Source organism: Acinetobacter sp. ANC 3903 (assembly GCF_002135315.1).
In the GTDB taxonomy this organism is placed as follows: Bacteria; Pseudomonadota; Gammaproteobacteria; order Pseudomonadales; family Moraxellaceae; genus Acinetobacter.
Window position 1 is genome coordinate 1 of the sequence record NZ_NEGA01000005.1, and the last position, 57,671, is coordinate 57,671.

Annotated in this window: 46 protein-coding genes, 8 tRNA genes and 2 pseudogenes; 14 read left to right on the forward strand and 42 right to left on the reverse strand. The window is 41.6% G+C overall.

Translation table 11 applies throughout. The features are described from left to right. From B9T29_RS04540 to B9T29_RS04580, 9 genes are all read right to left on the reverse strand, one after another. Positions 1 to 196, reverse strand: a 196-nt coding sequence (locus tag B9T29_RS04540; RefSeq protein ID WP_143223868.1) for a transposase, incomplete at its 3' end; no start/stop codon positions are given. Between the two features lie 270 nt (positions 197 to 466). Then, positions 467 to 1,084 (reverse strand): glutathione S-transferase family protein, encoded by a 618-nt coding sequence (locus tag B9T29_RS04545; protein ID WP_086174784.1) that lies wholly within the window; start codon positions 1,082 to 1,084, stop codon positions 467 to 469. A gap of 144 nt (positions 1,085 to 1,228) precedes the next feature. Beyond that, the gene (locus B9T29_RS04550; protein ID WP_086174785.1) at positions 1,229 to 2,122 is read right to left on the reverse strand and encodes a LysR substrate-binding domain-containing protein; all 894 of its coding nucleotides are present in this window, start codon (positions 2,120 to 2,122) and stop codon (positions 1,229 to 1,231) included. Between the two features lie 13 nt (positions 2,123 to 2,135). Beyond that, a complete protein-coding gene (locus B9T29_RS04555) occupies positions 2,136 to 3,326 on the reverse strand; it encodes an MFS transporter (RefSeq protein WP_086174786.1) in 1,191 nt (396 codons plus the stop codon). Between the two features lie 27 nt (positions 3,327 to 3,353). Continuing rightward, a complete protein-coding gene (locus B9T29_RS04560; protein WP_086174787.1) occupies positions 3,354 to 3,917 on the reverse strand; it encodes a TetR/AcrR family transcriptional regulator in 564 nt (187 codons plus the stop codon). 149 nt (positions 3,918 to 4,066) lie between these two features. Further along, entirely contained in the window at positions 4,067 to 4,588 is a 522-nt protein-coding gene (locus B9T29_RS04565; protein WP_086174788.1) for an acyl-CoA thioesterase, read from the reverse strand. A gap of 372 nt (positions 4,589 to 4,960) precedes the next feature. Next, on the reverse strand, positions 4,961 to 5,158 hold the full coding sequence (locus B9T29_RS04570) for a hypothetical protein (protein WP_171263975.1): 198 nt from the start codon (positions 5,156 to 5,158) through the stop codon (positions 4,961 to 4,963). Positions 5,159 to 5,464: 306 nt separating this feature from the next. Next, complete coding sequence (locus tag B9T29_RS04575) at positions 5,465 to 6,457, reverse strand: patatin-like phospholipase family protein (protein WP_086174789.1); 993 nt, start codon at positions 6,455 to 6,457, stop codon at positions 5,465 to 5,467. A gap of 306 nt (positions 6,458 to 6,763) precedes the next feature. Next, positions 6,764 to 8,080, reverse strand: coding sequence for a DcaP family trimeric outer membrane transporter (locus B9T29_RS04580; protein ID WP_086174790.1), 1,317 nt, complete (start codon positions 8,078 to 8,080; stop codon positions 6,764 to 6,766). A 392-nt stretch (positions 8,081 to 8,472) separates the two neighbouring features. Between B9T29_RS04580 and B9T29_RS04585 the strand changes: the two are divergent. Then, positions 8,473 to 8,972, forward strand: a pseudogene (locus B9T29_RS04585) (nitroreductase family protein). A gap of 401 nt (positions 8,973 to 9,373) precedes the next feature. Here the strand turns inward: B9T29_RS04585 and B9T29_RS04590 are convergent. Beyond that, positions 9,374 to 10,588, reverse strand: coding sequence for a multidrug effflux MFS transporter (locus tag B9T29_RS04590; protein WP_086174791.1), 1,215 nt, complete (start codon positions 10,586 to 10,588; stop codon positions 9,374 to 9,376). Between the two features lie 136 nt (positions 10,589 to 10,724). On the opposite strand from B9T29_RS04590, the gene yccS reads away from it, so the two are divergent. The 4 genes from yccS (at position 10,725) to B9T29_RS04610 (ending at position 17,254) form a co-directional block, all read left to right on the forward strand. After that, positions 10,725 to 12,899 carry a YccS family putative transporter gene (gene yccS, locus B9T29_RS04595; protein WP_086174792.1) on the forward strand — a complete coding sequence of 725 codons (2,175 nt, stop codon included), beginning with the start codon at positions 10,725 to 10,727 and terminating at the stop codon, positions 12,897 to 12,899. 84 nt (positions 12,900 to 12,983) lie between these two features. After that, a complete protein-coding gene (locus B9T29_RS04600; protein ID WP_086174793.1) occupies positions 12,984 to 13,544 on the forward strand; it encodes a YcxB family protein in 561 nt (186 codons plus the stop codon). Positions 13,545 to 13,715: 171 nt separating this feature from the next. Continuing rightward, positions 13,716 to 16,352: a PepSY domain-containing protein gene (locus tag B9T29_RS04605; RefSeq protein WP_086174794.1), complete on the forward strand. Its 2,637-nt coding sequence runs from the start codon at positions 13,716 to 13,718 to the stop codon at positions 16,350 to 16,352. 119 nt (positions 16,353 to 16,471) lie between these two features. Next, complete coding sequence (locus B9T29_RS04610; RefSeq protein WP_086174795.1) at positions 16,472 to 17,254, forward strand: YdcF family protein; 783 nt, start codon at positions 16,472 to 16,474, stop codon at positions 17,252 to 17,254. A 3-nt stretch (positions 17,255 to 17,257) separates the two neighbouring features. Here B9T29_RS04610 and B9T29_RS04615 read toward each other — a convergent pair whose 3' ends face one another. The 11 genes from B9T29_RS04615 to B9T29_RS04665 form a co-directional block, all read right to left on the reverse strand. Continuing rightward, on the reverse strand, positions 17,258 to 17,716 hold the full coding sequence (locus B9T29_RS04615) for a DUF2750 domain-containing protein (RefSeq protein ID WP_086174796.1): 459 nt from the start codon (positions 17,714 to 17,716) through the stop codon (positions 17,258 to 17,260). Between the two features lie 74 nt (positions 17,717 to 17,790). Next, positions 17,791 to 17,866: transfer RNA gene (locus B9T29_RS04620), tRNA-Val, on the reverse strand. Between the two features lie 89 nt (positions 17,867 to 17,955). Continuing rightward, a tRNA-Asp gene (locus B9T29_RS04625) sits at positions 17,956 to 18,032 on the reverse strand. Between the two features lie 58 nt (positions 18,033 to 18,090). Then, positions 18,091 to 18,166: transfer RNA gene (locus B9T29_RS04630), tRNA-Val, on the reverse strand. A gap of 31 nt (positions 18,167 to 18,197) precedes the next feature. Beyond that, positions 18,198 to 18,274, reverse strand: a tRNA-Asp gene (locus tag B9T29_RS04635). 13 nt (positions 18,275 to 18,287) lie between these two features. Next, positions 18,288 to 18,363: transfer RNA gene (locus B9T29_RS04640), tRNA-Val, on the reverse strand. Positions 18,364 to 18,384: 21 nt separating this feature from the next. Further along, positions 18,385 to 18,461 (reverse strand) — tRNA-Asp (locus B9T29_RS04645). A gap of 47 nt (positions 18,462 to 18,508) precedes the next feature. Next, positions 18,509 to 18,585, reverse strand: a tRNA-Asp gene (locus B9T29_RS04650). A 27-nt stretch (positions 18,586 to 18,612) separates the two neighbouring features. Continuing rightward, positions 18,613 to 18,688 (reverse strand) — tRNA-Val (locus tag B9T29_RS04655). 293 nt (positions 18,689 to 18,981) lie between these two features. Further along, the gene (gene elsL, locus B9T29_RS04660) at positions 18,982 to 19,512 is read right to left on the reverse strand and encodes a cell wall-recycling L,D-carboxypeptidase ElsL (protein ID WP_086174797.1); all 531 of its coding nucleotides are present in this window, start codon (positions 19,510 to 19,512) and stop codon (positions 18,982 to 18,984) included. Between the two features lie 7 nt (positions 19,513 to 19,519). Next, entirely contained in the window at positions 19,520 to 19,903 is a 384-nt protein-coding gene (locus B9T29_RS04665) for a YbaN family protein (RefSeq protein WP_086174798.1), read from the reverse strand. 97 nt (positions 19,904 to 20,000) lie between these two features. Between B9T29_RS04665 and B9T29_RS04670 the strand changes: the two genes are divergently transcribed. The 3 genes from B9T29_RS04670 to dapE all read left to right on the forward strand — a co-directional run bounded on the left by B9T29_RS04670 (position 20,001) and on the right by dapE (position 22,414). Next, entirely contained in the window at positions 20,001 to 20,870 is an 870-nt protein-coding gene (locus B9T29_RS04670) for a DUF1853 family protein (protein WP_086174799.1), read from the forward strand. 126 nt (positions 20,871 to 20,996) lie between these two features. Next, positions 20,997 to 21,146 carry an entericidin A/B family lipoprotein gene (locus B9T29_RS04675; protein ID WP_086174800.1) on the forward strand — a complete coding sequence of 50 codons (150 nt, stop codon included), beginning with the start codon at positions 20,997 to 20,999 and terminating at the stop codon, positions 21,144 to 21,146. Between the two features lie 131 nt (positions 21,147 to 21,277). After that, positions 21,278 to 22,414, forward strand: a complete 1,137-nt coding sequence (gene dapE, locus B9T29_RS04680) for a succinyl-diaminopimelate desuccinylase (protein WP_086174801.1) — start codon at positions 21,278 to 21,280, stop codon at positions 22,412 to 22,414. Between the two features lie 78 nt (positions 22,415 to 22,492). Here dapE and B9T29_RS04685 read toward each other — a convergent pair whose 3' ends face one another. From B9T29_RS04685 to pilG, 6 genes are all read right to left on the reverse strand, one after another. Next, positions 22,493 to 22,951 (reverse strand): hypothetical protein, encoded by a 459-nt coding sequence (locus B9T29_RS04685; protein ID WP_086174802.1) that lies wholly within the window; start codon positions 22,949 to 22,951, stop codon positions 22,493 to 22,495. A 4-nt stretch (positions 22,952 to 22,955) separates the two neighbouring features. Further along, on the reverse strand, positions 22,956 to 27,455 hold the full coding sequence (locus B9T29_RS04690) for a hybrid sensor histidine kinase/response regulator (RefSeq protein WP_086174803.1): 4,500 nt from the start codon (positions 27,453 to 27,455) through the stop codon (positions 22,956 to 22,958). Positions 27,456 to 27,628: 173 nt separating this feature from the next. Beyond that, a complete protein-coding gene (locus B9T29_RS04695) occupies positions 27,629 to 29,701 on the reverse strand; it encodes a methyl-accepting chemotaxis protein (protein ID WP_086174804.1) in 2,073 nt (690 codons plus the stop codon). Positions 29,702 to 29,746: 45 nt separating this feature from the next. After that, positions 29,747 to 30,283 (reverse strand): chemotaxis protein CheW, encoded by a 537-nt coding sequence (locus B9T29_RS04700; protein WP_086174805.1) that lies wholly within the window; start codon positions 30,281 to 30,283, stop codon positions 29,747 to 29,749. Between the two features lie 5 nt (positions 30,284 to 30,288). After that, positions 30,289 to 30,657, reverse strand: coding sequence for a response regulator (locus tag B9T29_RS04705; protein ID WP_086174806.1), 369 nt, complete (start codon positions 30,655 to 30,657; stop codon positions 30,289 to 30,291). Positions 30,658 to 30,680: 23 nt separating this feature from the next. Further along, positions 30,681 to 31,064: a twitching motility response regulator PilG gene (gene pilG / locus B9T29_RS04710; protein WP_086174807.1), complete on the reverse strand. Its 384-nt coding sequence runs from the start codon at positions 31,062 to 31,064 to the stop codon at positions 30,681 to 30,683. Positions 31,065 to 31,344: 280 nt separating this feature from the next. Here pilG and B9T29_RS04715 point away from each other — a divergent pair, with 280 nt between their 5' ends. The 4 genes from B9T29_RS04715 to B9T29_RS04730 all read left to right on the forward strand — a co-directional run bounded on the left by B9T29_RS04715 (position 31,345) and on the right by B9T29_RS04730 (position 38,118). After that, the gene (locus B9T29_RS04715) at positions 31,345 to 31,989 is read left to right on the forward strand and encodes a hypothetical protein (RefSeq protein WP_086174808.1); all 645 of its coding nucleotides are present in this window, start codon (positions 31,345 to 31,347) and stop codon (positions 31,987 to 31,989) included. Positions 31,990 to 32,050: 61 nt separating this feature from the next. Continuing rightward, the gene (locus B9T29_RS04720) at positions 32,051 to 33,178 is read left to right on the forward strand and encodes an efflux RND transporter periplasmic adaptor subunit (RefSeq protein ID WP_086174809.1); all 1,128 of its coding nucleotides are present in this window, start codon (positions 32,051 to 32,053) and stop codon (positions 33,176 to 33,178) included. Between the two features lie 23 nt (positions 33,179 to 33,201). Beyond that, positions 33,202 to 36,306 (forward strand): efflux RND transporter permease subunit, encoded by a 3,105-nt coding sequence (locus B9T29_RS04725; protein WP_086174810.1) that lies wholly within the window; start codon positions 33,202 to 33,204, stop codon positions 36,304 to 36,306. Positions 36,307 to 36,402: 96 nt separating this feature from the next. After that, a complete protein-coding gene (locus B9T29_RS04730) occupies positions 36,403 to 38,118 on the forward strand; it encodes a proline--tRNA ligase (protein ID WP_086174811.1) in 1,716 nt (571 codons plus the stop codon). A 63-nt stretch (positions 38,119 to 38,181) separates the two neighbouring features. On the opposite strand, the gene B9T29_RS04735 is transcribed toward B9T29_RS04730, so the two are convergent. The 6 genes from B9T29_RS04735 to B9T29_RS04760 all read right to left on the reverse strand — a co-directional run bounded on the left by B9T29_RS04735 (position 38,182) and on the right by B9T29_RS04760 (position 45,565). Next, positions 38,182 to 39,579 (reverse strand): hypothetical protein, encoded by a 1,398-nt coding sequence (locus tag B9T29_RS04735; protein ID WP_086174812.1) that lies wholly within the window; start codon positions 39,577 to 39,579, stop codon positions 38,182 to 38,184. Between the two features lie 23 nt (positions 39,580 to 39,602). Then, positions 39,603 to 41,870 carry a DUF6160 family protein gene (locus tag B9T29_RS04740; RefSeq protein ID WP_086174813.1) on the reverse strand — a complete coding sequence of 756 codons (2,268 nt, stop codon included), beginning with the start codon at positions 41,868 to 41,870 and terminating at the stop codon, positions 39,603 to 39,605. A 26-nt stretch (positions 41,871 to 41,896) separates the two neighbouring features. Continuing rightward, positions 41,897 to 42,550: a hypothetical protein gene (locus B9T29_RS04745; RefSeq protein ID WP_086174814.1), complete on the reverse strand. Its 654-nt coding sequence runs from the start codon at positions 42,548 to 42,550 to the stop codon at positions 41,897 to 41,899. A gap of 7 nt (positions 42,551 to 42,557) precedes the next feature. After that, a complete protein-coding gene (locus tag B9T29_RS04750) occupies positions 42,558 to 44,030 on the reverse strand; it encodes a hypothetical protein (RefSeq protein WP_086174815.1) in 1,473 nt (490 codons plus the stop codon). Positions 44,031 to 44,276: 246 nt separating this feature from the next. Next, a complete protein-coding gene (gene dcd, locus B9T29_RS04755) occupies positions 44,277 to 44,846 on the reverse strand; it encodes a dCTP deaminase (protein ID WP_086174816.1) in 570 nt (189 codons plus the stop codon). Positions 44,847 to 44,971: 125 nt separating this feature from the next. After that, positions 44,972 to 45,565: a LysE family translocator gene (locus B9T29_RS04760; RefSeq protein ID WP_086174817.1), complete on the reverse strand. Its 594-nt coding sequence runs from the start codon at positions 45,563 to 45,565 to the stop codon at positions 44,972 to 44,974. A gap of 271 nt (positions 45,566 to 45,836) precedes the next feature. Here B9T29_RS04760 and B9T29_RS04765 point away from each other — a divergent pair, with 271 nt between their 5' ends. Next, positions 45,837 to 46,385, forward strand: coding sequence for a DUF2062 domain-containing protein (locus B9T29_RS04765; protein WP_171263981.1), 549 nt, complete (start codon positions 45,837 to 45,839; stop codon positions 46,383 to 46,385). Positions 46,386 to 46,535: 150 nt separating this feature from the next. Here B9T29_RS04765 and apbC read toward each other — a convergent pair whose 3' ends face one another. After that, the gene (apbC, locus tag B9T29_RS04770) at positions 46,536 to 47,813 is read right to left on the reverse strand and encodes an iron-sulfur cluster carrier protein ApbC (RefSeq protein ID WP_086174819.1); all 1,278 of its coding nucleotides are present in this window, start codon (positions 47,811 to 47,813) and stop codon (positions 46,536 to 46,538) included. Positions 47,814 to 48,169: 356 nt separating this feature from the next. Between apbC and B9T29_RS04775 the strand changes: the two genes are divergently transcribed. Then, positions 48,170 to 48,502: a hypothetical protein gene (locus B9T29_RS04775; protein WP_086174820.1), complete on the forward strand. Its 333-nt coding sequence runs from the start codon at positions 48,170 to 48,172 to the stop codon at positions 48,500 to 48,502. A gap of 287 nt (positions 48,503 to 48,789) precedes the next feature. Here the strand turns inward: B9T29_RS04775 and B9T29_RS04780 are convergent, their stop codons facing one another. From B9T29_RS04780 to B9T29_RS04815, 8 genes and pseudogenes are all read right to left on the reverse strand, one after another. Further along, the gene (locus tag B9T29_RS04780; protein WP_086174821.1) at positions 48,790 to 49,368 is read right to left on the reverse strand and encodes a hypothetical protein; all 579 of its coding nucleotides are present in this window, start codon (positions 49,366 to 49,368) and stop codon (positions 48,790 to 48,792) included. Between the two features lie 784 nt (positions 49,369 to 50,152). Further along, complete coding sequence (locus tag B9T29_RS04785) at positions 50,153 to 50,635, reverse strand: VOC family protein (RefSeq protein WP_171263982.1); 483 nt, start codon at positions 50,633 to 50,635, stop codon at positions 50,153 to 50,155. Between the two features lie 437 nt (positions 50,636 to 51,072). Beyond that, complete coding sequence (locus B9T29_RS04790; RefSeq protein ID WP_086174823.1) at positions 51,073 to 51,306, reverse strand: hypothetical protein; 234 nt, start codon at positions 51,304 to 51,306, stop codon at positions 51,073 to 51,075. Positions 51,307 to 51,471: 165 nt separating this feature from the next. Continuing rightward, positions 51,472 to 51,594 (reverse strand): annotated as a pseudogene (locus B9T29_RS04795) (Fic family protein); the annotation flags it as partial. A 185-nt stretch (positions 51,595 to 51,779) separates the two neighbouring features. Beyond that, a complete protein-coding gene (locus B9T29_RS04800; RefSeq protein ID WP_086174824.1) occupies positions 51,780 to 53,228 on the reverse strand; it encodes an NAD-dependent succinate-semialdehyde dehydrogenase in 1,449 nt (482 codons plus the stop codon). Between the two features lie 19 nt (positions 53,229 to 53,247). Then, positions 53,248 to 54,507 (reverse strand): 4-aminobutyrate--2-oxoglutarate transaminase, encoded by a 1,260-nt coding sequence (gene gabT / locus B9T29_RS04805; RefSeq protein ID WP_086174825.1) that lies wholly within the window; start codon positions 54,505 to 54,507, stop codon positions 53,248 to 53,250. Between the two features lie 281 nt (positions 54,508 to 54,788). Then, entirely contained in the window at positions 54,789 to 55,970 is a 1,182-nt protein-coding gene (locus B9T29_RS04810; protein WP_143223869.1) for a hypothetical protein, read from the reverse strand. Positions 55,971 to 56,115: 145 nt separating this feature from the next. Continuing rightward, the gene (locus B9T29_RS04815) at positions 56,116 to 57,387 is read right to left on the reverse strand and encodes a Glu/Leu/Phe/Val family dehydrogenase (protein ID WP_171263983.1); all 1,272 of its coding nucleotides are present in this window, start codon (positions 57,385 to 57,387) and stop codon (positions 56,116 to 56,118) included. Positions 57,388 to 57,671: the final 284 nt, after the last annotated feature.

The following is a 57,671-nucleotide window of genomic DNA, read 5'->3' on the forward strand; positions in this document are numbered from 1 at the left end:
GTTGTTCTGGGGTTAAAGCATTGTGAGTTGGCGTCTGCCCAGTACGTTCTGATTGAAGCTGATCGACCCAACGTCTCATAGCAGTCTGACCCACATCTAAGGCACGGCAAGCATGTAAGATTGAATACCCTTGATCCAATACAAGACTAGCAGCTTCGAGTTTAAACTCTGGAGTAAATGTACGTCTTGGTTTCATAAGCACCTCATTGGTGAATCTATTATCACCTAATTTGGTGTCCAGCTTTATTAGACCACTACAGAGGTTGCCTACGAAAAGGTAAAAAAATTAAATCAATCAAATGAGGCCGTGCTGATTTAAAAAAATCTAATATTGAACATTTTTTGATTTATGAAAAAGATCTATTCAAAAGAACTTCCAAATAAATCTATTCCTTTAACACTTCAAAAGCAGCTCAGTCACTTTAATACCTTTAACAATTCAACTAAAAATTAAAAGCAAAAAATATTAAGCATTTATTTTCTGAAACCACGGTACATCTTTCATGGAATCACGCTGAGCCAGCAATTGAATAAACGGCTTGAACTCATCCAGATAAGGCAATATTTTGAACGAGATGGCAAAAACCAGCCAGTAACCCAGAAATAAATCTGCTGCTGAAATTTTCTCACCCAGCAAATATGGACTCGCTTCCTTCATACCATTTTTTAAAAATGCAAATACGCTTTCTTCATGACCAAAAGTCAGGCTCCGTTTTCTTTGTTCAATTTGCTCGTCCGGCACGTTAAGCCCTTTTAAATCCATATATTCAGTCAAAGGACCATGAGCAAAGAACATCCATTTTAAATAGGCACCACGCTTGGGATCATCCAGTGCCGGTGCCAAACCTTTTTCTATATATTTATCGGCCAGATAAGCAAATACGGCTGCCACTTCCGACACCACAACGCCCTGATCGACCAGACACGGTACTTTCCCCATCGGATTAATGCTCAGATATTCAGCTTGATGCATCTGTTCATACGGCACTTGAATCTGTTCAATCTGGTCTTCTATACCCAGCTCTTTCAGTAAAGGCAGCAGGGTCATGCCACGTGATTGCGCATTGTTATACAGCTTGATCATTGTTGTTCGGCCTATATTTTTGTTTTAGGTTTCGAGTATAGATCAATTTAATTAAGCGAGGGATAATTGTTATGTGACAGCATGACCATGCGCAACAATGCTTCTCATTTTTAAAAAGCATCGTGCACTGTAAAAAATGTATTATTAAAAGAAACCCATATAAAACTGTTCTTTTAAGATTTTTAAAATCAGCTCTATCACTTCATTTTTTTGCCCTTTACGGTAACTGGCATACAGGTCAATCATCGGTAAAGGTTCAATGGTATTTTTCACAATAATTTTATCCCCCAGTAGCGGGATCACATAAGCCGGTACCAGGCTCCAGCCCACTCCCATGCCGACCAGATTGACATTTAACAGAATGTTGGTCGAATGCTGGACAATGTTGACGTCCAGTTTAGATTGCTTAAAGAAATCAGTAATAATTTTGTGCAACTGCGGTGAGGCATCCTCATCACTAATGACAAAATTCTGATGATTAAAACTCTTGATACTAATATGACGCTGCTCGGCAATCGGTGAATCCTTCGGCACAATCAAAGCCAGCGGTTCACTAAAAATTTGCACGTGTTCCAGTTCGTTCGACTCATCGACATAGCGGGTAAAGGCAATATCAATATCACCTTTTTTTAGGGCTTTAAACTGGTGAGCATCAGTCAGGCTATGAAAGTTAATTTTAATGTCGGGAAAATGTGCTCGAATATTCGGCATGATATAGGGGAAAATTTTCATTTCCGCTACCGGCACAAAGCCAATATTCAGCTGGTCTTTGCTCAGGTTGGCAATTTTCCGCGCATCCTGAATCGCTTTTTCAGCATGTTCCAGACTTAATAAGGCTTCTTTTAAAAAGGCTTTGCCTTCTTCTGTCAGTTCAACTTTCCGGTTCGATCGAACCAGTAATTGCACTCCGACTTCTTGCTCCAGGTCTTTAATTTGCTGGCTTAAAGAAGGCTGCACCGTACACATCTGCTGTGCCGCCTTGGTAAAATTCAGTTCTTGTGCAACTGCAACAAAATAGCGTAAATGACGTAATTCCACGTACCGTACCTCTTTATTTAAGTTGCTTGAGTGATGCCGAAACTGTGTATTTATAAACAAATAAAGTCAGCACAGTAATTACAGCACAGAATAAATAACTCAGTTGATAACCATAATAGGCAATCATCAAGCCTAAAATGACTGAACCGATTGCCATACCCAAATCAAACAGGGTGAAGAAGGTGGAAATGGCATGTCCCATACGCTGTTTGGCGACAGACTGGATGGCAATGGTTTGAAAACACGGAAATAGTGAGCCGTAGCCAATGCCAATAAATATAGCAGATAACCAGAGCAGCCATTGATTGGAGATCAGGCTGACCACGACCAGACCTATAGCAAAGAAAATAAAGGAAGGATAAATGACAGCACTGGCACCCTTGCGATCATAAATTTTGCCCACCCACGGTCGTACCACAATCATAGAAATGGCAAAGACAATAAAAAACAGGCTGGTATACGCAAGCAGATCTTTAGATTCACTATAAGCAGCAATGAAACTCATAATGCTGGAATAGGCAAATGCGGTCAGCAATGCGACAAAGCCAATCGGTATGGCACGTGTTTCAATAATGTCATGAAAGCCCAGTCGTGACTTTTCCGTATGAGCATTAAGATGAGTGATCTTGTTTTCCTGTACCGGAATCATTAAACAGAAGATAAAACCCAGACTGATCACTGCGGTTAACAGCGCAAATAACATTATAAAATCAGTAAATTGCAGTACAGTTAAGGCAATTAAAGGCCCAAATACCACGGCAAGATTGGTTGACATGACAAAATAGCCCATGCCCTCGCCCTTGCGATGATCGGGAATAAAATCATTGGCGATCGGCACGGTCACCGTGGTTAATATGCTAAACCAGATGCCATGAATAAAACGAATCAGCAATAAGGCCCACATGCTGTCGGCAAATAAATAGCTAAAAGCAAAAAGAACAAACAGCAATTCTGAACCGCGAAAGGCGATTTTTTTACCTAATTTCTCTACAATCAGTCCGGAAAATGGCCGAACTGCAATGGAAGACACCAGAAACAAGGTCAGTGCCAAACCGGCTTCTTTCACTGTTCCGCCTAAATCTTTCATGATATAAATCGGCAGAATGGTCAGTAAGGCATAATAATAGGTAAATAAAAACAGGTTATTGCATAGACACAATATAAAAGAGCGATTCCATAGACGCCCTGTGTTTGTCGCAGACATAATGACCCACTTAACGGTAGCCTGGTGCTACTTTTGAACCAGAACAGGTTGCATCACCAAACTCACAAGATTGTGTATGTAAGTTTCATCCGGCATGCAATTAAAGAAAATAATCTGATAATGAATCGGCCCATACAGCGTATCCAGCATCAGTTCAAAGGGATAATCGGCAATAATTTCGTTACGCTCTATGGCGAGTTGAATCAGCTTGCGGGTTTGCTCACGACGCGGTAATAAATACAGCCTGAAGAATTCACCGGCAGCTTCACGATGCTCAGCCATCACTACCAGTAAGGCGCGTCCTAGAGGATGATGTAGCGCGAGTGACAATTTTAAAAGCTGCTGGTTCAAATTAACTTCCAGACTTTGCTCAAAATCCAGATCAAAGACCGAAGCGGTGTGCTCTTTAAAGGCATCAAAAACCAGATCAGATTTATGCTTCCACCAGCGATAAATGGTCGACTTACCCACCCCTGCACGTGCGGCAATATCTTCAATGGTTAAATGACTGTAATCATCTTGTTCTAATGCGGCAGTTACTGCCTGCAAAATACATTGCTTGCGACGGGAAGTTTTTTCTAACTCACTCATTGCTCACCAAAAAACGATACGATACGTATCGTTTTATATTAGGCTAATTTTTGCTGCATGTATAGACATCATCATCCCTTTAAAATCAAAAAAGACCGCTTAAAAGCAGTCTTTTCTAGATCAATGTTTCAACTCGCCTTATTCAGCCATTAGCATTGTGAGGTTTTTTTATAAATACTGCATGAAGGATGATGGCTTTCTTGCAAGCGTGCCACTTTACGATGTTCAGCAGCCTCAAAACGGCAACGTTTCCAGTCATTGTCCAGCTTCAATGGCGGAATCTGTTTCGGTTGACCATTTTCATCTACGGCTACCATAGTGAAGTAACAACTATTGGTATGACGTACGGTACGTTTTTGAATGTTCTGCGCTTCTACGCGAATCCCGATTTCCATTGAGGTACGACCGACATGGTTGACACTGGCAAGAAAAGTAACGAGTTCACCCACATGAATCGGTTCTTTGAAATTGACTTTATCCACCGATAAAGTCACCACATAACTGCCTGAATAACGGCTAGCACATGCGTATGCGACCTGATCCAGTAATTTTAAAATTGTTCCGCCATGCACATTTCCTGAAAAGTTCGCCATATCAGGAGTCATTAAAACTGTCATGGTTAATTCAGACTGGTCATCTAATGCTGGAGCAATTTGATCTAATGGGGACATCGCGTTCTCTAGACTCTTTTACAGACAATAGTATAAGCAAGGATTATAGCGTTTTTCTGCGCAATAAAATGTGGAAATTGGCAATAAAACCATCATTATTATTTATAGTGATTTTGGTATCATTCAAGAAAATATATATCAAATTTATCAACTCACTGACGCATAAGCATTTTTCTTATAGACTGATTTTAATAGAATATTTGTTCTAAAAATTAGATTACAAAAAAATATGGCTATGTTTTTTAAAACATTTGCTTTGGTCATCACCCAACCAAGACTGGGTAAAACAAAATATTAAATACATGAGTGCGCAACAAGTGCGAAGCTTTAACCTGTTTCATCCTGCAGATAAATTGCCTAATTAAAATTAGATTAAGCTGTTATCTCACGCAGCATTTCTTTAGAAATATTGCCGTAACTTAGTACATTCTGCTGGTCTAGCTGGGTTTCAACCCTATAGGTACCATCGGTATTTTCTGCAATGACGGTAAATACCAGATGTTCCATACTTGCCATTTTGACTTTTTGGCCGATTAAAAATTTTTCTATTTTCATACTACTGCTATTCATTTAACCATCCTTACAAAAATATGCTTTCATCACCATTTCAATAAAACCCAGTTTAGTGAATTTTGATCCACCGGTAAACTTAAATCATTGAACAAAAACATATTAATATAAAAATTATATAGTATAAAAGCTTTCATCACTTAGTTTAATTTATTGTGAAATATCAATTAATTAGTTTATTTTTACAGTACCACACTATTATTTTTAATCAAAACCAAAGTTTAAATCAACTAAAAATAACAGCATCGCAATGATGAATCTAAGCCTGGGCTCTATTCAATTTCATCATTGCAGTCTATTGAATGGCTAATCCTGTGCGCTTAATTGCTGAACGGTATGACCGAATGGATAATGTTTCTGTTTCAATAAGGCTGTAATGGTATTTAATTGATTTTGTGCTGCATCTGCACCGGCTTGCATGGTCATTGCACGGCCTTTTACATCAAATATATGCCCTTTTTCCCTTAAATCCGGCTGAATCACGATATCTGCATGCTTGAGCTCTTCTTCAGCTAAACGACTCTGCATAATATTAATATTTTGATTGAACATTCCCCAAACATTACTGGTTTCAGTATGCATCGGTTGCGCCAGAATATCCACAGCAATCACAATATCCGCCCCCAAATCACGTGCCACGCCTACAGGCACCGGACTCACCAAACCGCCATCTACATATTCATCCGCCCCAATTTTGGTTGGAATAAACATGCTTGGAATAGACACCGAAGCACGTACCGCCTGTCCGGTATTGCCATAGTTAAAGACGACTTTTTTACCTTCTTTTAATTCTGTTGCCACCACATACATGGGGATTTTTAGCGCTTCTAACGGCGTATTATTGACTTGCTGATTGACATAATTTTCAACTTTTTGACCGTCAAAAAAACCTTTCATATCCAGCTTTACATCACGAACATCATTGGCTTTCATGTTTAAAGCAATATCGCGGAGTTCTTCTGCTGTTTTACCACTGGCATAAATAGAACCCACAATACTGCCTGCACTGGTTCCTACAATCAAATCAGGGTGTATACCTTGTTGCTCCAGCACCTGAATCACCCCAATATGGGCATAGCCCCGAGCACCACCACTGCCCAGCACCAAGGCCACAATAGGACGGTTTTCCTGCTGTTTGAGTTTTCTAAAATTAATACGGTCTGCCCGAACTTGCGCATCTACAGTTGGTGGTTCAGATAGTCCTGTCGAACCAACAGTAAGCTTAGGTTGAGACACCGTTTGGCATCCACCCAGACCCAGTACTGCCAAAACAATAAAACTAAATTTGATGTTGCTCATGAACCACCTAAAGATAAATAAAGCTGTTCGTAAAAAAAGGCGTATAGTTTAAGAATGATCTATTTGTGAAACTGTAGTATTTCGTAAAGTTCCCATTACAAAAATATCAGCCTTTAAAACATCATTGATACATTTGCCATCTCATATTTATATTATCTCATTTTTTGACCAATTTTTGTTTATCGGAAAAACGCTTATTACACGGTGTCGATTAGATTGCTTAAGCATTAATTGGAGATTAAAAATAATTTTTCAAATAAAAAAGAGGCGAATCAATCGCCTCTTTTTTAAATTTCCAGTTTTGAATTAGAAATTATATTTAGCCATTAAACCTACACGGTTATCTTTATATGATTCGCCAGCAAATGTGTCGCGCTTACCGTTGATATATTCCACACCTAGATCAATTGGTGCAACTGGTGAATAGATAACGTTGATCCATGCCTGTTGCACTTTTTCATTCGCTGTCGTATTGAGTCGGGCATAGTCAGTACCATCATCAGCAAACTGTGCGCCATAAGCCAGTGTTGAACGCAAGTTAGGTAAAATCTTATAAGTTGCACCGACTTGAACTGCATTAAATTCATTCTGCTCAATACTGTTATTTGCCGCATCTACAATATAAGCTGAATTGCTGCCATATAAATAGTTACTGTTACCCACCACATGCGAAATATCAGCAGACACTTTTAATGGATTGGTGATTTGATAATTTACACCTGCAGCTACACCCCAACCAGTTTTGTCATCATCAGCTGCTGTTGATTTATAATTTTCAACCAAAGCACGTGCAGATACTGAACCTTTACCATCTGCAAAACCTTGGGTTAACTTAGCAGTAAGCGTTGGTAAGCGATATGTCACATCAGCTGCAGTACCGGCAAGTTTGTCAGCAGCCGGTGTACCTGCCAAAGTTGCAAGGCTATTACCTTTTTCAGCAGAAACAAACAACTGAGTTTGTGGTGCAAGTTTGAAGTTATAACGAACTTGAGGAATACGCGTTATACCGCCACCAATGTTGGTAGTAGCATCAATCATTTCAGGAGCATGATTGGACAAGAAGTTCGAAGTGGTTTGACCGAATAGCCAGTCATTATAAGTTAAATAAGCATGGCGAATACGGAAAGCTTCATTAGAGCCGGCAAAGTCAGTTTCAACTTTACCACCAACTTTCGCATCACCCACGTTCGTATTAAAATCTAAACCAAGACGTGTGATTTTAGCAGTGGCACGAAGTTTATCTTGAGTTTTGCCCTCAGATTTATGTGCAGAGTTAAAGTCATCATCTGCGCCTTCAATAATATAGTTGGCATCGCCACGGACAAAACCGTATAGGTTTACATTTGCACCGGCTTTGGTTTTAAAGCCTGTTGCAGGTGCTTCAGGTTTTGCCGCTGCAGCAAGTTGTACTGGCTGTGCTTTGACTTGCTCAATTTGAGTTTGTTGCTGTTGTTGAACTTGCTGTTGTTGTTGGATTAAAGATTTTAATGCTTCTACTTCTTTACGTAAGTCCTGAATCTGTTTTTGTTCAGCTGTGCCTGCATATGTAGTGCTTGCCATTACCGCTGTAACTGCTAATGCTAAACCTTTAGCGATAAATTTACCGTTACGTAATTGACTCATTCTTAAAATCTCCGATTTGTTAAATATTCGCATCCATGCATTCTTTGATTTTTAAAAACCCAATAAATCTATGAAAAAAACCCTTCAAAAAATTAACAAGCTTAAAAAATCATTGCATTTTCAGCTTATGAGGCAGTAAAAAATTTAAAATATTATAAAATTGCAACATATAAAAACTTACATGTCATGGCAAATCTAGCAATTTTTATGCTTTATTAAAATCAGTTTTCTCGAACGATGATTAAAAAACAATCTTATTTATAAATGACAATTTTGAAATTAATACTACATTCAATTACTTATATAAAAATCATATAATTTTTATCCCATCCCCATTCGACTAATGTATAAAGTAAAATCCTGCTTAAAGACTCATTTCAAAAGGATTTTTTATGCACTTGCAACAGGTTCAGCACGTTGATCATGCCATTAGCTCTCTTCATTCATTAGGTGTTTTTTAAATAAAGCGGTTGATATGCAAATCATGAGGGATATTTTGACTGTAGTGAGCCGGGCACCTTCAGGAAGCAATACCCAGCCTTGAAAAGGCTATGTGATTATGGGCAAGAAATACGATGAAACGCTGCGGCGTGGTTTGCAAAGCCCAAACTGAACTTATACAACAACCCGAACTGGGTCAGCAGTATCAAAAAACATTGCCATGATGATTCAAAACGTGATGATCACTGCCAAGGCGCCTGATCTGGATACCTGTTCACAAGCAGCATACAACCATTTCCATTCCATCGTACTGGATGTGCTGAATGCACCTGAAGATGAAGAACTGGTTTGTACTCTTGCACTCGGTTATGCCGATCCTGATAATATTGTGAAGACTTTTATTACACCGCGTATTGCAGTTGATGAATTCACGGTTTTTATGGATCAATAAACCGTTTTAAAGAAAAAGAGACCTTAGAGGTCACTGCTGCCCCATAATTTGAATTTTATTTTAGTATTGAATCAGCATAATGATTTTTTATCTTTAAGTATCTGATATTTATATTTTTCACAGCCTTGTCTTTTCTTTAGAAGTGTAAATGGCTTTGTGTAGGCTGAACCCTACTTTTGACAGACCAAAATGAGAACTCAAAACATATTTTGAGTTCGCAAGAAAAGTCTTTATTCCCCATACACGACATCCTGAGCCAGTTTTAAGCACTGCTTTAAAACGCAGCGCAAGGCATGGGGAATGTGTGGCATCCCTGCCACACTCGCGAATCTAACACATGGACTTCAACTATGGGACAGTAGTGCCGTCATGGTCTCTTTTTGGTTTAGCTCATATCATCTTCACGTAGATTCATGCTGTGCCTGATTTAAACTGAGTTTCATAATCGTGAGCAGGGTAATCGCGACAAAAAGCAGCATGACAATGCTCATATTCAGCAACGAACTCCAGATCAGAAAATTTAACAGGATTCCACCGAGCAAGCCACAGGCAAACTGCATGCTTCCCATAATTGCACTGGCGGTTCCCGCACGTGCGCCCTGCTCCGACATAGCCAGGGCCATCGCATTGGGGCCGGTAAAACCAATACCTGAAACCGCCAAAAACATGCCTATAAAGACTAGCCATAATGGACTAGTCGCCATTAACCCCGAGACCAATAAAATAGTGGCACCGATCAGCTGCAATATGCCGCCGATTTTCAGCCGGCGCATTACAGAAAAATGCTGCGCCAACCGTTTGTTTAAAGTGGACAGCAGCATAATACCAAAGGCATTCAGCCCAAAGGCATAGCCAAATTGCTGCTGGGTTAAGCCATAATCATCCATCAGTACGGCAGCGGATGAACTGATATAGCAGAATAAAATCCCACCTGAAAAACATCCTGCCAGCATTGGCCATCTGAAACTCTGGTCTCTAAAAATAGTGATATATAGGCGCAAGACCTGGCCAATATTTAACTTTAAACGGCGTTCATGCGGCAAACTTTCCTTAAAGAAAAAGTGTACACACAGCAAACAGACCAGCCCCACCACAGCTAAAATGACAAACACCGCCTGCCAGGAAAAGAACTTCAATATCATCGCACCCAAGCTCGGCGCAATAATAGGCGCAATCCCCATCACAATCATCATGCTGGCAAAGGCCTGCGCTGAAGCTTGCATATCCAGACGGTCACGAATGGCAGCCCGGGCAATCACCACACCCACACAGCCGCCAACCGCCTGTACAATACGCGCTGCAATCAGGCTCCACTCATTGCTGACAAAAACACACAACAGGCTGGCCAGCACATACAGCGTTAAACCCAGATACAGCGGTGCTTTACGTCCAATTCGGTCACTCAGCGGGCCATAAATCAGCTGCCCTAAAGCCAGCCCCAGAAAATAAGCCGGTAAAGTATTGGCCACCATTTGCGTACTGACCCCAAAATCCTGTGCCATTTGTGGCAAGGCCGGCAAGTACATATCAATAGAAAGCGGACCCAATGAGGTCAGCAAGGCCAGCAGCATAATCCAGGCCGTGGAATATGCTTGTGTTGATTGTTGTGCAGACATATTGATATTTAATTTTTAAATATAGGCTTTGCAGACAAGCTTACACTGTACATAGTATTATTTCCCAGTCATGAGAGTGAAAAATCACATAATTTCACTGCATGCTGCATAAATCATTTGTGGATTAGGACATAACTTGAAATCTTGGCTGACGCGTCTTAAACAAGCGACTTATAACACGACATTTATGTATAACCTGCGCATGATTATTGCTTTCGCGGGTACTGCCTTTGTGCCTTATTTTATGGGACAGCAACTTGCTACCATTCCCCTGACCCTAGGTGTAGTCGCTGCCGGTTTAAGTGATATTGATGACCGCTTTTCAGTGCGGATCATGAACCTGATTTATACCTATATCGGCTTCTTTATTACCGCTGCCTCAATTTATTTTTTATTTCCTCATCCCATTTTATTTGCCATCGGGCTGATCGTGTCATGCATCGGCTGGATTTTACTGGGTTCACTCGGTCGTCGCTACGCCACCATTTCTTATGGCTGTCTAGTCATCTCGGTCTACTCGATGCTGGGCGTTGGACTGTTTGATCAATGGTATACTCAAGCTGGACTCCTGGTTATTGGTGCAATGTGGTATGGCCTGCTTTCCACCATCAGTTTCCTGTTATTTCCAGTTCGCCAAGTTCAGGACAAACTCTCTCAGTGCTACTCATCACTCGGTGATTTTCTGTTTGCCAAATCCAACCTGTTTGATGTCGACATGACCCCAGACAGTTATCAGCAAAGCATGATTGAGCTGTCTTTGGAAAATGGTAAGCTGGTCGGCATTTTCAATGAGATGAAAACGGCCCTTTTAACCCGTTTAAAAGGTGACCGGGGGCAAAAAGATACCCGTCGCAGCCTGCAATATTATTTTGTGGCTCAGGATATTCATGAACGTGCCGATTCAGCGCATATTGATTATCAAAAGCTGGTCAAGATTTTTGAACATAGTGATATTTTGTTTCGCTTTCAACGGATTCTCTCTATTCAGGCCAAGGCCTGCAAAGATTTAAGCCAGAGCATTTTGCAGCGTGAAACCTATCAGCATAACAAACGCTTTAAACATGCCTTTGCCAATTTAAAACTGTCATTGGAAAAACTCCGTGCCGAGCAGCAATACGATCAGGTCTGGGTCAATGCACTGTTTTCGCTGTATCAAAATTTAAAATCAATTGATGCCCAACTGCGTAACGTAGAAACTGAACGGCATATCAAGTTCGATAAAAGCAAACATATTGAAAACCAGCTTAAAGATGATGACTTAAAAGGCTGGGATGATATTGTCATCCGGATCAAGCAGCATTTAACGCCAGAGTCGGTGCTGTTTAGACACGCAATTCGTGTCTCTATTGTCCTGTTTATTGGTTATATTTTTGTCCAGATTACCCAGATTCAATATGGCTACTGGATTCTATTAACCGCGCTTTTTGTCAGCCAACCTAACTTTAATGCCACCAAACGCCGTTTACGTCTACGTATAGTCGGCACCCTGGTCGGCATTATTCTGGGTTATGCGGTTTTGTATTTTATTCCGTCGCTTGAAGGACAATTATTGCTGCTGGTTTTAAGTGGTGTGCTGTTCTTCGAATTACGCAGTAAGCAATATGCCCAAGCCACTGCCTTTATCACTATTTTGGCGTTAATTAATTTTAACCTCGATGGAATAGGTTTTGCCGCAGCCCTACCCCGCATGATTGATACCCTGATTGGCTGTGCCTTGGCCTGGTTTGGGGTGAGCTTTATTTTCCCCGACTGGAAATTCCGTCGTTTGCCCCGCACGATCCGACGTTCACTCACCACTCAATGTGAATATTTAGCCGAAGTCATTGAACAGTACAAAAGTGGACGCAATAACGGCTTGAAATATCGTGTAGTGCGTCGTGCTGCCCATAATAACGATGCTGACGTTGCCTCGCTCATTTCAACTTTGGCCACAGAACCTGATTTTGATCCGGTACAAAAAAGCTTGGCTTTTGAATTCTTGTGCCTCAACCATACCCTGCTCAGTTATATTGCAGCACTGGGTGCACATCGTGAAAAAATTGCAGATCAGGAAGTTCTGCAACTATTAGACAAAGCTTTAGATGATATTCGCGGTGCGCTATTAAACGATGAAGTTCCAGACCTTAGTTCACAGAATATGCTGAACACTATTCGTCAGCGCTTAAGCCAAAATAATGAAGATGATCATAAATCGCTGATCGTTTTACAGCAATTATCGTTGATGCTCAGTATTCTGAGTCAACTCAGTCGTTTAAAGCAAAGTTTAAGCCATGACCGTGATGAAAAAGCCACTGAATTAGCCTCATTATAAATAGGATGATTTTGGAACAATATACTCACTGAATTGGTATAAATAATGCTAAACTTTTTACAGTTCTAAATTTGTTAATTCATTATGACCGCGAAAAATTTATACGCTTATACCCTGCAGCCTGTGAACTATGAAATTTCCGAGGCTGAGCAACGTCAAGCTCAACTTGCTATCTGGCGTAGCACCAATAAAATTGGTACCAAAGCATGGTTGATCATGGCAGCTGTTGCCATTCTTTCCATTGCCGGCATCATCTTGCTGAAAAATTATTCCACTATTTTTTGCTGGGTGGCTTTGGTCTGTGTTGTAGTCTATCTGCTCATCCGTAAATTCGGCCTGGAATGGTATGTAAAACGCAAAATGAACGAATTTCCGGTTCAGGAAATTAAAGGCATTCGTTTAGGCGTACAACCACACGGTCTGATCATGCGTCAACAAATGGGCGCACAAGAAGGTGTAGGTGCGATTGGCTGGAAAGATATTTATGAATGGTATAATACCCCTGACTTTATGTTGATTAACTTCAAGGTTAAAGGTCAACAAGGTGCTTATATCTTGCCAAAACGTATGGATTCAAAGAACTTTTCTTTCAATACCATTCGCAAGCACCTGACTGAAACAGTGGGCGAAGCAAAACAGATTTAAACGCTAGACCAAGCTATACAGTTAATTAAAAAACCTCCAGATTGGAGGTTTTTTAATTTATATAAAACCAAATGATAATGAGAATAAATATTACCTACAAAATCGATATCATTTTGGAAAAGTTCAGTTATAATTCAGTTTAATTCTGTTTATCACCCTGTTTTTTCGGCTATGTTAAAAAAAACCTTTTTTCAGATCCACTGGTTCCTCGGGATTACCGCCGGGTTAATTCTCTCGATTATGGGCGTTACCGGTGCCATTTATTCCTATGAACAACCTATTCAAAAATGGCTGAATCCACAGAGTTATACGGTACAGGCTGAAAATCGTGCCAAATTAACCCCTGCCGAACTGTATCAGCATTTCCAGGTGACTGATCCAGAAATGAAAATTAACAGCATCACTGTAGCCAAAGACCCGACCGCATCTTCAAGCATTAACATTGTCAAAGAAGGTGCACGTAAGGGTTATAGCATGATGATTAACCCCTACACCGGCGAAGTTTTACCCGACATTAAAGGCCGGGAATTCTTTAAGTTTATCGAACAGTTACACCGAAATTTAACCATCGGATCTGTCGGTAAGCAGATTACTGGTGCATGTACCTTAATGCTGCTGTTCTTTGTGTTGAGTGGTTTATACCTGCGCTGGCCGAAAAAACATTCTTTTAAACAGTGGTTCATGCTTAAGCCACAACTGAAAGGCCGTAATTTTCTTTGGGACTTGCATGCGGTTGTGGGTACCTGGGTGGTTATTTTCTTCCTGATTATCGCGTGTACTGGTTTAACCTGGTCTTATGGCTGGTGGCGTAGCGGCCTGTATACGGTGATGGGTGTTGAACAACCGCAAAGTAAGGGTGAAGCAGAAATGCCACGTGGCGGTGAAGCACGCGGTAACCGCGAAGGTTCAGGCCAGACAATGCCTAATGCAGCTACAGGTAACCCTGAAAAAGCTGCTGAACCTCCGCGCGGTGAAAAACAGGAGAAAAAAGGTTTAAGCCCGGAACAGATCCATCTGGCGCTCAGCCAAAGCTGGAACGGCTTTAATGCACAAGTCGGTCGTGATTATTCAAGCATCACATTAAATATTCCGAAAAAGTCCAATGGTGAACTTGAAATTAGCTTTGTCGATGCCATTCCCCAGCATGAACGTGCACGAAACAAAGCCACATTTGACTATAAAGCTTCCACCATTAAAGACATGGAAATTTATGAAGATAAAAAGTTAAATGAAAAAATCATGAGCAGCATGTTGCCGGTGCACCGTGGCAGTTTCTTTGGTCCGGTATACCAGTTCATGGCGATGCTCGCTGCTCTAGCTATGCCATTGTTCTTTGTCACAGGCTGGATGCTGTATCTGAAACGTCGTAAGCAAAAGCAACTAACCCAAGCTGCACGTCATGGCTTAACCGCAGTTAGTATTGATGGCAATGCAAAACCCTGGCTGATTGTCTATGCGTCACAAACTGGTACAGCAGAACAGCTGGCATGGCGTACAGCAACCAGCCTGCAACAGGCTCATCAGCCTGCTAGCGTGAAATCTGTACAACATTTAAATATTGATGATTTAAAAAATACCCAACAGGTTTTATTTGTAGCCAGTACTTACGGTACTGGTGAAGCACCTGATTTAGCATCGGGTTTTGCCAAAAAAATACTGCGCAAAAAAGCTGATTTAAGCCATCTGCACTATGCAGTATTGGCCTTGGGTTCTCGCGAATATGCCGACACTTTCTGTCATTTTGGCCACGCAGTTGATAACTGGTTAAAACAGAATGGTGCGCAGCAGCTGTTTAATATCATTGAAGTGGATAATGCCAATCAAAGGCAGATTCAGACATGGAATAGCGCTTTAGCCAAAGTGACCCAACTTGAATTACAAGACATGAATATCGAAAAAACTTTCGATACTTGGACACTCACAAAACGCGATCTGCTTAATCCAAACAGTTTAGGTGCTCCCGCCTTTAATATAGAGTTAAAACCAAGTCATGAAGTGAACTGGCAAGCCGGTGATATTGCCGAGATTCAGCCGGGTAACAGTGCTGAGCGTATTGTCCAGTTTATGCAAAAGCATCAAATTCAGCCGAATACCCAGGTCGATGCCTTACAGATGAGTATCGAGCAGGCACTTTGGGATAAAGATTTAACTGTAGAAGTTGAAGCTTTTGCCAATATGGAGGATTTGCTGCAACAGCTGAATCCCCTGCCTTCGCGTGAATATTCAATTGCCAGTATTCCTTCACAGCAAGTGCTGCGTTTAGTGGTACGTCAACAATCTGATGCCCAAGGTCAATTCGGCTTAGGTTCAGGCTGGCTCACACAGCATGCAGCACTGAATAGTGAAATTGCACTGCGCATTCGCAGCAATGAGGCTTTCCATCTGATTGATGACAATCGCCCGATCATTTGTATTGGTAATGGTACTGGTCTTGCGGGTTTAATGAGCTTATTACATGCGCGTACCCGTCAGGATTACACGCAAAACTGGCTGATTTTTGGCGAACGCCAGCGTGAACATGACTTCTTCTATCAAAGCACCATTGAAGCCTGGCAAAGTACCGGCATGCTGCAACGTCTGGATTTAGCCTTCTCGCGTGATCAGCAAGAAAAAGTCTATGTGCATCATAAACTGCGTGAACAGGCGCAAGAACTAAAAGCCTGGATGGACAATGGCGCAGTGATTTATGTTTGCGGTAGCATCAATGGTATGGCTAGCGATGTAGATCAGGCCTTAATCGACATTCTGGGTGAAACTAAAGTTGACCAGCTACGTCAACAAGGCCGTTATCGTCGTGATGTTTACTAATTTATCATTCAATCTAAATCATTAAATCAAATAAAAAACCGGGCCTTAATGCTCGGTTTTTTATTCTCAAACTCTATAATCTGTTTAAACTAAGCACAATCTTCATCTCGAGCCATCCTATGTCCAGCAGTTTTAAACGCAGTCTCAGCTTAATAATAGGCAGCTTGCTGGCACTGGATGGCTTATGCTTACTTGCTCTGGACAAGATTCACTTAGGCATTCTTCTTCCGCTGATTATTGGTATAGCACTGATGCTGTATGCGATATGTTTTAACTGGATTCAAAGCCTTGTTCAACTGACCCCATTAGGACAGAGGTTATGGCGCTGCGTATGGTCAGGATTTTTTCTCTGGATAATCACATTAGTGATGTTTTTCAGTTATCTGCAATATAGCATTCAGCAGTCCAATACTGTTCAGCCCGCTGCTGCAGTCATTATACTGGGCAGTGGTATTGAAAAGGGCCGTCCCTCTCCCACCTTAAAACAGCGTTTAGATGTTGGTGCTGCATATGCCAAACAGCACCCCGAAACACTGCTGGTCATGACTGGAGGTTTAGGTTTTCAAGAGCAGATCTCTGAAGCAGCAGTAATGTCTGAATATCTGCAACAACAGCATCATATTGATCAGTCACGTATTCTATTAGAAGCAAAAAGTACCAGTACTGAAGAAAACCTGCACAATGTACAGCCTTTGCTGGCACAGCGGCATATTCATCTGAACCAGCCTATTGTGATTGCCACCAGTGACTTTCATATTTTACGCGCCAAAGCCATTGCCAAACATCAAGGCTATCAGCAAATAGTCACGCTCAGCGCTCCAACACCGCTTTATATTCGCTACAACTCCTGGTTGCGCGAATACTTTGCCTTCATTAGTGGCTGGCTGTTACAGGAATACTAAAAATCAGTTCAAACGAATGTTACGGGGTAAAGGCAGTTTTGCATCTTTAAATAATTCAGGTTTTTGTACGTAAATCCAATACAGATAATTTTTAATATCCAATAATAATTTTTCCGGTGCAACCAGCACATTTTGCCCTTCCGGGGTTAAATCCATCGACACGATGGTGTTTTCCTGGCGTAAAAAAGGAATCACTTTTTCGACAAAATCTTTTAATGAAATTTCCTGAATCTGATAATTTACCCAATTGTCTTTTACCAACAATTTTGCCAGGCCTTTGCTTTGCCAAATGGCAAATGCACGCTGACCGGTAGGGGTCGCACATAATGCCCAGCCGTCATCATATAAGGCATGGACATAACCTTGGCCTACAATCATTTCAACAAATTGTTTATAGATCTCTTGCGCGTTATAGGTATTATTTTGAGTTTTAGCAGCTTTGCGTTGATATGGATTTCTCATAGTTTTTCAATAGTTAAAATTATTATTAACTAGAGATTTTATGAAAAAAATAGAATTTTATCAAGGATAATATATGGTGGGCGCTGACGGGATCGAACCGCCGACATTCTGCTTGTAAGGCAGACGCTCTACCAACTGAGCTAAGCGCCCTGAGGAGTAAAAATAGCGTTGCTATTTTTATGACGCAAGAAAGAAATCTTGCTTGATTATACACTTTCCAGCACAAGGAATCTAGAAAATGGCGCAGCGGACGGGACTCGAACCCGCGACCCCCGGCGTGACAGGCCGGTATTCTAACCAACTGAACTACCGCTGCATCACGATACTTATTGCTAAGTATTTATATCTAAAAAAGAGAATATCTTTAAAAGATATGGTGGGCGCTGACGGGATCGAACCGCCGACATTCTGCTTGTAAGGCAGACGCTCTACCAACTGAGCTAAGCGCCCTCAAAGGGTCTTACAATTTCGATTCTAAGGATGGCGCAGCGGACGGGACTCGAACCCGCGACCCCCGGCGTGACAGGCCGGTATTCTAACCAACTGAACTACCGCTGCATCGCAAAAAATCTGGTGGGCGCTGACGGGATCGAACCGCCGACATTCTGCTTGTAAGGCAGACGCTCTACCAACTGAGCTAAGCGCCCTCAAAAGGTCTATTATGTAAATGGCGCAGCGGACGGGACTCGAACCCGCGACCCCCGGCGTGACAGGCCGGTATTCTAACCAACTGAACTACCGCTGCACTTACACAATGTCGCTATTGTGGCAAACAAATATTAAGAACTTAAGTGGCGCAGCGGACGGGACTCGAACCCGCGACCCCCGGCGTGACAGGCCGGTATTCTAACCAACTGAACTACCGCTGCACTAAAGTGTCTTAACGTTAAAGAGCTTGGTGGGCGCTGACGGGATCGAACCGCCGACATTCTGCTTGTAAGGCAGACGCTCTACCAACTGAGCTAAGCGCCCTTTAAACGTCTTCATCGTTTGATGAGGTGCATTATAGAGAATCTATGCAGCCTGTCAAACGCTTTTCTACCTGTTTTTGGTTTTTTACGTTTGAGTGATTAAAAAATAGGTTATTCGCTATAAAAACAAACAAATTCGATAACTTATTTACTATTTTCTGTAAAAACCCGAAAAATCACGGCTTGATTTTTAGGCAAAATTTTCATGCTTTTTGAACTGTTGGCAAATACTGCTATTTTTTAGTCAATCCGATAAACCTGGATTTTCAGCTTTTAACTGCTTTGCCTCTTTATTTATAAGGGAGTGCCTGTTTTACAGTCCATCGAATTCAAACGGTGTTCTGAAATAAACACCACAGCATCCTCAGCGATCAGTTCAAATAATTCAATCACATCTTCATTGCGCATCCGGATACAGCCATGAGACATCGGAATCCCCATGGGTTCCGTATCAGGGGTGCCATGGATATAGATATAACGTTTAAAAGTATCGCAGCCCTCTCCCAGATTGAAATTTTCTTCCAGACCGCTTAACCAGAGAATGCGCGATAAAATCCAGTCGCGTTCAGGGCATTGTGCAGCCAATTCAGCATCGTATACTTCACCAGTTTCTTGTCGCGCTTTAAACACTGCATTTTTAGGCGCTGCATGTCCGAACTTAAGTGCCACTTTATGCCAGCCTCTAGGCGTCTTGCCGGAATTTTCCTGCTCGCCGATCCCGTTCTTGCCGCTAGAGATGACATAAGACTTGTGATGCTTAGGCAAGGTCAAACTTTGCTCGGCCAAATCAATCCAGATATCTGCCTGCTCTAAAGAATATGTCATAACAAAATTACTCAACGTCTTTAATCGGTTCAGCTGCAGGTTCAGGTCGTAGCCATAGCCAGATGGCAACGCTTAGCATGGTCAAATCGGTAAATATTTTCACCAACACTGGAGCACTGGTAAATAACATGATGATTCCACTGATTAGCATCATGATACTGGCGAACCATTTTGCCTTGCGTGGTACGGTGCCGTTTTTGCGCCATGCTCTTAATGTTGCGCCATATTTAGGATGATTCAGCAGCCAGGCATCCATTTGCGGCCAGCCTTTAGAGGCTGACCAGGCAGCTAAAATCAGAAATACTGTTGTTGGCATACCCGGTAAAAGTGCCCCGATAAAGCCCAGGATGACAAAAATCATCACCAAACTTCGCCAAAACAACATTTTCATAGCACTGCCCTATACATCTAATTGCGGTAGTATAAAGTGTTTTTGCATATTATCCGTTGTCATTCTGCACTTTTTAATCTAGCGCCAGGGGTTGGCTATGTTTGTTTTAAATCAAGCGTCTCATCTTGAGGAACCTTGGCTGCAATTTAAAAATTTACTGGTTCGGCAATTGGCCTTTTGCGTATGCAGTCCAAATATTTTATCGGATACTCCGGCCGAACTGGTGTTAAAACACGCTTTTCAGTTTCATGACAATGCTATATGGCACAGCCATTTTGAGAATTATCGCGCCCGACTGCTTTATTTAGATCAGCATCCGCAAGAGTTAGAAAGCTTTTTACAACAACTGAAAAGTACCCGTCTGGGATTACGTTTTGAAATGTTGATCTGGTTTTGGCTGCTCGAGCAAGATTATCACCCTTATCAATTACTCGGTCATAGCATTCAAAAAATAGCTGGGCCACGCACCTTGGGTGAACTCGATTTCCTGTTATTCAATACCGAAAGCAAGGCCATTGAACACTGGGAAGTGGCTTTAAAATACTATTTGGCGGAACGTGATTTTTCCTTGCCTTATTGGTATGGCTTAAACCGTAGCGATACATTGTTGCGCAAGTTGAGTCACTTTAGCCAGAAGCAGTTTCAATTTGAAGATGCACTGGAGCATAAAATTGAACAGCGTTTTGCGGTACTTAAAGGTCAGCTCTACCTCCCTATTGAAAGCACGGTAAGCGCGATCCCCAGCTGGGTCAATCTGCAACGCCGCTTAGGTTATTGGGGAAGTCATATTCCACCGCAAAGTGCTGATTTTTATCGTTTACAACGACAAGAATGGATTTGTCAAGAGCAGCATATCAGTAGCGATACGGCACACTGGTGGAGCAATGGGTTATATCTGCAAAAAGATCAAAATAATTTCTATATGTACCGAAATTCGCCCCTACTTTCTCAAAAGGTAAAGGGCTAAATTTATGAGAATTGTCTATTTTTATAACAAATACTTACTTTTCTACCATCAAAAAACCATATTGTTTACGCTGGGCATTAATTAACCTGAATTCACATCAAAATAATGAATTACTTGGAGATGATGATGAAAAAAATTCTTGCCGCTTCCCTCATTATTGCTTTTGCTTTAACTGGCTGTAATACCTTTAAAGGTATGGGTAAAGATGTATCTAAAGCCGGAGATGCCGTGACCAATACTGCAGAAAAAACTTCTGAGGAAATCCGCAAAAACTAGTTTGTCTTCAGCACACACAGAACCCTATCCAAGATAGGGTTTTTTTATGGCAATTTTATGGCAGTCATTCACTTTCAAGGGCATATTCGCCTATTATAGTACCGACAAATTTATCGACTTATGAAAATCGCATGACATCTTCCGCTACCCTTGATTTAAGCTTGCAACTGTTACGTCAGCCTTCTGTAACACCGATCGATCATAGCTGCCAAACTATAATGGCGGAACGTCTAGCAAAAATAGGCTTCAATATTGAACCGATGCGTTTTGAAGATGTGGACAATTTGTGGGCGCGTAAAGGAACTGAAGCACCGGTGCTTTGTTTTGCAGGCCATACCGATGTGGTACCCACCGGCAGTTTAGATGACTGGAATTCTGATCCTTTTGTACCGGAGATCCGCGATGGCAAACTTTATGGCCGTGGTAGTGCCGACATGAAAACCGCACTGGCAGCCATGGTGGTTGCCTCTGAACGTTTTGTGGCGAAACACCCAAATCATAAAGGTTCTATTGCCTTCCTTATTACTTCGGATGAAGAAGGTCCGTCGATTAACGGAACGGTTAAAGTAGTAGAAGCTTTAGAAGCACGTAATGAAAAAATGACCTGGTGTCTGGTCGGTGAACCTTCAAGTACCCATCAATTGGGTGATATCGTTAAAAATGGTCGTCGTGGTTCATTGAATGCCAAATTGACCGTAAAAGGTAAACAAGGCCATGTCGCATATCCTCACCTTGCCATTAACCCGATTCATACTGCATCTAAAGCCTTGGCTGAACTGTGCGATACGGTGTGGGACAATGGTAATGAATATTTCCCGGCTACATCTTTCCAGATTTCCAATATTTCTGCAGGTACCGGTGCTACCAATGTGGTTCCTGGAACCATGAATCTTTTATTTAACTTCCGTTATTCAACTGAAGTCACTGCTGAACAATTAAAAGAACGTACTCTAGAAATTCTGGATCGACATCAAGTGAATTACGATATTGAATGGACCTTATCTGGTTTGCCATTCCTGACTCCAGTGGGTGAACTGGTCAATGCAGCAAAAAATGCCATTCGTAATGTAACAGGTATGGAAACTGAGTTGTCTACCAGTGGTGGCACTTCTGATGGTCGCTTTATTGCACCTACTGGTGCACAAGTGCTCGAACTAGGTGTATTAAATGCCAGCATTCATCAAATTGACGAACATGTCAATGTCGCTGATTTAGAACCGCTTGCTGAAATTTATGAGCAAATTTTGGAAGGCTTATTGGCTAACTAAAAACTAATAAATCTATAAATAAAAAAGGAACCTTAAGGTTCCTTTTTTATTGTCCAGTATTGGATTAAGCGCTAGGTTTTATAACCCCAAAGAAGACTGAATTTGGGCCAGATTCGGCACATGAAACACCTGATCTCCCATACGCACATACTGAAATACATCTGGGTCTGTTACGGTGCGCTCATCATCCACCACTTCAGAAATACGCAGACGAATGGTTTTCGGCATTTCATTACACATCAGGGCAAACCGCTGACTGACATCATCACCTTCAATCACCAATGCCACGCCGGTTTTCCGCTCTGGATCATTCACCGCATATACCGGTAATTTCAGTTCATGCCATTCTACAAAAGGTACTTGTGTGGCACTATCCAGTGCCGACAAGACAATATTTTGTGGAAGAATCATCGCTTCCTTGCCATGACAACCAATAATATAGGTATCGATAAATCCGGTAGATACCGTAATAAGGTGATATAACTCTTGTTGTGAAATTTGATCAACAGCAGAGTTTGAAACACTATTTTGGCTCATTTAATTACCCCTGACTGGTCTCGTCTAACAAACTTTCCACATTTTCCAGTAATTCCGCTTCCTGGAACGGTTTACCCATATAGTGCGTTACCCCAAGGCTGAATGCACGTTCACGGTGCTTCTCGCCTGTTCTTGAAGTAATCATGATAATAGGCAAGTTTTGATGCACGTCATGGTGACGAACCAGGTTAGTGACTTCAAATCCGTCCATACGTGGCATTTCAATATCCAGCAACATCAAGTCTGGTTTGACATTTTCCAGCTGCTCCATGGCATCTACACCATCTTTGGCTGTTACCACATCAAAGCCTTGACGCTCAAGTAAACGTGAGGTCACCTTACGTACAGTCACCGAGTCATCCACAATCATAATCAGGCGGCGTGCATTGCTATAACGAGAATGTTCACGCTGATCAGACAGATGTTTAAGACGTTGGGTACTCTGAATTTGGCGGGCAATATTCTGGCCATCCAAAATCAGGCAGACTTGACCATCACCTAAAATGGTTGCTCCGGCAATGACACCCACACTTGAGAATTGCTGACCGATCGGTTTCACCACAATTTGTGCACGTGAACCAATCAGCTGATCTACCAATAAGGCAATGGTTTGCCCATTATTACCCTTAATGAGTAGCACGGGTAAAGAATGCGCAATACTACTTAAACGCGGTAAAGGCTGGTTGGATACGAATTCAGACAAGTAACGCAGTTTATAGCTGGTATTATCAATTTTAAAGAAGTCATCTTTACTGTTGAAATACTGCTCCAGCGCAGATGGTGCAATACGTACAATACGGTCAATTTGTGCCAGTGAAATCGCAAACTGCTGATCACCAGATTTCACCATCAAGGCATCGCTTACCGCTACTGTGGTCGGTACCCGAATGGTAAAGGTAGTACCTTTACCCAATTCAGACTCGATGGAAATATGCCCACCCAGCGCCTTAATTTCGCTTTGCACCACGTCCAGACCAACACCACGTCCGGAAATTTGGGTCACTTCTTTGGCAGTAGTAAATCCAGGATGGAAAATTAATTGCAGGATTTCCTGCTTATCAATGGATTGATCGGCTTTAATTAAACCCAAGCTGAGCGCTTTTTCTTTAATTCTGGTTTCATCAATCCCTTTACCATCATCACTGAACGACACCAGTACGTCAGTACCCTGACGGCTAATATTGAGGACAATTTTCCCAACTTCAGGCTTCTGTAGCTCCTGTCGTACATGAGTGTCTTCCAGACCATGGTCAATCGCGTTACGTAGCATGTGCTCAAACGGAGTCACCAGACGTTCAAGAATGTTACGGTCCAATTCACCTTCAGTGTTTTGAACAATTAACTCCGCTGGACGATTCAAGGTCGATGAGGTTTGACGCACAATACGTTGCAAACGTGGCAATAAACGGTCAAATGGTACCAGACGGGTACGCATCAAGCTTTCCTGAATCTCGGCCTGAATACGTGATTGTTGTAACAATAAGCCTTCGGTATCGCGAATCTTTTCAGACAAGGTCGTTTTAAAGTCCACCAAGTCAGATGCAGATTCCGCCAGTGATTTTGACAACTGGTTCAATGATGAATATTGGTCCATCTCCAACGGGTCAAAGTCAGCATAACGTGAAGTGTCACCATGTTTGGCAATAATTTGCGATTCTAGCTCACCTTCCATTCGACGCAACTGGTCAGCCAGACGCTTGATCGCCAATTCCATCTCGTTCAGGGTATTACCAAACTGGCCCAAGTCCATTTCAATACGCGAACGGTTAATCGCATTTTCACCAGACAAATCGATCATTTTTTCCACCAGATCGGCAGAAATACGGATCATTTCATTGCTGTTGTCCTGTTGAGTACTTATGCCCCATTCACCCAGCATTGCCGGTGGTTCCGTACCATCACCCTGAACGAATTCAAAGGCTTTAACCGTTGTAAGCGTATCGGGCTGAGTGGCACGATTTGGCAGTTTCGCCGTTACATCAACAAATTCAATTGACTCTAAGCTTAACTTAATACTGTCGTAATTACTGTAATCTTGCTCGAAGATCGCCTGTTTTAACCATGCAAAGGTTGTTTGCAATAACAGGTCATAAACATTCGAGTTGAACTGATGCACCGCAAAGCGTTCGAATGTGGTTTCCAACTGGTAGGCAATGGCCCCTACCGGTTCATTTTCAACCATTCGCGCACCACCTTTCAAACTGTGGGCTGCACGTTGTAATTGAAGCAGCAAGCTACGGTCACTACGCTGATCAAACCATTGCTTCAACAGGCCATCCGTAGACTCCAGAATCTCTTCTGCTTCTTCCAGGAATGTTTCCTGTGCAATTGAACGGATACTATCATCTGGATCTTCAACATGAACCGGACTTGCCAAGCTAATTTCAGCAACTGTTTCGACTTCTGCGGCTGAAATTACCACAGGTTCTGCTAATTCCTCAGCAACTGTTTCAGCTTCTGCTTCAATTTGAGGCTCAGTTTCGGCTTCAATTTCAATTGTAGTTTCAAGTTCTTCAATTTCAGTAGCGACTTCAGGTACAGCTATCGCTTCGACTTCTGCAACTGCAGCGCTTACCACTACGCTACCTTGAGCGATCGCTTGAATATTTCGTAAAATTTCAATCGATTCAGTACCAGCATAGTCAATCTGCTCATCACGAATGACTTGAATACGATCGGAAAGATCATCTTGTACTAAACGAATAATACTAATGAGTTGTGGATTGACTTTAATTTGCTGACGAATCACCCGCTCATAAATGCTTTCTAATTCATGCGAGATTAAACCAATATGAGTCGCCTGAATCATATTTGCACCACCTTTGAGGGTATGCAAATAACGCATTAAATTATTCAGTGCCGCTGTATCGGATGGATCTTTCGACCAGGTATTCAAGTCCTGATCAATCCCGCCTAACAATTCTTCTGCTTCTTCCAGGAAGATCTCCAGCAAATCTTCATCAAAATCACTGTTTGCATCAGCGGCATGCATTTGCGCACGATCTGAACGTATTTTTTGTGAAATTTGCGCCAGATCCACACTGCCTGAAGCAATAGCTGGGACTGCTTTGGCTTGAATTTCAGCACCCGGTTCTTCAGCTTCAAACTGTTCAAGGTCTTGCTGAACAAAGGCCGCTAGGTCACTCAGTATTTTCTGAACATCTTCCGTTAAAATAACGCGCTGACCCGCTGCCAGGGTATCAAACAGATGAATAAATTCTTGATGAGCCTGTCCGAACAATTCATAGGCATAATCAATATTAAGCAGTTCTGGCTTGGATACCAGTGCCTCATAGCTAGACTTCAATTCATTGGTAAATTGATGAATACCCATCGCAGCACGGTTATCGGTATGATTCAATAACTGTTGTGCCTGTTCACTTAAAGCCTGAATATATTCCGGATATTCAACTTTGGCGCGTTTATCGAATTCGAACTCTGCATCCAACAGCAAGTCGATATTCAGTTCGACAAGCTTCGATACCAGACCTTGCGGGTTGACATCTTCATCCACTTCTATCGAAGTGAAACCGTAACTGTCCCATGCCGTGTTAAAGGTGGCATAAATCGCATCCAGCTTCTGGGTTTGCCCCTGTCTTAAGGTATGTAAATAATCACGGACAAATTCAGCATATTGAATCAGCAAAGCAGTCTGTGCCGATGTAGAAACAATCTCTTCTTGTAAAAGCGTTTTAAATAGGTTTTCAACCTTGGTACTGGCTTCAAAAATTTGTTCAATTTGAGCCATTGAAGAGCTGCCACGCAAGGTATGCAAGGCACGGATCAGGCCATTATAATCCTGCTGTTTTTCCGGTTCATTTTTCAGGAACTGATCAATCGTAAGCAGATGCTCTTCCGCTTCTTCAATAAAGATTGCAACCGTTTCTTCAAGGTAATTATTGTCTTCTGCTGCAACAGGCTCTTCAGCAGCAGTTTCGCTTGCTGCTTCAATTTCTATTTCACTGGATGATAGGTCATGTAACTCTAAGCCAGTGGGGCTATCTACACTGGTCAAGCTGCTAGACAGCTCAAGTAACTCTTCTAATGCAGGCTCTATGCTGACCTGCTGCTGTATTTGCTGCCCCAATAATACGAGAGGTCTTAAGTCGATATCAGCATTTTGTACCGTTTTAAAAATTGGGTATAACTTATATTGATAAATATTAAATACAGTTTGAGCAAACCGTTGAACTGTGCTGTCCAAAACTACTGTGCCGGAAATGACACGATTCAAGGTATCTTCAACCGACCACGCCAATTCGCCAGACGACTTTGCCCCCACCATGCGTCCAGAGCCTTTAAGGGTATGGAAATGGCGACGAATCGTAGTCAAGGTTTCCTGATCTTGTGGATTTTCAAACCATTGAACAAATAAAGTACTTAATTCAACGAAGATCTCTTCTATTTCTTCAACAAAAATTTCTAAAATTTCTGCATCTTGATCAAGATAACTATCTTCAGGAAGCGTTGTCGTTTCAACTAAATTTTTTAATATTTCTTTCATAGCTTAGGCTTCTTACGTTGATTTGCCACCAAGAAGGGCACTCAAACTTAATTGTCACCATCACGCGAGACCTAACTTTGAAGTTAAGTTCATCTTGTCGATGCATTATCTGTGTTTTTCGGATATACCTTGCCCGCAAGCAAGGTATATCATCACAAGGCTTTAGTCTTACCTTAGTCAGGTAATTTAAAGTCAGTTACAGATTCACGTAATGATTCGGCCATATTTGCCAATTCAGATACCGAACGTGCTGTATCGAATGTTGCTGTGGTGGTTTGCGAGGTAATCTCTTGTACAACATTCATCGTGGTTGCAATATGACCTGCAGAAGCAGACTGAAGTTTTGCAGCATCAGAAATGTTGGCAATCAATTTCGCCAGGTTGCTCGATACGTTTTGGATTTCATCCAGTGCCACACCGGCATCTTTAGACAAGTTCGCACCACGTACAACCTCTGAAGTGGTTTGTTCCATCGAAATTACCGCTTCGTTGGTATCCGTTTGAATGGTTTTTACCAAGCCTTCGATCTGTTTGGTTGCAGATGCTGAACGTTCCGCAAGACGCTGTACCTCATCGGCTACCACAGCGAAACCACGACCTGCTTCCCCTGCCATCGATGCCTGAATTGCAGCGTTCAATGCCAGGATGTTGGTTTGGTCGGCAATATCGTTAATCAAGGCAACGATGTTACCAATTTCCTGAGAAGACTCACCCAAACGTTTAATACGCTTTGACGTTTCCTGGATCTGCTCACGAATGGTATCCATACCTTCAATAGAACGGTTTACAACATCCGCACCATTGGCAGCAATTTTTACCGAACGTTCTGCAACGACTGCCGATTCTTCAGCGTTTGAAGATACCTGGTCAATTGACATTGCCATTTCATTAATTGCGGCAGATGCACCGGCAATTTCTTGCGCCTGGTGTTCAGATGCTTCGGCTAACTGGTTGGTAATACCCTGCGTATTGGCGGTATATTGCGCAACTTCTTGCGATGTATCGGTAATACGCGATACAAGGTCACGTAACTGGTCAATCGCGAAGTTAATGGAGTCGGCAATTGCACCGGTAAAATCTTCAGATACCGTTGCGTATGAACGCAAGTCACCATCTGCCAAATCGGCAATTTCATCCAGTAAACGTAAAATCGCGTTTTGGTTACGGTCATATTCTTCTTGCAAGCTTGCTACACGCTGTTTATCTGACTGGCCACGCAATGCAAGTAATTTGAATACAGCAAACAGGAAAGCAACCAGACACAAGATTAATAGCAATGCAGGAAGTGCAATCGCCAAGCTTGAACCGCCGGATAGCTTATTCAGATTGGTTAACAATTCATCTGACTGGGCAAAAATTGAAGCAGAAGCTTGACGTACTTTTACAATTTGAGTCGAGTTTTTAAGGATCGTTGCAGATGCAGATTTCAGTACATCATCATATTCGCTTTTAATACCGCTAAGCGATTCACGTAATGCTGGATCAGTAATACGCTCTACACCCAGTTCTGCACTACCATTCAGCTGGGCATTCAGATAAGAACCAAAAGTTTCAGTATCGGCACTGAAGTCATCTGCAGATTCACGTGAGTTATCACTACCCGCCAATACAGAACTGATCGAACGAAGAATACGTTCTGCAATAAATACCTGGTTTTTCGCAATCACCACCTGGTTACTTGGCATGTTTTGACGTGCCATTTGGTCAACCATCAGGTTATATTCTGCCTGAATCCCCGGAATCGATTCACCAATCGCAATGTTGGTATCGTAAAGCTGGTTAATCATTTTTTGTTGAGATGAAATTAAATCAATCCCTTCTGATATCGTGCTCCACTGCTTTTCTACTTCAATCAATGCAGCCGTATGTGGATGAATATCTTTAACCGTCTCCAAGTTTTCAGCAAAGTTTTTTTGCGATTGAACTAATTTATCAATCGATTCTTTGGTTCCAGAAGCTGTTGCATCAGTAGCCTGACGTGAAATGGTCTGTGATAACAGACGCAAGTCACCGACACTACGTGTCAATTCGTTATTACGTGGCACACTATAGAATAAGTACAATAATAGGAATAGTGCTACGACCAGAGAAAATGCTGCGCCCAAAATTAAGGGTTTGGACTTTTCACTGTCACCAAATACACGTGATAATTGCTCTGTTTGTGATTGAATCTTTGCTAATAAAGCATTCCCACCCTTACGGCTGGTGCCTTCACTTGTATTCTTCTTTTTAAGTTTAAAGCCCATCCAGCTTCTCCCCGAGTTGCGCTATCATTCTTTAGCGTGCGACTATTAATTTATAAATTTTATAGAGGCATTCATATATTTTGGGTTTTGCAATAAACGACTAAATAAGAAAACATGCCAGTGTTGATTATGTTGATAAAAATATCCCTGACAATATTCTTGTAAATTGCTGTCTAATTCACTGTGTTTAGAAAAGAAACTTTTCTTGTTAAAGTGTTGAATCCCCAAAACCTGATCTACCACCAAACCGACATAATGGTCATTGTGACTAATACACAATACTTTTTGAGTCGGTGAAAACTGACTTCGATGCCCCGAAATATAATGCGCCAAATCAGCTACTGAAAGTAAACGCCCCCGAATATTGGCCAAACCCATTACCCAAGATTGAGTATTGGGAACCGGCGTATATTTAGGCGGGTAAATCACTTCAGATACTTCACCTAAAGGGGCAACAAAATATTGCCCCATCATCTCAAAAGCAATGCCTGACCATCGGTTTACTTCATTTTCAGTGGTAACGTAGTTTTTGTTGCCACGTTTCGCCAGCCGAAGTAATTCGATAAATCCATTAGCTGCCATAGAGCTTATCCTGCATTGAGGTGGTGTTTAATCACATCAATTAATTGTTTTTCGTCTACAGGTTTAGTCAAATAATCACTCGCCCCCTGACGTTTCCCCCAAACTCGGTCGGTTGCCTGATCTTTGGTACTAACAATCACAATCGGAATGTGTTTTGTTGTCGTACCACGTGCAATTTGACGTGTCGCTTGAAAACCATTTACCCCAGGCATTACCACATCCATTAACACTAGATCTGGCAGTTCTGCTTGTGCCATTGTGACACCATCAGCACCATTTGCCGCTTCAATCACCTCAAAGCCATGCTTGGTTAAAATTTCTTTAAAACGAAATGTCTCTGTAGGTGAATCATCAACGATAAGGATACGTGACATGCTTTTCCCCAATAAAAATAAACTTATGCTGTTACGTGATTGCGGATAGCGTTTAACAATTCATCTTTACTAAAGGGTTTAGTTAAATACTCATCCGAACCAACAACACGACCTTTTGCCTGATCAAATAAACCATCTTTACTTGACAGCATAATGACTGGAATATTTTGATAATTTTGTGAATTCTTGATAAGTGCACAAGTTTGATAACCGTCCAAACGTGGCATCATGATATCTACAAAAACAATATCCGGATTGGCTTCAGCAATTTTTGCCAATGCTTCAAAACCATCTACTGCGGTCACGACTTCACAACCTTCACGTTGTAGTAATGTTTCTGCTGTACGACGAATGGTTTTTGAATCATCAATCACCATCACTTTTAGATTGTGGAATTTATCGTCCATTTAATGACCCTTCCGATTTTTAGAATGTACAAACAATTTTAGTCGAAAATTTTATTACAAGTTAAAAACATTTTTAACATATCTTTACTTGCCTTTTCAATGAACATTTTCCGTACAAAGACTCACTTTCGTTTATTTTCAATAACAGCTTCACATTTTCTACCGACCAATGATTTTTTTTTGACAGACAGAGGTTTTTTATTGCTTATTTTAAGTCTAAGATAGCCTATTTATTACTTTTAAAATAAGTAATTTAGTCAACTTTTATTCGGGGGTTACAATGCAAAGTCAGTTTAAATACAAACTTGCTTTCATTGCACAAAAAAAAATGACCTTAAGATTCATTTTTCTTTCTTTCATCATTTTTCAGGCAGTATCGGCATTTGCTGAAAATCCGCCACCTAAAGCCACCTGGTATCGTTATTATGACAGCAGAGGTGTGGCCAATATTAGCAGTAACGTTACCCCCAACCATATTCGCCATGGCTATGAAGCTTTGGATCAGAACATGCAGGTGATCAAACGTAATCGTGCCTTCAATAGCGAACTGGAGATCAAACAGGCTCCCTTACGTGCAGCGCATGCCCAGAAACGGGCAGCAGACTTGAAACTTAAAAAAGCTTATGGTAGCAGTCAAGTTGCAATTACAAAACGTAATGACTTATTAGTCAGTATTAAAAAACAAATTACCTTCCAGCAAGACCAGTTAAAACAATTACAGACTGACCGGATCTACTTTAAACGTCAGCAGCTTGAACACTTGCGTAAAGCTGAAGCCCTGCCAAGCAGCTTAAAAAATAATTTAGAAAACAATCAGAAGAACATTGAAGCAAAAAAAGAAATGATTCAATCGTTACAAATTCATTATCGAAATACACAAGCAGAATACGACAATATTATCGCTCGCTTAAAAGCACTTGAATAAATTGCATTTATGCTATGAAGCACTTAATTTAAGTCACAACAAATAAAAAGGATGACGCTACATGCTAGCTGGACAGCATATGAAAAAATCTAAATTAAGTGACCATAAGCAATATTTAACCGGCAGCGTTCTGTGTTTAACTTTACTTCTAACAGCTTGCCAAAAAAATGAGATAGAAAAACCTGTAGAAACAACAACAAAAATTGAGTTAATTGAAAAAGATCTAGTTTCCGTGAAGAATGGCACTTCTGTCGCCAAAAGTGCTTTTACCGGTACGCTTCGTGCAGTCAATCAAAGTAGCATACAGGCTCAGGTCACTGCCACTGCAACCCAGGTCTATGTACAGGTCGGACAGTCGGTCGCTAAGGGACAGGTCTTGGTTCGCCTGAATAATCAAGACAATGCTGCACGTTTAGCGCAAGCTCAGGCCAATTTGTCAGCGGCACAAGCGCAGGCCAATCTGGCTAAAAATATGATGCAACGTAAACAGCGCTTACTGGATCAAGGTTTTATCTCCAAAGTTGAATATGAACAGGCTGCTGTCGACTATCAGGCGCAACTGGAAAATGTGCATGCACAGCAGGCAAATGTGAATATTGCACAAAAAGCCGAGCGTGAAGGGACTATTTATAGTCCAATTTCCGGAGTGATTACCCAGCGTCAGGTCGATGCTGGCCAAACCGTTGCTGCTGGCCAGACCCTGTTTGAAATTGTGAATCCGAATCAATTGGAAATTCAGGCCAAATTGCCAAGTGACATGCAGGCTGCGTTAAAAGTGGGACAACGGATTGAATACACTATTCAAGGTAATCCAGCGCAACTGACTGCGGTTTTAACTCGAGTCTCCCCTATTGCCGATCCTGCCAGTCGCCAGATTGAATTCTTTGCCCGACCGAATGAAACCATTAACTCACTCAGTATCGGTTCTTTCGTAGAAGGCAACATTCTTGCTTCAACCCAGGTTTCAGGTCAGCTCATTCCACTTGATGTGATTCAGGATGTTAAAGCTAAACCCTATGTCTGGGTGATCCGCCAGAACAAAATTGAAAAGGTCAATCTGGTCATTCTGGAACAACGCTATCGGGATAATTTGGCTGTCGTGCAAGGACTGCAAAACACCGACCAGATTAGCCGTATTAAATTTAATGACCAGGACATTCATAAAACGGTCATCATCAATAAAGAATAAAAAATAAGTACAGGATTGTTCTTATGTGGTTTACCCGAATTAGTGTTAAATATCCTGTTTTCACCATCATGATGATGTTGTGTTTACTGGTACTGGGGCTGGCATCTTGGCAACGCATGGGCGTAGAAGAGTTTCCCGATGTCGATTTTCCATTTGTGGTGGTGTATACCTCATATCCGGGTGCTTCTCCTGAAACCATTGAATCTGAAATTACAAAAAAAATGGAAGATCAGATCAACACCATTTCAGGTTTAAAACAGATTATTTCCCAGTCTAGTGAAGGGCTTTCGACCATTATTGTTGAATTTAATCTGGATATGTCTTCTGCCGTTGCAGCACAGGATATTCGAGATAAAATTGCTCCTGTTACTGCCCAGTTCCGTGATGAAATTCAAGATCCTGTTGTTGAGCGTTATGATCCGACTGCCAATGCGGTGATGTCGATTGTTTTTGAATCAGACAATATGCCGTTACGCGACCTGAGCTCCTATTTAAGTCAGCGAATTGTCCCGCAACTTAGAACTGTACCGGGCGTTGGTACAGTCAATTTACTGGGCGATGCCCAACGCCAGATTCGTATTGAGGTCGATCCGCAAAAACTGCAAAGCTTTGGCATCGGTGTAGACAAGGTCATCAATACCTTGAAAGGTGAAAATATTGAAGTTCCGGGAGGAACTTTAAAACAGCCGACCTCAGAACTGGTGGTGGAAATCAAGTCTAAGGTGATTCATCCGCAAGCTTTTGGTGACTTGATTATTGCCAATAAAAATGGTGCTCCTATTTACTTAAAACAGGTGGCAAGCATTGAAGATGGTCAAGCCGATCTGGAATCAAGTGCTTATTTAAATGGTAAAGCTGCGGTCGCGATTGATATTCTGCGCAATTCGGATTCCAATGTCATTGATGTGGTCAATGCCAGCTATAAAGCCCTAGCAAAAATCGAGCAACAGCTACCCGAGGGTACTGTGGCTAAGGTTGCCGTCGATAGCTCCAGAGGTATTCGTGGCAGTATTAAAGATGTTGCACGTACCATTATTGAAGGTGCGGTTCTCGCTGTTCTGATTGTTTTGCTGTTCTTGGGTTCTTTTCGCTCCACAGCCATTACCGGGCTGACCTTACCGATTTCCCTGTTGGGGACATTGACCTTTATTTGGGCTTTTGGCTTCACTATTAACATGATGACCTTGCTGGCATTATCCCTCAGTATCGGTCTGCTGATTGATGATGCCATTGTAGTGCGCGAAAATATTGTCCGCCATGCCGACATGGGTAAAGATGCGGTTACAGCGGCACTGGATGGAACCAAAGAAATTGGATTGGCAGTTTTAGCTACCACGCTCACCATTGTCGCGGTATTTTTACCGGTGGCATTTATGGGCGGAATTATTGGTAAATTCTTCTATCAATTTGGGGTAACCGTCAGTGCTGCAGTGCTGATTTCGATGTTTGTCAGCTTTACCCTCGATCCCATGCTTTCTGCGCACTGGGCTGAAAAACATGATCCAAACAAGAAACCCGGCAGAATCAAGCGCTTCTTTAACTGGATATCCAACAGGCTTGATCATTTAAGCCATTACTATGAAAAATTGTTAAAATTGGCACTCCGCTTCCGTATTTTAACCCTGATAGTGGCAGTAGCTTCACTTTTTGGCGCCTTAGGTTTATCCAAATTAATTGGTACCGAATTTGTTCCCGTTCCAGATAAAAATGAAATTCGGATTAAATTTGAAACACCAGTGGATGCATCACTCGAATATTCACAAGCCAAGCTATTACAAGTTGAAAATATTCTTCGTCAGCATCCAGAGGTGCGTAATACCTACAGTATTATTAATGGGGTAACGGATCGTGGTAAAAACCATGTCAGCATACGCGTCAAGGTTACCCCTCGCCTGGAACGTGCTAAAACACTGACCCAACTGAATAACGAGTTTCGCCAGCGCCTACAAAGCGTAGCTGGGATTACCATTACTTCTGTGGCTTCTGCAGATGAAACTGTTTCTGGAGGACAAAAGCCAGTTCTTATTTCCATTAAAGGACCCGATCTAAACGAACTGCAAAAAATCTCCGATCGCTTTCTTGCAGAAATTTCTAAAGTAGAAGGTATCGTCGATCTTGAAAGTTCGCTGAAAGAACCTAAGCCGACCTTGGCAGTTCATATCAATCGGGTCTTGGCGAGTGATTTAGGCCTTTCTGTCAATCAAATTGCCAGTGTCATCCGCCCCTTAATTGCAGGCGATAACGTAACCACCTGGCAAGATGAAAAAGGCGAAACCTATGATGTCAATCTTCGCCTGACCGAAAACAGACGCACCCTACCGAGCGATATACAAAATCTTTATTTGAACTCACAGAAAACCGATGCTTCAGGCCAGCCTATTTTAATACCTCTGGCGAGTGTGGCATCCTTTAACGAAACAATGGGGGCATCGCAAATTACCCGCCGTGATTTGGCTCGTGAAGTACTGGTAAAAGCCAATACAGCAGGCCGACCTGCAGGTGATATTGGTGCAGATATCAAAAAAATTGAAGATAACTTTGATTTACCACCAGGTTATAGTTTTGCTACGCAGGGCGCAAATAAAGACATGGCAGAATCAGCAGGTTATGCCTTAACCGCCATTACCCTTTCCATTGTGTTCATCTATATTGTACTGGGTTCACAATTTAACAGCTTCATTCATCCTGCGGCGATTATGGCTTCCCTTCCGCTCTCGCTAATTGGGGTATTCCTGGCTTTATTCCTGTTTAATTCCACCATGAATCTGTTTTCCATTATTGGCATTATCATGCTGATGGGATTGGTGACCAAGAATGCCATCCTGTTGATTGACTTCATCAAAAAAGCCATGGATCGAGGAGTAGATCGTTATGACGCCATTATTGAAGCGGGTAAAACCCGTCTACGTCCTATTTTAATGACCACCAGTGCCATGGTGATGGGGATGATTCCTCTAGCATTGGGCCTGGGCGAAGGCGGCGAACAGAGTGCCCCTATGGCACATGCCGTGATTGGTGGTGTGATTACCTCTACACTATTAACTTTGGTGGTTGTGCCGGTCATCTTTACTTATCTGGATGACTTTAAGAATTTTATGATGCGCCAAATCGGCAAAATCATGGCATAATAAACTCACTTGACATGAGGTGACATTCTGAAATGTTCACCTCATTTTTTATCGTATAATCTTATGCTTTAACGCTTAATTATTAGGACAGTTTCCATGCGCGCGAGTCGCTTTTTATTTGCTACGTTAAGAGAAACCCCAAATGATGCTGAAGTAATTTCACATCAGCTCATGTTACGTGCGGGGATGATTCGTAAATTGGCTTCGGGTTTATACACTTGGTTGCCGATGGGCGTACGCGTGCTAAATAAAGTTGAAGCGATTGTCCGTGAAGAAATGAACCGTGCAGGAGCACTGGAAGTATTCATGCCAGTGACTCAGCCCTCAAGCCTTTGGGAAGAGTCAGGCCGTTTTGTGCAATATGGTCCAGAACTTTTACGTTTCAAAGACCGTCATAACAATGATTTTGTGCTTGGCCCAACGCATGAAGAAGTCATCACCGATCTTGCACGTAACGAATTGAAAAGCTACAAACAACTGCCAATCAATTTCTATCAGGTGCAAACCAAATTCCGTGATGAAGTACGTCCACGTTTTGGTGTGATGCGTTCACGTGAATTTATCATGAAAGATGCCTATTCATTCCATGTGGATCAAGCTTCTCTACAAGAAACTTATGACGTGATGTACGACACTTACTGCCGTATCTTTAGCCGTTTGGGCTTAGACTTCCGCCCAGTACAGGCCGATACCGGCTCAATTGGTGGCTCAGGCTCACATGAATTCCACGTTTTAGCTTCAAGTGGTGAAGATGATATCGCCTTCTCTACCGAATCTGATTATGCAGCGAACGTTGAAATGGCTGAAGCTGTTCTAGTGGGTGAACGTGCAGCTGCAACCCAAGAATTGAAACTGGTTGATACACCAGATCAAAAAACTATTGCTGATGTATCGAACTTCTTAGGTACCGATGCTGCGCAATCTGTAAAAGCATTGCTCGTACAAGGTATCACGGATGAAAATGGCAATGTTCCAGTCGTTGCCTTATTTCTTCGTGGCGACCATGAACTGAATGAAATTAAAGCAGAAAAACATGCCGCTATTGCTGCGCCTTTAACTTTTGCAACTGAAGAACAAATTTCTGCTTTGGGTTTAACCACAGGTTTCATCGGTCCTCAAGGTTTAGTTGAAAAAGGCATTACCGTTATTGTTGACCGTGCAGCATCAGTCCTTTCTGATTTTGTTACCGGTGCAAATGAAGCCGACAAACATGCAACTGGCGTAAACTGGGAACGTGATGCAACCTTTACTGAAGTTTATGACTTGCGTAATGTGGTTGAAGGCGACCCATCTCCAGATGGTAAAGGCACACTACAAATCAAACGCGGTATTGAAGTCGGGCACATTTTCCAGCTTGGTCAAAAATACTCTGAAGCTTTAGGCTGTAAGGTCTTAGGCGAAGATGGTAAGCCACTGGTTGTGACTATGGGTTGTTACGGTATTGGGGTAACGCGCGTGGTAGCCTCTGCCATTGAACAGAACTTTGATGATAAAGGGATTATCTGGCCAGCAGCAATCGCACCTTTTGAAGTTGCCATAGTTCCAATGAATGCACATAAATCACCACGTGCATTGGCTGCTGCAGAAGAACTCTACGCTGAACTTCAAGCAGCCGGTTATGATGTACTTCTTGACGATCGTAACGAACGTCCAGGGGTGAAATTCTCCGACCTTGAATTGACCGGTATTCCACACCGTATTGTGATTGGTGAAAAAGGTCTGGATGCAGGTACTTTCGAATATAAAGGTCGTACCGATGCTGAATCTGTAAATATCTCTAAACAAGAATTATTGGCAAAAATTGCAAAGTAATTGGTCTTTAAAATAAAAAATCCCGCTTCAATAGCGGGATTTTTTATTTTATAAATTTTACAATTAGCAGAATTTTAAAGAGCCAAAGCAGTTCCGATAAGCTGGCGCTAAAGTTGTAATATTACCTGCTGCTGCCTTACCATTTTGCACCATATTTGACATCAAATTGGTTAATGAGTCATTAATATTCAGGGTAAAAGCATCTTGAAGATACATTGACCAGCCCTTACCTACAGCTTCTTCATAACCCGGATATTTAATACTGTCTAAAGCAGTTAAAGCTATACCAAATAAACTTGAGTCCACATCTAGTTGGTGAACATTGTTTAAGTTATATGGCAGCTTATAAGCATTTAAAGTATTGGTTAAAAGAGCGCTATAATCCCCTTTGCTTAGACTTCCTCGAGCTGGTACTGCTTGCCCCAAACCAATTAATGTTTGTTCCTTCATATAGATTTGAATACCTTGTTCAAGTAAAGGCATTAAGGTATTAGCTACGCCCGGGCCTGTAATTCCATCACACCCACTTCCAATTAAAGGTGTCGCACAAATCTGATTTACAGTTAAACCACTCACTACATCATCAACTGTATTTCCTAATCCCAAGTTAGAAATTTTGACTTGTGTGAGTCGTGTCCCGGCTGCTTTTACATCCGCTGCAGAAGATGCTGCCGTTGTATCAATAGTTAAATCTCTATAGCGAACCTTAACAATTGCTAAATTTAAGATTTCCTCATCATTTACCCCTAAAAATCCATCAGCCTTAGTGTAAACATCATCGGCACCAATCAACTTATCAATTGTAAACCCTGTTGAAAATTTAGAAGCGTTAGCATCTGTACAGCCTGTTGTACCTTTTTGACAAGTCACAGCAATATTAGTTTGTGCAGCAATATTAAGGTTTGTCTTCCCTGTCAAATAACCACTATAGGAGGCTAAACTCCCAATACTCATTGGCCCTACCGCTTTATCTGCCCCTAAACGAATACCCACTACCTGGCGGGTTGCTGCGTTACTTCCGCCTTTGATTGCAAACTGAAAAAAAGGATTGGTTAATACAAAATCTTTTAAACCCGCTTGATTAGACTCCGCATTATTAAAATCTGCACCTGTGGGTTGTCCGGCTACACCAGGTAATGTAATGCAAGTTCCAGAGGCATTTGTGACACAACCAAAAGATAAATCTGAAATATCAATATCACATTTATCTGCACCATTATCGCCACCACAGCCCAACTGTAGTGATTTGATATTGGCATTTAAAGAGAGTTCTGCCTGGAAACCGAGTTTAAAAAAATCCAGGCTTTGGGTTGCATCAGTCTCTTTAGTAAGTGTAAACAAAGCCTGTCCCGTTACATCCGAAAGTGACTGATCATCTAGACTCGTCATTGCATAAGACATTGTGGATGTTACAAATGCTAAGACTAAAGCAACAATGCCTGCAAATATTGTTTTTTTCATTTTCTTTACCCTTGGTATTTGTTTTAACGCGGTGTTATCCCTAACGTGCTGCGCATAGTCCCACCTGTAATCGCAATATCTGCTATTTTTTGCATTGTTCCTGCTGTAGGAGACAATGCCAATTCCGCTTTTAATACCTTGTTGGTGATCGTTGAGTTGATTGTATTTTCATAATTAAATTTGATTTGATTATCCATCACCACGGTATCACTTTTTACTTTGATACGAGACTCAAGACCAATACGCCCTTGCAATTTGTTTAGATTGACACTGGATGACGTTATTGCATTAGTAGTTGTATTGGTATCTTCATTAATAATACTGAAGTAACTGCCATTTCCACCTGTTACTCCTGGCGGGTTAAATTCAAAATTCGCTTTTAACGATAAGAAATTCGTATCCGCAGTACCAGTTGGACTTTCCGATCCCGGAATAATTAATAGCTCACCTTTACCATCTATCTTAAATGCAATAGAAGACAACACATCGTCTTTTTGGGCAAAATTATCAATGGGTACAATTTTTTTAGTAGTACAACTTGGGGTTTCAACTGGACAGTTATATAAAGATCCTGGCAGTTGTCCAATCGCAATTTCAGCTTTAGCAGCAAATAATAAATTGTCTGCCTTAATATAAATTCCATCATTTTCAAAGCCAATCAATCCATCTGACTTCATGTAGGAATCAATATTTCTAAGACCAGCATAATAATTTACTGGTTCATTAAATGAACCAGTTCCACCGTCAACTACAATAATAGACGTTGTTGCAGGCTCACCCGTTTTTTGATCAATACCATAACCATCAGTCGAAAAGACAAGGTTATAGCCCAGCCCTTGGCTGTCAGTCGTTGCAGTCTTATACTTATAACTTTTTGAAAATAATGCCAAGTTTGCATTCAGATTATAAATTGGAATACCAATACCCCAATGGGCAGTTTGGTTGTCAATTTTCGCAATTGAATTATCTGAAATAAAACGTGCTGTACGTGCAATAGACTGAAAATCAAAACCACGCACAGCAATTAATGCCGCATTTTGCTTTGTGCTAGCTGCATTAATGGCATAGGTAATTTGGTTTGAATCTGTCGGGTTTTTACCTAAAACTTTCTCAATGGTATCGTTATAAATAAAATTTAAATTATTAGTACTGACAGTATTAATATAAATATCACCGAAATCAATATAGGCATTTTGGCTATTTAATTGAGTAACATCAGTATTTGAAGTACGTATTTTTAATGGTGCCAGATCTGAGAATTCAATGGCATAACTGCCATGTCCAGTATGACCAATTTCCAAAGTTGTAGGCTTATGGCTTGTACCAAGTAAGGTATTGCCTGTACGAGTAAATTCTCCAGACATACCAAAATGCAAACCACCTACACCTAAAGCCTGGTAATCGGTTAGAGTGCCTGTCAGGATACCATTGGTATTACGATGAAAATTCTGATAACCACTTTGGTCAGAATTTATAAAGATTTTACCATTGGCAATTGCGCCTGATGCCCCCATACGAATAACGTTATTCTGCGTAGTTCCAGTGCCATAACGTATATCAATATTCACCCCAGGATTGGTGGGGGCATCCGCTCCCGTTCGTGTTGAACTAACATCACTCGTATCTTGTACACGCCCTAAATCAACCAGGTTGTCTGAACCATCTCTAGCTTTAGTAGTTAAGACAATACCCTCGTTACGGTCAATGTACAAATAACCATCTGCTGCAAGATTAAAGTTAAAATCTTTCAAAATCAGATTATTGTTGTTTAACCCATAACTAATACTGGCATTTTGCAGATTAAGATCAAGATGAGCTTTCGCATCACGGTTAAATAATCCATTTGTTGTTTCAAGATTCATGACAAACGGTGTAGTTGTTTTAATATTTAAAGAACCTAAACTTTGCTGTTTATCGGTGGTACAGGTATCACAAATCAACATGATGTTTTGCACTGCCGCCTGAAAAGGGGACACACTGGCTTTTATTTTTACACCTGTGCCATTTGCAGTTGCACCTACGTCGAAGTCTAATTTACTTAAAATTTTTGTTTGGCCATTACCCGTAATTTCCACACCTTGCAAACCAAGTTTCATATTACCTTGATCTGTATAGTCTATCCAATTCGCCTGAGTAATTGTCGCTTTCGACATTTCATGCGTAATAGAAATTCCATCTTGTCCTGTCACACTACTTAGTGATTGATCACTTAACTCTTGAATAGCATAACCATGCTGAGCAATAAGTATGCAGGCTGTCAGTATATTTAATTTTATTATTTTCATTCTCATATCCCTATTCTTAAATTCTTAGCTGACTAGCAGCGACTAGTTGAAGTCCCAGCACAGTTATAACTAAAAATTTTGAGGTTACCTGAGATATGTAAATTCCCATGTGCATTCAACCCCATGAATCCTTTTTCTAATCCTTTATCGAATATGCCAGCCTCTGTGCCATAAGTTTCTGAATTTAAGTATCCTTCTGCCCCACTTTCCACAGACAATCCAGCAAAACCTAAATTTCTAATTTTTAAAGGTGCATTATCATAAAAAGTAAGTTGCATTGCCGTTTGTGGATTTCCATCTTTGTTGGTAATGGTCGAGCCATCCATGGAGAAACGGTCAATTTGCAATGTTCCCTGGATTTTTTTAAACACTAACCATTTTTGATTGCCATTTTCCACATGATTGTTAGGTGAAATCGCAAGACGGCATAAAATGTCGTTGGTACAGTTGTAAACATAGTTAACATCACTTGTGGTCAAGGCACTGAATGCTTTGCTTTTATCAGAAATATCTTGTAGTGACATATCATTGGCATACTTATGGTTTAAGGACAATGTCCAGCTTAAGTCAGCTCCGCCCTGTCCAGTTACATCAGTCAACTCTGTAATATCTAAACCTACAAGATCTGCATGAACCAAACTCGAAAAGACAATGAGGACAGGATAAAAAAATAATTTCATAAGCATTCCACCCCTATAGTCCCGTTGTCTTAAATTTCAAATGTTGAATTAACATGCCATCAATAGCAGCCGAACCTAAATTCACCGCAGAAGCAGTCGGTGTAGAACCTGGACCTCTAAATACCACACCAGTCGTGGTACCAGTCCTATCGGCATTTAATAAATTTTTTGTTGAATCATAACTAACTCCACCAATAGCAATACTGCTATGAGTGGCATTGTTTCCCTGATAATTCACTGTTGATCCATTTGCTACAACTTGGCTTGTGTTATAACCGCAAACATAAACATTACAAGTAGAACCTTTGTAATCACTACTAGCACCTACAGAAGAATAAGCGAGTGAATAGTCGGTATAAATTTTCTTATACACATCTGCAACCTTTGGAATTGCCGTCACTTCCAACACAATGTTACGTCCCTCGGAACCGACAATAAAAGGCTGGTACATATTACCTAGCACTAAATTAATATTTGGGCTGTAAAGGTATAAACCTTCATTACTATCAAATACTGGGGCTAAGCGACCTGCAAAAAGAGCTGGGGTAGCTCCAATACCATCATCACTAGCGGCGGTACTCATACGTAATACATTCGCATCAAGGGCAGTTTTACTCGCAGCTGTATTTGCAAAAGTTAAATTTGCAGGGTTTGAATTGGTATTCAACCTTAGGATAGATGCCATTCCTAAAGTCTGGTTATATTGTGCAGTCCCTGAAGTCAGCGTCTGGAATAAACGAACTTGTGATCCATTAATACTTAAACCATTGGCGACGACCTGTAAGCGCATACGCTGACTTTTGCTTAACTCCGTATCATCTACATTCGTTGCATCTGTTGAATTGGCTACAGGCGCACCTGTCACAGGATTAATTGCATTACTCGACGCCCATTTTCGTGAAAATGCATCTGTCCAGAAACCGAGCTTAATCTTGTCTTCGGTACTATCTGCTGTGACTTTTGCCAATGGGGCTTCAAGCGCAATATAACTAATAGTACCGTTAGTACTAAATTGGGGTACATTTTGTTCAGAACCTGCACGAAGCAACCATGGGTTTGCTGTGCTTCCCCAGTTAAAACCTGTATTACTAAAACGAGCATTGGCATCATTATTAGTTTTAGATAATGCCAAACCATAAATAAAAATATCTGCTTTGGTCTGTTTAGACGTTAAATCTGTCGCGGTCGTCCCTGTATAGTTCTCGCCTACTGGAATAATACGAATAAAACCAGTGTCGTATTTAGGTTTGTCTGCCGCAGCAATAGCAGTATTGTTATAACTTGAAGCAGTAGAAATATCGTTAGGACCCTGAAAGACCATCTTAAAGTTTTCAGGCAATAATGCGATCCCTTCACCGGTAGTTTCAGAAAGATGGTCATCTGACAAAGATTCAAGCGCATAAACTGATGGGCTAAGTAGTAAAGCTGCGAGCACACTCGCCAAACAAGATTTTTTAAATCTTGTATTATTCCAACTTTGAGTCATCACGACCTTCCTTTTTATCAGATGCTCCGCATCATTATTTTTTAATTCATCCTATGCTTGGTATGCCGAATTTTTATTTATTTGTCATTACGACAATGTTATTACCAAGTCTGTACAACTTTTTATTATGCTGAATATTATTGCAATTGCAAAAAAAACTGGCCGAATGAACACAGTTTCCGATGAATGAAGGAAGCAAAAAATAAGCGGACCAAAATGATCCGCTTATTCAATTATTTATTGTACTTATGCCTTCGGCAATGTCACACCGGTCTGACCCTGGTATTTACCCCCACGGTCTTTATAAGAGGTTTCACATACTTCATCAGATTCAAAGAACAACATTTGGGCCACACCTTCACCGGCATAAATACGTGCTGGCAAGTTGGTGGTGTTTGAAAATTCCAGGGTCACATGACCTTCCCACTCAGGTTCAAGTGGAGTAACGTTTACAATAATACCGCAACGTGCATAAGTCGATTTACCTAAACATACAGTCAATACGTTACGTGGAATACGGAAATATTCTACTGTGCGGGCCAAGGCAAATGAATTGGGCGGAATAATGCAAACATCCGATTCAATATCAATAAAGCTTTTATCATCAAAGTTTTTTGGATCGACAATTGCTGAATGGACATTGGTAAATACTTTAAATTCACGTGCGCAACGAACATCATAACCATAGCTTGAAACACCATAAGAAATGAGTTTTTCACCAGTTTCATCATAACGTACCTGGTTTTCTGCATACGGTTCAATCATGCCGTGTTTTTCGCTCATTTCACGAATCCAACGATCAGACTTAATTGCCATTATTTGTATCCAAAAATAGTTAAATCAATTATTGCGCTGTACTTTAACTGAAATCTACCGTAATGGAAATAATGAACCGGTGATGATGACATTTTTTACAAAATGAACATTTCCCTCGTCCATATTTAAAGATTTAAAAGAGCAGAATAGCTAAGAGGGATAGAGAAACTCAGCAAAATCAATGAAGCGGTTTTTTGCAAATTAGATTGATTTAACCAACGCACTTTATTTGACGCTAAAATTGAGCCAATAAATGTCCAAAACAAGGCAATCGGCACAATTAATAGCAGAAACATAGCAATATGGAGGAAATAGTTGTGTACTGTGAGCCAAGCTGTGCTTGGAAAAATTGCCGAAGCAAAGAGTAAAGCCTTAGGATTTAACAAAGTTGCACAAAACAATTCACGCGCACGAATGGTAGGCTGATTATAACTGGCTTCAATATCTGCCGTTTTCCAGAGTTTAATGGCGAGAAAAATAATATAAAGTGCACTGAGAAGCTTTAATAGTGTAGGAAGGATTGGCCATTTAGCAGAAACTGTTCCAATGACCATGCCCCAAACAGTGATGGCAATTAAATAGCCGCAAGATTCGGCAGGAATCAATCGTAATGATTTACGTACACCAACCTGAATACCGGAAGATGCCAGCAATGTATTTGTTGGACCAGGCGTTAATAAAATGGTAATAACCAAGCCAATGAATAACCACGAAATCATATGCGACCTCTCTATAGAGTGCGCGAAGAGTAAATGAGTTTATTGTACTTAGCAAATCAGAAATTTTATATCTTTTAAAAACACAGAGTTTATTTTAAAAATTATTTAAATTTCAATAAATTATAATAAACACTTACAATTTCACTTATGAGTCATTTGTTAGAAAAAGTTTCAATAAATACTATTTTAAGGTTGATGATTTACATTTAGCCGGCTTGAGCTGTCCCTCAAGGATCTATTCAGGCACAATATTCCATCATTTAAACGGCCGATTTTTATGGCAAAAAAGTTCTTTCAGTCATGGCTTCCCTCACCGCAAAAAGTTGCAGAGATGAAAGTAATGAAGATTTTTGGTCAACGCACCTTAAATCCTTTACTTTGGTACGTGAACAGAAAGTCCATTTCAAAAGCTGTTTTTATTGGCACGTTTTGGGGCATGTTGCCCTTACCGTTTCACAGTATTTTGATTGTATTGACGGTATTGCTATTTGAAGTCAACCTCCCGGTCAGTTTATGTCTGGCCTGGCTAACCAATCCTTTTACCTTAGTTCCAATTCTGTATCTGGGGTTCTGGTTAGGCAGTAAAATATTCCAGGTCAATATGATTGATAAGGATATGATTCTGGGTGTGCTACATCAGATCAGCCACGTTATCACCCACTTTGGGCATGGACATATCGATTTAAGTTTAGCAAAAATTTTATTATCGGGGTTGTTACTAGAGGCTTTCATTTTTGCCATTGCGTTATTCGTGATTACCCGACTATTGTGGCGATGGAATATTATCCTGCATCATAAACGGCGCCGAGATCTGCAGTAATCATGCCATTTTTAGCTATGACTCACTATTTAATCTATTAGTGCTACCTAAGGCATTGTCTGTTATTGCAAATACAAGCTAAATTCAAGATGTAAAAAGCCCAAACAAGGTTGGGCTTTTCAAAGATATGACTTTAATCAGGTAACAAATTTAGAAAATTCTATTTTGTGGTTTTTCTACTTTTGGCAATTGATCGGCAATTTTCTGTGCAATGGCCATATAACTTTCCGCAGCATCATCTCCTACCAGCACAGAAGGTTTCCCGGAATCGGCATTTTCACGGATTTGCACATTTAACGGTAAACGCCCAAGTAAAGGAATATGGTATTGTTCAGCTAATTTGTCACCGCCACCTGTACCAAAAATCTGTTCCTCATAACCACAATTCGAACAGATATGCGTCGACATGTTTTCCACTACACCCATCACCGGAATCTGAACTTTATTAAACAGTTCGATGCCTTTGGTTGCATCCAGTAAAGCAACATTTTGCGGTGTGGTGACAATAACCGCGCCTGTCACCGGAATACGCTGTGCTAGGGTTAATTGAATATCGCCTGTTCCTGGGGGCATATCAATCATCAACACATCGAGGTCTGGCCATAAAGTCTGGTTAAATAATTGCATTAAAGCACCGGTCGCTTTCGGACCACGCCAGGCAACTGGAGTGTTGTTATCTCCAGTTAAATGGCCAATGGAAAGCACGGCCAGACCATACGCATCTAGCGGAACAAAATTTTCTGCTTCAATCATGGGAGTGCGTCCGGCATTGCCTAGCATGGTAGGAATACTTGGTCCGTAGATATCTGCATCCAGAACACCGACTTTTAAACCCAGTTTTTGTAAGGCCAAAGCAAGGTTGACGGTGGTTGTAGATTTACCCACCCCCCCTTTACCCGACGAAACCAGAATCACATTTTGAATACGTGGATGCTTGGGCACATCTCTTTGCTGCGGTGCCGGTTTCTGGATCGGTGGATTATTAGGATCTTCTGCATTGTTGCTTTCAGCTTGAGCTGTTTGTCCAGCAGCATCTACGACAGGCGGAAGTTTTTGGGCTGAAGATGCAGTGGAAGTTTGGGCTTTATTGTCACCACAATGTCCATCTTTTTCATGATCATGGTTAGTGCAGCTTCCACCCTGTTTGTGCTTTTGCTGAATGACATGCATATTCAGTTCCTGAATGCCGCATTTTTCCAGTGCATCGGCCAAATCATCATGAATTTTTTGTAGATGATTAGCTTCTTCAGGATAAGTATTAATGGTGATTTGTAATACCTGACCTTCTACATTAATTTGAGTAATTCGGTCTTTCAGGGCATGCTTGGAATTGGGCAAGATATAGCCTTGTAGCACATTCTGGATTTCTTCCTCCTTCACCTCTTGCGCGGGTGAAAACACAGATTTAAGCGAAGAAAGCCACGACATAAGTTTACTCCAAGTACGGACATACAGCTGAATAGTATAGTTTAGCTTTAAATGCCGCGAAGGTTAAGCATAGTTCTGTTCTATATAGCTTGATGAATGCGATTGTAAATACAAATAAATCTATAACTTGCAATATTCAGTATTGGATTTTATCTACGCCCATAAGGCGTCTTGCACACCTATGTTATAAAGAACATGTAGATACTCACGATAAAACAGCCTTAAGTCAAAATAATCTGTCCAACATCGTGCTTATTTTATTAATAATTTTGTTAATAATTCTGCTACAGACATGCTGCTATTTTGTTCTTTATATTGATAAATTATTCTGATTGTCATTTTATTTTGGGGATAACATGTTATTTAAATATCTAATTCCAATTATGTTTTTTTCAGCAGTATCATTTACTCACGCAGCAAACGAGACATCATCAATACGCACGCCAGCGGGCCAGTCCATCATTTTGGGTGATTCTTATGCCGACATGCAAAGTCGTATGCATTTGTCTCCGAGCTCCATGATTACACGTGAATTCAAAGAAGGTAAAAACCGTTATCTGGCCATGCATTATACTTATGAAGTTGAAAATATGCTTTATACCATTACCATCGTGAACGATCGGGTGAAAAAAATTGAATGGCTGAATACCGATCAGGACATTAATAAAGATCAAATTACAAAAGAATGATGCAAAATCATTTATAAAAAATGGTTAAAGTGGATAGTGTAAGCTACAAAATAACTTTAAAGCCAAGCAGATCTAAGTCTGATTATTTTTTAATTTGTGCAGGGTATCAGTGGCTGTTTCCTTGAGCCATTCACATTCGCTACAGGCCTGTGCTTTAAGTTCATGAATCTAGTGCAGCGGCATGCACAGCAAACCGCTGCACTACAGGATGTGTTGTTTATCTCCAGAAATGTACTTGCACCTAAAGAATCATGACTGCAACGGTATACCCTGGTCCAGATTTAGATTTATTTAACCGGGATCATCAAGTGCTGATAAGGCGTTCCGGGCCACATGACATAAGGTACAGCAGTATTCGGCTGGGCATTTTTAGGATACATGTCATAGAAACTGGGTTCAGCACCGACAATCATGACGTGAGGACCCGTCTTGATCCAGTGGTTACCCGCGGTAGGTTTTTGGGCATAGGGATCCGTATTGCTGGCATCGGTTCCTCCCTCTAACATGTACATAAAGCCGATTTTACCTACAGTCGGTGGTTTGTGACCCATCCAGGCTTCCGCCCATTCCAGGGCTGCCTTGTCCATGCACATCGGGTCTGGACCGGGAGTGGTCGGATTATCCGGCATACAGGTAAAACTATTACTACCTTTACGCAAGGTACGCATCTTGCCATCTGTGCCTATGGCTACAATGGTGGCTGCTGCCCCCACTTTTTTGGGTGCTGCGCTCATGGCACTGGCGATAGCCTTCTGGTCAGCTGCTGGGGTGCTGCCTGATTTGCCACCCTTAGTCTCCGCTGCCAGAATGGCCGGTACGGATAGGACAACCCATCCGGTAATCATCAATATTTTAAGGAAATTCATAGTCTTGTTCTCCGAACAGGAGGTTATGTTTGTGACCCCTAACTCAAGTTATATGACTCAACTTTGCCCTATAACTAAAACGGAATAAAACATGATTATTTTTTTGTTGATTATTTTTAACCAAATTGAGTTATTCCATCAACGTCATGTACCGCAATACACAGATTTCATAACAAACAAACTCAATGGGACACAATAATTTACGTATTTAGAGAACTGTATAATTTTTTGTCACATACAGATTCGAAAGAATGAGGGAATTGAATTTATTTCTAGCTCTTTCCAAATTATGAATACATATAGGGATATAAGTTTCAGCGACCGCAGAAAACTTTTCGCTGGAATAAAGGATTAGATATCCTCTTAGAGTAACCATTAGACTTCTTTCATAAATCATTTTAGAAACTAAAAATTGTTCGTAAAGCCAAAATTGAAAATAGATTTTAGTCGATATTAGATTTATGAGTGTGGCATGGATGCCACACATTTCCCATCACGACAAGGATGTCGTGTATGGAAAATAAAAGGTTTTTGTCTACTTTTGACCTTCAAAAGTAGAGAGATTGCCTCCGAAAAGGCAAAAAAATTAAATCAATCAAATGAGGCCGTGCTGATTTAAAAAAATCAAATATTAAACATTTTTTGATTTATGAAAGAGATCTAATGAAAGTGCACAAGCTAAATCTCAAAAGTTTTCCTGTTCATCCGACGGTTAGTTCAATATTTTAAGTTAAGTCACCTCACCACGTAGCCCAACTTTAATGAATTATTAGGCTGCTACATCTCAACCACGAAATGCCGCCTCTATCGTGGCAATATCAATTTTCTTCATCGTCATCATTGCATCAAACGCCCTTTTGGCGGCTGTACGGTCAGAACTGGTATAAGCCTCGAGTAAAGCTATAGGAGTAATCTGCCAAGAAATCCCCCACTTGTCCTTGCACCAGCCGCATTCGCTTTCCTGACCACCGTTGCCGACAATCGCCTTCCAGTAGCGATCCGTTTCCTCTTGGTCTTCGGTTGCAACCTGAAATGAAAATGCTTCATTATGCTGAAATGCTGGCCCACCATTCAGTCCAATACATGGAATACCGAATACCGTGAACTCGACCGTGATGACATCACCTTCTTTCCCTGAGGGATAATCTCCAGGTGCATGATGTATAGTCCCAACAGATGAGTTCGGAAAAGTTTCGGCATAAAATCGTGCAGCACCCTCAGCATCGTTATCGTACCAAAGGCAGATCGTGTTCTTTGCAATATTCATCATTTCACCTCTTTGTTGAGACCAGGACTTACGCTATTCGACATAATTGCAACGCGTCCCGCATATCAGCCTAACTAAGTTATTCGGCACCTTTTCTATATTTAACTAAAAAATGGAATAGACCTATTTCATAATTGTATTTTTATTGATCTAAACGTGTTTTTTAGTGATTAAAATTATTTGTTTTCGTAGGCTTGAATTAATAATTTTATAGTTGAAACAGATTTCTCTAGGGATGCTACTGGCACAGGAGATAATCAATAAGAAAAACTATACCGAGAATAGCAGGATGAATTTAAGATCGGCTTTTAACCTGCATGCAGTCGGTAATTAAAAACAGTCATTTAGCTGAAAAAATTGCACCAATAGCTTTGACTACCCGTAAAGGTAAGACAGTGAATTACACAGGATGAAATTCCGATCACAGCAAAAATACATTATTTCTTTTTCCACTCAAATGATGACTCATCATTTGAGGTTACTCCAATTTCACACTCTAAAAATTTCATATCTTCCATGCCCGTATCCATTGGGGTAGTGGTAATAAAATTACTATGTTCCTCAAGTAATGTTCTATAGATATCGGGACTGACTAATAGATAATTTGGTACTCTATAGTTGTGATTTATGTAATCAAAAAATGCTTGTTTTACTTGTTCTGATAATTTCATTTTACAACTCCAGGAATAATCTAGAATTAAATACAAAACATGATTAGCTCAGTTGTTTTTCAGAATCACCTTATCCGCTTAATATTATATAGTCAGACTACTCGCCTATCTTTCAAAATCAACATCTGATTTGTTTATTCTAATTCATATAAAACTATGGCTTTAACGCTCCATACGTCCATTGCCATCAGCAAACGGGTGTATGAACTCAAACTCATAATGAAAAACTGAACTTTTAATCAGAGGGTGCTCGTTGCCTTCTTCTAACCAGGGTAACAATAATTTTAGCCAATAAAGAGGTTTGGCAGAAAATCAATTCCAGCTATTGATATAGGTAAATGTTGTTGCTTAAAAATATGTTTTAACTGCTGTTTGAGTTAGGTTTAAACAATTTTTATTATATAAAAAACAGTTAATTAAAAATCAGCCCTGAATGGGCAGGGCTGATTTTTAACTGGTTGATGTAGCATTTATTATGAAGATAAATCTACACACAGATATTTCATTTCGAGATATTCATCAATACCGAATTTAGAACCTTCACGCCCTAAACCAGATTGCTTCACACCACCAAATGGCGCAACTTCATTGGAAATGGCACCAGTATTTATTCCGACCATGCCATATTCCAATGCTTCACCCACACGCCATTGACGCGCTGTACTCTGTGTGAATACATAGGTAGCCAAGCCAAACTCGGTATCATTTGCCATCACCACCGCTTCTTCTTCCGTGTGGAAGCGGAATAATGGAGCCAATGGACCAAAAGTTTCTTCTTTAGCCACTTTCATGTCCTGGGTTACTTCAGTCAGTACGGTAGGCTCAAAGAAAGTGCCTCCTAGACTTGAACGCTGGCCACCAATTTTAATCTGCGCACCTTTGCTCGCTGCATCTGCAATATGCGATTGCACTTTGGCAATTGCATCTTCATCAATTAACGGGCCTTGAGTGGAACCGTCTTGACGGCCATCACCCACTTTTAAATTGGCCACGGCTGCAGTCAATTTCTCAGCCAGCGCATCATAAATACCATCTTGCACATAAATACGGTTGGCACAGACACAGGTTTGTCCGCTATTACGGAACTTGCTGACCATAATGCCCTGAACCGCCTGCTCCAGATTGGCATCATCAAAAACCAGTACTGGCGCATTGCCACCCAATTCAAGTGACAGTTTTTTGATGGTTGGGGCACATTGCTGCATCAGAATACGGCCGACTTGAGTCGAACCGGTAAAGCTCAGCTTTTTCACCGTGTCGCTTTCGCACAAGGTTTTACCCACTTCAATGGCATCGCCACTAATGTGCAGCAATACATCTTGTGGTAAACCTGCCTGCAAAGCCAGCACTTCCAAAGCATAGGCTGTTAATGGCGTTTGCTCAGCCGGTTTAACCAGCATAGAACAGCCGGCAGCAATTGCAGGCGCAGCCTTACGGGTAATCATGGCTGCAGGGAAATTCCACGGCGTAATTGCAGCGGTGACCCCAATCGCCTGTTTGATGACCAACAAGCGCTGATTCGGCAGCGTTGGTGTCAGCACTTCACCGTCAATACGGCGTGCCTGTTCAGCAAACCAGCGGATAAAGGAGGCAGCATAAGCAATCTCACCGCGCGCTTCAGCTAAAGGTTTACCTTGTTCAGCAGTCAAAATCTGAGCCAATGACTCTTTATTTTCCTGCATCAAATCAAACCAGGCCCACAGCACATCAGCGCGTTGTAGTGCTGTTTGTACTTTCCATGCCGTCTGTGCCGTCTGTGAACGAGCAATTGCTTGTTCTACCGACGCACGGTCATGGGATTTCACCCATGCCAGCGTGTCATGTGTTGCCGCATCTTTAACTTCGATGTAATCGCCACTTAAGGGCTGATCCAAGCAAACATCCGGATGCTGTAATAAATATTTCAAATGATCTTGAAGCATTTCAATCCCTCATTCATTCTTATGCAGTTAAAGTTGCAAATCCCTGTTCTAAAATAGCCAGGCCTTCACGGAATTGCGCTGTTGGAATGGTTAAAGGATATAGGAAACGAATCACATTACCAGAACGACCGCAGGTTAAAATCAGCAGGCCATTTGCCATCGCATGGTTTTGCACCACTTTGGCCTGTTCAGCCGTTTCCAGTTCTACTGCAACCATTGAACCCAGCGCGCGAATATCAGTGACTACATTGCTGCTGGCTTTAATGTTATTTAATACCGAAACCAGTTCCGCACCCAAGACATTGGCACGATCACACAAACCTTCACCTTCAATCACATCAATAACTGCATGTGCTGCAGCAACGGCAATCGGACTACCCGCATAAGTACCGCCTAAGCCGCCAGGATTCGGTGCATCCATAACTTCAGTACGACCAACCACGCCAGAGATCGGGAAACCACCGCCCAGGCTTTTTGCCATCGTGATCAGGTCTGCTTTGGTTTCGTAGTGATTCATGGCAAACAGTTTACCGGTACGGGCAAAACCTGTTTGTACTTCATCTGCAATCATCAAAATACCATGCTGATCACACAATGCACGTAAACGCTTTAAAAATTCTGCCGGTACAATATTAAAACCGCCTTCACCTTGCACAGGCTCAAGTACAATTGCCGCCACATCATGTGCAGCCACATCTTCAGCAAAAATGTCTTCAATGCTTTGGATGGCATCGTCCACAGTAATGCCTTTTGACTCTACCGGATAACGTGCATGGAAAACACCCGCTGGCATTACCCCAAAGTCACGTTTGTAAGGGGCAGTTTTACCCGTCATGGCCATGGTCATGAATGAACGGCCATGGAAACCGTTACCAAAAGTTACAATGCCGTGACGGCCAGTATAGGCACGGGCAATTTTAACTGCGTTTTCTACCGCTTCAGCGCCGGTAGAAAAGAATGAGGTTTTTGCAGGGCCGTCAATCGGTGCACGCTCATTGATACGCTCAGCAAGAGAGACATAACTTTCATAAGGTACAACCTGATAAGCTGTATGGGTAAATTTTGTTAATTGTTCAGTAACAGCAGCAATAATTTTAGGGTGACGATGACCGGTATTCAGTACCGCAATACCACCTGCGAAATCGATATATTGATTGCCTTCGGCATCCCAAATTGTCGAGTTCTCTGCTTTCTCCGCGTACCATTGACACATGACACCAACACCACGAGGCGTCGCTTGCTGTTTACGTGCATTCAGTGCAGAGTGTTTACTGTCCATTTTGTATCCTCATTCTTGATTCATACATTGTAAAATTTTGGCATCCATATCATGTGATTGATGATATGCAAATGACTGGTTGATCTTCCTCATTTTGCGCTTTTATCGGCCTGACACGAGAGCCACTTTGAATCAGATAGACAGAGCCAATTCACCCCATCCCGAGGATTTAAAAAATCAAAAAAATAAAATAATGAAATACAAATCATAAACTTAAAATTACACCATAAAAAAATGGCACCTTTTTATAAGGTGCCATTTTGATAACTGAGAGCAAAAATTTAGAAATTGTACATAAACAGTAAATTCAGCAGTCGGCTATGGCCTGCTGCATCTCCTTGCGCCAAAGAACCGGCATCACCGCCAATGAATACATCATTTTTACCGATGATATATTCGGCTGCCAGCGAAAACTGCTTAACATCCAGCTGAGCACCCAAAATATTGCGTGTAGATGTGGCAAAACCGGACTTGTCTTTATCAAAGACGGTATAGCTGACATAAGGCGTCAGATCGTAATCTTTGTAAAAATCAGTCATTTGATAATCCAGATTCGCCACATAATAATTGGCTTTATTGGCCACATGATACTTCGATTCAAAAGAACCTACCGTCGCATAATCTGGATTCTCTACAGCCTGGGTATCTGCGCGATTCTGTCCGGCAGTCAGGGTCAGGTTTGCATTCTGGTAGTTTAAGCGACCAAACACATTCCATGCATTGCGATGCCCGGTTTGACCATTGCTGTTATTTTCCAAATCTGAATACCAGTACGAGCCGCCGACATTCAGTTTAACCGGGCTGTCCTGCAGTGGAATCTGCTGATTGATACGTGCAACCCACATGTTTTTTTCTTCGATGTCATCGGTGCTGGCATCTTCCGGCTTGACATAATTGGCCGCATAACGCGCTGCATCGTCACCGCTGCCGGCAAAACTTCCACCATCACGCACAAAATAAGCCACATTGACTTTGGTATTTGTACCTAGCTGCTGCTGCCAGTTAATACCCAGATTATGCACATCTTCCAGGCCGGCATTGTCCATTGAACTGCCGTACCAGCTGCTGCTCCAGAAGCGGCCAATACCAAAAGGCATATCTTGCAGACCCAAGGTGATGCGGCTGTCATCATTCAGCTTATAGCCCAGGTTGGCATTCACCAAGGTTGAAAAATCACACAGGGTATCATTTTGATAGCAACGGTATTCCACATCGCCGAACAATGACTTGGCATCATATTTCAGGCTGAGTTTCGCCGCATTAAACTTTAATTTATGGTCACTGTCCGAATAATCTTTATCCTGATAATTCGCTCGTAGCCACCCCGATACGGTCAGTTTGCCTAAATCGGTATCGGCATCTCCCCAAGAAAGCGTATCTGCCTGCACGGTGGCAGACATCGTAATGGTACTGGCGACAAGCGCACAGAACGAAAATGGTTTCACTAAAAAACGTTGCGACATTATAGAAGCCCCAAAAAAGAAATAATAATCTTCAAAACCAGGTCGCTGGCAAAAGCAAAGTTTCTGACCAAATGGAAGCAGCAAAGGCGTTAAATATCCAAACTTATGCCGGGTCAAATATTGCATCCTGCAGGAGACCCTACCCTTAACCTGGATAGATGCCGCGCTCTTGGCGAGCCATCAGAATCCGTTCACATGCCAAAATATAAGCTGCAGTACGTAAAGAACATCCGGCCTGCATGGCTTTGAGCCAAACGTCATGCACGGCATTTTTCATGATCACGTCCATGCGCTGATTGATTTCTTCTTCTGTCCAGAAATAGCTGGCAAGGTCTTGTACCCATTCGAAATAGCTGACGGTCACACCACCGGCATTGCAGATCACGTCCGGTACAACCGTGATTTGACGCTGACCCAGGATTTCATCCGCTTCAGTGAGGGTCGGACCATTGGCCCCTTCCAAAATGATCTTGGCTTGAATGGTTTGGGCAACATGCACATCAATCACCCCTTCCAGCGCCGCAGGAATAAACACTTCTGCGGGAATTTGCCAGAATTTTGCCGCCGCGATTTCGTCGCTTGCAGCAAACCCCTGAATCTTGTGATGGGTGTTTGAATATTCCATTAACTTGGGTATATCAATCCCTTGTTCCTGATATAGGGTTGCGGAGTGATCCTGTACACAAATCACTTTGCTGCCATTTTCATGAAACAGCAAGGCGGCTTCGCTGCCGACATTACCAAACCCCTGCACGCACACCCGGGCATCCGTTAAATCCAGGTCAATTTGCTGAGCCACTTCACGCCCGCTAATATACACGCCACGTCCTGTAGCTTTACTGCGGCCTAAAGAACCGCCAAGATGCACGGGTTTCCCTGTCACCACACCGGTAATGGTAGAACCGGCATTCATGGAAAAGGTGTCCATCATCCAGGCCATAATTTGCGGATTTGTCCCCACATCCGGTGCCGGAATATCCTTTTGCGGCCCAATAACCAAATTGATTTCTGCGGTATAACGTCGTGTCAATCGTTCTAGTTCACGCTTGGATAACTGGCTTGGATCAACCCGTACCCCGCCTTTGGCACCACCAAAAGGTAAATTCAGCGCCGCACACTTAATCGTCATCCATGCCGACAGTGCCATCACCTCATCTAAATTGACATCAGGATGGAAGCGTACACCGCCCTTGCCCGGACCACGGGTCAAATTATGTTGAACCCGATAACCTTCAAAATGCTGAACGCTGCCATCATCCATAATCACCGGAACATCCACAATCAGGCTTCGCTTCGGGCGTCGCAACATATCCAGTCTTTCGCTGAGTTCACCCAGATAAGGAGCCACTTTATCCAGCTGTTTCAGATAATTGTTCCAGGCCGTCGTACCGTGCTCGGTATAGGTGAGCCCCTTCATCATTGTGTTCATTGCATGATCCTGTTTTTTTGTATGCAGACGCATTTCCTTGCGGCCGCAAAAAGTATAAATTTATATCTGCTTGTCGGCATTTATTGATCCAGGTCTGTAGCCAGCGTGATCTGAGCTAAAACATTCAGCTTGGATTTTTCGCTTTGGCTTTATAACCAAGATATGTGTATATTGCCTGCCGTTTACAGGCCCGTATTTACATCCACTGCGCAAGAACGGGATACTTTACAATTACTGCCTGACCAGATTATTTTGCACATACCGATATCGCT

What these genes read in the sequence shown, in the direction of transcription:
- B9T29_RS04675 (WP_086174800.1), top strand. Translation starts at nt 20,997, where the DNA reads ATGAAAAAAATTCTTGCCGCTTCCCTCATTATTGCTTTTGCTTTAACT.
- B9T29_RS04760 (WP_086174817.1), bottom strand. Translation starts at nt 45,565, where the DNA reads ATGATTTCGTGGTTATTCATTGGCTTGGTTATTACCATTTTATTAACG.
- elsL (WP_086174797.1), bottom strand. Translation starts at nt 19,512, where the DNA reads ATGACATATTCTTTAGAGCAGGCAGATATCTGGATTGATTTGGCCGAG.
- B9T29_RS04810 (WP_143223869.1), bottom strand. Translation starts at nt 55,970, where the DNA reads ATGTCGCAACGTTTTTTAGTGAAACCATTTTCGTTCTGTGCGCTTGTC.
- B9T29_RS04800 (WP_086174824.1), bottom strand. Translation starts at nt 53,228, where the DNA reads ATGCTTCAAGATCATTTGAAATATTTATTACAGCATCCGGATGTTTGC.
- B9T29_RS04670 (WP_086174799.1), top strand. Translation starts at nt 20,001, where the DNA reads ATGTTTGTTTTAAATCAAGCGTCTCATCTTGAGGAACCTTGGCTGCAA.
- B9T29_RS04555 (WP_086174786.1), bottom strand. Translation starts at nt 3,326, where the DNA reads ATGTCTGCGACAAACACAGGGCGTCTATGGAATCGCTCTTTTATATTG.
- B9T29_RS04740 (WP_086174813.1), bottom strand. Translation starts at nt 41,870, where the DNA reads ATGAGAATGAAAATAATAAAATTAAATATACTGACAGCCTGCATACTT.
- B9T29_RS04605 (WP_086174794.1), top strand. Translation starts at nt 13,716, where the DNA reads ATGTTAAAAAAAACCTTTTTTCAGATCCACTGGTTCCTCGGGATTACC.
- B9T29_RS04790 (WP_086174823.1), bottom strand. Translation starts at nt 51,306, where the DNA reads ATGAAATTATCAGAACAAGTAAAACAAGCATTTTTTGATTACATAAAT.
- B9T29_RS04570 (WP_171263975.1), bottom strand. Translation starts at nt 5,158, where the DNA reads ATGAATAGCAGTAGTATGAAAATAGAAAAATTTTTAATCGGCCAAAAA.
- B9T29_RS04735 (WP_086174812.1), bottom strand. Translation starts at nt 39,579, where the DNA reads ATGAAAAAAACAATATTTGCAGGCATTGTTGCTTTAGTCTTAGCATTT.
- B9T29_RS04690 (WP_086174803.1), bottom strand. Translation starts at nt 27,455, where the DNA reads ATGAAAGAAATATTAAAAAATTTAGTTGAAACGACAACGCTTCCTGAA.
- B9T29_RS04750 (WP_086174815.1), bottom strand. Translation starts at nt 44,030, where the DNA reads ATGACTCAAAGTTGGAATAATACAAGATTTAAAAAATCTTGTTTGGCG.
- B9T29_RS04700 (WP_086174805.1), bottom strand. Translation starts at nt 30,283, where the DNA reads ATGGCAGCTAATGGATTTATCGAATTACTTCGGCTGGCGAAACGTGGC.
- B9T29_RS04565 (WP_086174788.1), bottom strand. Translation starts at nt 4,588, where the DNA reads ATGTCCCCATTAGATCAAATTGCTCCAGCATTAGATGACCAGTCTGAA.
- pilG (WP_086174807.1), bottom strand. Translation starts at nt 31,064, where the DNA reads ATGGACGATAAATTCCACAATCTAAAAGTGATGGTGATTGATGATTCA.
- B9T29_RS04545 (WP_086174784.1), bottom strand. Translation starts at nt 1,084, where the DNA reads ATGATCAAGCTGTATAACAATGCGCAATCACGTGGCATGACCCTGCTG.
- dapE (WP_086174801.1), top strand. Translation starts at nt 21,278, where the DNA reads ATGACATCTTCCGCTACCCTTGATTTAAGCTTGCAACTGTTACGTCAG.
- gabT (WP_086174825.1), bottom strand. Translation starts at nt 54,507, where the DNA reads ATGGACAGTAAACACTCTGCACTGAATGCACGTAAACAGCAAGCGACG.
- B9T29_RS04775 (WP_086174820.1), top strand. Translation starts at nt 48,170, where the DNA reads ATGTTATTTAAATATCTAATTCCAATTATGTTTTTTTCAGCAGTATCA.
- B9T29_RS04705 (WP_086174806.1), bottom strand. Translation starts at nt 30,657, where the DNA reads ATGTCACGTATCCTTATCGTTGATGATTCACCTACAGAGACATTTCGT.
- B9T29_RS04610 (WP_086174795.1), top strand. Translation starts at nt 16,472, where the DNA reads ATGTCCAGCAGTTTTAAACGCAGTCTCAGCTTAATAATAGGCAGCTTG.
- B9T29_RS04730 (WP_086174811.1), top strand. Translation starts at nt 36,403, where the DNA reads ATGCGCGCGAGTCGCTTTTTATTTGCTACGTTAAGAGAAACCCCAAAT.
- B9T29_RS04745 (WP_086174814.1), bottom strand. Translation starts at nt 42,550, where the DNA reads ATGCTTATGAAATTATTTTTTTATCCTGTCCTCATTGTCTTTTCGAGT.
- B9T29_RS04815 (WP_171263983.1), bottom strand. Translation starts at nt 57,387, where the DNA reads ATGAAGGGGCTCACCTATACCGAGCACGGTACGACGGCCTGGAACAAT.
- B9T29_RS04785 (WP_171263982.1), bottom strand. Translation starts at nt 50,635, where the DNA reads ATGAATATTGCAAAGAACACGATCTGCCTTTGGTACGATAACGATGCT.
- B9T29_RS04615 (WP_086174796.1), bottom strand. Translation starts at nt 17,716, where the DNA reads ATGAGAAATCCATATCAACGCAAAGCTGCTAAAACTCAAAATAATACC.
- dcd (WP_086174816.1), bottom strand. Translation starts at nt 44,846, where the DNA reads ATGGCAATTAAGTCTGATCGTTGGATTCGTGAAATGAGCGAAAAACAC.
- B9T29_RS04685 (WP_086174802.1), bottom strand. Translation starts at nt 22,951, where the DNA reads ATGAGCCAAAATAGTGTTTCAAACTCTGCTGTTGATCAAATTTCACAA.
- B9T29_RS04580 (WP_086174790.1), bottom strand. Translation starts at nt 8,080, where the DNA reads ATGAGTCAATTACGTAACGGTAAATTTATCGCTAAAGGTTTAGCATTA.
- B9T29_RS04715 (WP_086174808.1), top strand. Translation starts at nt 31,345, where the DNA reads ATGCAAAGTCAGTTTAAATACAAACTTGCTTTCATTGCACAAAAAAAA.
- B9T29_RS04600 (WP_086174793.1), top strand. Translation starts at nt 12,984, where the DNA reads ATGACCGCGAAAAATTTATACGCTTATACCCTGCAGCCTGTGAACTAT.
- B9T29_RS04665 (WP_086174798.1), bottom strand. Translation starts at nt 19,903, where the DNA reads ATGAAAATGTTGTTTTGGCGAAGTTTGGTGATGATTTTTGTCATCCTG.
- B9T29_RS04725 (WP_086174810.1), top strand. Translation starts at nt 33,202, where the DNA reads ATGTGGTTTACCCGAATTAGTGTTAAATATCCTGTTTTCACCATCATG.
- B9T29_RS04575 (WP_086174789.1), bottom strand. Translation starts at nt 6,457, where the DNA reads ATGAGCAACATCAAATTTAGTTTTATTGTTTTGGCAGTACTGGGTCTG.
- B9T29_RS04780 (WP_086174821.1), bottom strand. Translation starts at nt 49,368, where the DNA reads ATGAATTTCCTTAAAATATTGATGATTACCGGATGGGTTGTCCTATCC.
- B9T29_RS04560 (WP_086174787.1), bottom strand. Translation starts at nt 3,917, where the DNA reads ATGAGTGAGTTAGAAAAAACTTCCCGTCGCAAGCAATGTATTTTGCAG.
- B9T29_RS04695 (WP_086174804.1), bottom strand. Translation starts at nt 29,701, where the DNA reads ATGGGCTTTAAACTTAAAAAGAAGAATACAAGTGAAGGCACCAGCCGT.
- B9T29_RS04590 (WP_086174791.1), bottom strand. Translation starts at nt 10,588, where the DNA reads ATGTCTGCACAACAATCAACACAAGCATATTCCACGGCCTGGATTATG.
- B9T29_RS04720 (WP_086174809.1), top strand. Translation starts at nt 32,051, where the DNA reads ATGCTAGCTGGACAGCATATGAAAAAATCTAAATTAAGTGACCATAAG.
- apbC (WP_086174819.1), bottom strand. Translation starts at nt 47,813, where the DNA reads ATGTCGTGGCTTTCTTCGCTTAAATCTGTGTTTTCACCCGCGCAAGAG.